The organism is Acidaminobacter hydrogenoformans DSM 2784, from assembly GCF_900103005.1.
GTDB classification, from domain to species: domain Bacteria; phylum Bacillota; class Clostridia; order Peptostreptococcales; family Acidaminobacteraceae; genus Acidaminobacter; species Acidaminobacter hydrogenoformans.
In genome coordinates, this window is the sequence record NZ_FMWL01000003.1 from 1 (window position 1) to 57,671 (window position 57,671).

General features: G+C 50.6%; 47 protein-coding genes, 1 tRNA gene and 1 other annotated feature (1 of these 49 running past the window's edge). Of the genes, 9 read left to right on the plus strand and 39 right to left on the minus strand.

Features of this window, described 5'->3' with window-relative positions:
- Positions 1-334: 334 nt before the first annotated feature.
- Both BLP63_RS03780 and argB read right to left on the minus strand, forming a co-directional pair.
- Complete coding sequence (locus tag BLP63_RS03780) at positions 335-1,573, minus strand: aspartate aminotransferase family protein (RefSeq protein ID WP_242870780.1); 1,239 nt, start codon at positions 1,571-1,573, stop codon at positions 335-337.
- A 107-nt stretch (positions 1,574-1,680) separates the two neighbouring features.
- Positions 1,681-2,526, minus strand: a complete 846-nt coding sequence (argB, locus tag BLP63_RS03785; protein WP_092589573.1) for an acetylglutamate kinase — start codon at positions 2,524-2,526, stop codon at positions 1,681-1,683.
- A 593-nt stretch (positions 2,527-3,119) separates the two neighbouring features.
- On the opposite strand from argB, the gene argC reads away from it, so the two are divergent.
- The gene (argC, locus tag BLP63_RS03790; RefSeq protein ID WP_092589574.1) at positions 3,120-4,178 is read left to right on the plus strand and encodes an N-acetyl-gamma-glutamyl-phosphate reductase; all 1,059 of its coding nucleotides are present in this window, start codon (positions 3,120-3,122) and stop codon (positions 4,176-4,178) included.
- Between the two features lie 74 nt (positions 4,179-4,252).
- On the plus strand, positions 4,253-5,473 hold the full coding sequence (gene argJ / locus BLP63_RS03795) for a bifunctional glutamate N-acetyltransferase/amino-acid acetyltransferase ArgJ (RefSeq protein WP_092589575.1): 1,221 nt from the start codon (positions 4,253-4,255) through the stop codon (positions 5,471-5,473).
- Positions 5,474-5,649: 176 nt separating this feature from the next.
- Here argJ and BLP63_RS03800 read toward each other — a convergent pair whose 3' ends face one another.
- The 15 genes from BLP63_RS03800 to argS form a co-directional block, all read right to left on the minus strand.
- The gene (locus BLP63_RS03800; RefSeq protein WP_139159769.1) at positions 5,650-6,246 is read right to left on the minus strand and encodes a hypothetical protein; all 597 of its coding nucleotides are present in this window, start codon (positions 6,244-6,246) and stop codon (positions 5,650-5,652) included.
- Positions 6,247-6,436: 190 nt separating this feature from the next.
- Entirely contained in the window at positions 6,437-9,709 is a 3,273-nt protein-coding gene (gene carB, locus BLP63_RS03805; RefSeq protein ID WP_408605857.1) for a carbamoyl-phosphate synthase large subunit, read from the minus strand.
- Complete coding sequence (gene carA, locus BLP63_RS03810) at positions 9,706-10,782, minus strand: glutamine-hydrolyzing carbamoyl-phosphate synthase small subunit (protein ID WP_092589578.1); 1,077 nt, start codon at positions 10,780-10,782, stop codon at positions 9,706-9,708. Before carA ends, carB begins: the two co-directional genes overlap by 4 nt.
- 375 nt (positions 10,783-11,157) lie before the next feature.
- Entirely contained in the window at positions 11,158-12,531 is a 1,374-nt protein-coding gene (argH, locus tag BLP63_RS03815) for an argininosuccinate lyase (protein WP_092589579.1), read from the minus strand.
- The gene (locus BLP63_RS03820) at positions 12,528-13,781 is read right to left on the minus strand and encodes an argininosuccinate synthase (RefSeq protein WP_092589580.1); all 1,254 of its coding nucleotides are present in this window, start codon (positions 13,779-13,781) and stop codon (positions 12,528-12,530) included. Before BLP63_RS03820 ends, argH begins: the two co-directional genes overlap by 4 nt.
- 239 nt (positions 13,782-14,020) lie before the next feature.
- Positions 14,021-14,599: an indolepyruvate oxidoreductase subunit beta gene (locus tag BLP63_RS03825; RefSeq protein ID WP_092589581.1), complete on the minus strand. Its 579-nt coding sequence runs from the start codon at positions 14,597-14,599 to the stop codon at positions 14,021-14,023.
- Between the two features lie 2 nt (positions 14,600-14,601).
- Complete coding sequence (gene iorA / locus BLP63_RS03830) at positions 14,602-16,377, minus strand: indolepyruvate ferredoxin oxidoreductase subunit alpha (RefSeq protein WP_092589582.1); 1,776 nt, start codon at positions 16,375-16,377, stop codon at positions 14,602-14,604.
- Between the two features lie 20 nt (positions 16,378-16,397).
- Positions 16,398-17,318, minus strand: coding sequence for a bifunctional enoyl-CoA hydratase/phosphate acetyltransferase (locus tag BLP63_RS03835; RefSeq protein WP_092589583.1), 921 nt, complete (start codon positions 17,316-17,318; stop codon positions 16,398-16,400).
- Positions 17,319-17,609: 291 nt separating this feature from the next.
- Entirely contained in the window at positions 17,610-18,743 is a 1,134-nt protein-coding gene (locus BLP63_RS03840) for a tetratricopeptide repeat protein (protein ID WP_092589584.1), read from the minus strand.
- A 118-nt stretch (positions 18,744-18,861) separates the two neighbouring features.
- Positions 18,862-19,683, minus strand: coding sequence for an NAD(+)/NADH kinase (locus tag BLP63_RS03845; protein ID WP_092589585.1), 822 nt, complete (start codon positions 19,681-19,683; stop codon positions 18,862-18,864).
- A 46-nt stretch (positions 19,684-19,729) separates the two neighbouring features.
- Complete coding sequence (locus BLP63_RS03850) at positions 19,730-20,470, minus strand: hypothetical protein (protein ID WP_092589586.1); 741 nt, start codon at positions 20,468-20,470, stop codon at positions 19,730-19,732.
- Complete coding sequence (locus BLP63_RS03855; RefSeq protein ID WP_170829275.1) at positions 20,458-22,260, minus strand: B12-binding domain-containing radical SAM protein; 1,803 nt, start codon at positions 22,258-22,260, stop codon at positions 20,458-20,460. Before BLP63_RS03855 ends, BLP63_RS03850 begins: the two co-directional genes overlap by 13 nt.
- Positions 22,261-22,267: 7 nt before the next feature.
- Positions 22,268-23,488, minus strand: coding sequence for an N-acetyl-alpha-D-glucosaminyl L-malate synthase BshA (gene bshA, locus BLP63_RS03860; RefSeq protein ID WP_242870781.1), 1,221 nt, complete (start codon positions 23,486-23,488; stop codon positions 22,268-22,270).
- Entirely contained in the window at positions 23,454-25,109 is a 1,656-nt protein-coding gene (gene bshC, locus BLP63_RS03865) for a bacillithiol biosynthesis cysteine-adding enzyme BshC (protein ID WP_092589588.1), read from the minus strand. Before bshC ends, bshA begins: the two co-directional genes overlap by 35 nt.
- Before the next feature lie 159 nt (positions 25,110-25,268).
- Positions 25,269-26,972, minus strand: coding sequence for an arginine--tRNA ligase (gene argS / locus BLP63_RS03870; protein ID WP_092589589.1), 1,704 nt, complete (start codon positions 26,970-26,972; stop codon positions 25,269-25,271).
- Between the two features lie 550 nt (positions 26,973-27,522).
- On the opposite strand from argS, the gene BLP63_RS03875 reads away from it, so the two are divergent.
- Entirely contained in the window at positions 27,523-28,362 is an 840-nt protein-coding gene (locus tag BLP63_RS03875; protein WP_139159770.1) for a rhomboid family intramembrane serine protease, read from the plus strand.
- Positions 28,363-28,456: 94 nt separating this feature from the next.
- Here the strand turns inward: BLP63_RS03875 and BLP63_RS03880 are convergent, their stop codons facing one another.
- The 20 genes from BLP63_RS03880 to BLP63_RS03975 all read right to left on the minus strand — a co-directional run bounded on the left by BLP63_RS03880 (position 28,457) and on the right by BLP63_RS03975 (position 50,599).
- A complete protein-coding gene (locus tag BLP63_RS03880) occupies positions 28,457-28,921 on the minus strand; it encodes a DUF523 domain-containing protein (protein WP_092589591.1) in 465 nt (154 codons plus the stop codon).
- 49 nt (positions 28,922-28,970) lie between these two features.
- Complete coding sequence (locus BLP63_RS03885) at positions 28,971-31,340, minus strand: endonuclease MutS2 (protein WP_092589592.1); 2,370 nt, start codon at positions 31,338-31,340, stop codon at positions 28,971-28,973.
- Positions 31,341-31,379: 39 nt separating this feature from the next.
- Entirely contained in the window at positions 31,380-33,809 is a 2,430-nt protein-coding gene (locus BLP63_RS03890; RefSeq protein WP_170829276.1) for a U32 family peptidase, read from the minus strand.
- 138 nt (positions 33,810-33,947) lie between these two features.
- Positions 33,948-34,490, minus strand: coding sequence for a cell division protein ZapA (locus BLP63_RS03895; protein WP_092589594.1), 543 nt, complete (start codon positions 34,488-34,490; stop codon positions 33,948-33,950).
- Between the two features lie 185 nt (positions 34,491-34,675).
- Positions 34,676-37,072: a phenylalanine--tRNA ligase subunit beta gene (gene pheT, locus BLP63_RS03900; protein ID WP_092589595.1), complete on the minus strand. Its 2,397-nt coding sequence runs from the start codon at positions 37,070-37,072 to the stop codon at positions 34,676-34,678.
- Between the two features lie 15 nt (positions 37,073-37,087).
- Positions 37,088-38,107 (minus strand): phenylalanine--tRNA ligase subunit alpha, encoded by a 1,020-nt coding sequence (gene pheS / locus BLP63_RS03905; RefSeq protein ID WP_092589596.1) that lies wholly within the window; start codon positions 38,105-38,107, stop codon positions 37,088-37,090.
- Positions 38,108-38,190: 83 nt separating this feature from the next.
- Positions 38,191-38,431: a binding site (T-box leader), on the minus strand.
- A gap of 169 nt (positions 38,432-38,600) precedes the next feature.
- The gene (locus BLP63_RS03910; RefSeq protein ID WP_092589597.1) at positions 38,601-39,395 is read right to left on the minus strand and encodes a TrmH family RNA methyltransferase; all 795 of its coding nucleotides are present in this window, start codon (positions 39,393-39,395) and stop codon (positions 38,601-38,603) included.
- 85 nt (positions 39,396-39,480) lie between these two features.
- On the minus strand, positions 39,481-40,131 hold the full coding sequence (locus tag BLP63_RS03915; protein WP_278278120.1) for a potassium channel family protein: 651 nt from the start codon (positions 40,129-40,131) through the stop codon (positions 39,481-39,483).
- Positions 40,132-40,149: 18 nt separating this feature from the next.
- Complete coding sequence (locus tag BLP63_RS03920; protein WP_242870782.1) at positions 40,150-41,526, minus strand: TrkH family potassium uptake protein; 1,377 nt, start codon at positions 41,524-41,526, stop codon at positions 40,150-40,152.
- Between the two features lie 158 nt (positions 41,527-41,684).
- Positions 41,685-42,044: a 50S ribosomal protein L20 gene (gene rplT / locus BLP63_RS03925; RefSeq protein WP_092589599.1), complete on the minus strand. Its 360-nt coding sequence runs from the start codon at positions 42,042-42,044 to the stop codon at positions 41,685-41,687.
- Between the two features lie 18 nt (positions 42,045-42,062).
- Positions 42,063-42,260: a 50S ribosomal protein L35 gene (gene rpmI, locus BLP63_RS03930; RefSeq protein WP_092589600.1), complete on the minus strand. Its 198-nt coding sequence runs from the start codon at positions 42,258-42,260 to the stop codon at positions 42,063-42,065.
- Positions 42,261-42,288: 28 nt separating this feature from the next.
- Positions 42,289-42,891: a translation initiation factor IF-3 gene (gene infC, locus BLP63_RS03935; protein WP_092589601.1), complete on the minus strand. Its 603-nt coding sequence runs from the start codon at positions 42,889-42,891 to the stop codon at positions 42,289-42,291.
- 125 nt (positions 42,892-43,016) lie between these two features.
- Positions 43,017-44,933 carry a threonine--tRNA ligase gene (gene thrS / locus BLP63_RS03940; RefSeq protein WP_092589602.1) on the minus strand — a complete coding sequence of 639 codons (1,917 nt, stop codon included), beginning with the start codon at positions 44,931-44,933 and terminating at the stop codon, positions 43,017-43,019.
- A gap of 392 nt (positions 44,934-45,325) precedes the next feature.
- Entirely contained in the window at positions 45,326-45,928 is a 603-nt protein-coding gene (locus tag BLP63_RS03945; RefSeq protein ID WP_092589603.1) for a DUF445 domain-containing protein, read from the minus strand.
- Positions 45,929-45,953: 25 nt separating this feature from the next.
- Positions 45,954-46,373: an NUDIX domain-containing protein gene (locus BLP63_RS03950; RefSeq protein ID WP_092589604.1), complete on the minus strand. Its 420-nt coding sequence runs from the start codon at positions 46,371-46,373 to the stop codon at positions 45,954-45,956.
- Between the two features lie 63 nt (positions 46,374-46,436).
- Positions 46,437-46,511: transfer RNA gene (locus tag BLP63_RS03955), tRNA-Gly, on the minus strand.
- A gap of 141 nt (positions 46,512-46,652) precedes the next feature.
- Complete coding sequence (gene hslO / locus BLP63_RS03960; RefSeq protein ID WP_092589605.1) at positions 46,653-47,534, minus strand: Hsp33 family molecular chaperone HslO; 882 nt, start codon at positions 47,532-47,534, stop codon at positions 46,653-46,655.
- A 1-nt stretch (position 47,535) separates the two neighbouring features.
- Entirely contained in the window at positions 47,536-48,288 is a 753-nt protein-coding gene (locus BLP63_RS03965; protein WP_092589606.1) for a class I SAM-dependent DNA methyltransferase, read from the minus strand.
- Entirely contained in the window at positions 48,285-49,439 is a 1,155-nt protein-coding gene (locus BLP63_RS03970) for a type II CAAX endopeptidase family protein (RefSeq protein WP_092589607.1), read from the minus strand. Before BLP63_RS03970 ends, BLP63_RS03965 begins: the two co-directional genes overlap by 4 nt.
- A complete protein-coding gene (locus BLP63_RS03975; RefSeq protein WP_207646406.1) occupies positions 49,436-50,599 on the minus strand; it encodes a M20 metallopeptidase family protein in 1,164 nt (387 codons plus the stop codon). The genes BLP63_RS03970 and BLP63_RS03975 overlap by 4 nt, the downstream gene beginning before the upstream one ends.
- A gap of 262 nt (positions 50,600-50,861) precedes the next feature.
- Here BLP63_RS03975 and BLP63_RS03980 point away from each other — a divergent pair, with 262 nt between their 5' ends.
- The 4 genes from BLP63_RS03980 (at position 50,862) to dapD (ending at position 54,596) form a co-directional block, all read left to right on the plus strand.
- Positions 50,862-51,857 (plus strand): aspartate-semialdehyde dehydrogenase, encoded by a 996-nt coding sequence (locus BLP63_RS03980; RefSeq protein WP_092589608.1) that lies wholly within the window; start codon positions 50,862-50,864, stop codon positions 51,855-51,857.
- 252 nt (positions 51,858-52,109) lie between these two features.
- Positions 52,110-52,991, plus strand: a complete 882-nt coding sequence (gene dapA, locus BLP63_RS03985) for a 4-hydroxy-tetrahydrodipicolinate synthase (protein ID WP_092589609.1) — start codon at positions 52,110-52,112, stop codon at positions 52,989-52,991.
- 20 nt (positions 52,992-53,011) lie between these two features.
- Entirely contained in the window at positions 53,012-53,761 is a 750-nt protein-coding gene (gene dapB / locus BLP63_RS03990; RefSeq protein ID WP_092589610.1) for a 4-hydroxy-tetrahydrodipicolinate reductase, read from the plus strand.
- A 124-nt stretch (positions 53,762-53,885) separates the two neighbouring features.
- A complete protein-coding gene (gene dapD, locus BLP63_RS03995; RefSeq protein ID WP_092589611.1) occupies positions 53,886-54,596 on the plus strand; it encodes a 2,3,4,5-tetrahydropyridine-2,6-dicarboxylate N-acetyltransferase in 711 nt (236 codons plus the stop codon).
- Between the two features lie 214 nt (positions 54,597-54,810).
- Here dapD and hpt read toward each other — a convergent pair whose 3' ends face one another.
- Positions 54,811-55,344, minus strand: a complete 534-nt coding sequence (hpt, locus tag BLP63_RS04000; RefSeq protein WP_092589612.1) for a hypoxanthine phosphoribosyltransferase — start codon at positions 55,342-55,344, stop codon at positions 54,811-54,813.
- A gap of 154 nt (positions 55,345-55,498) precedes the next feature.
- Here hpt and BLP63_RS04005 point away from each other — a divergent pair, with 154 nt between their 5' ends.
- On the plus strand, positions 55,499-56,143 hold the full coding sequence (locus BLP63_RS04005) for a LysE/ArgO family amino acid transporter (RefSeq protein ID WP_092589613.1): 645 nt from the start codon (positions 55,499-55,501) through the stop codon (positions 56,141-56,143).
- 130 nt (positions 56,144-56,273) lie between these two features.
- On the opposite strand, the gene BLP63_RS04010 is transcribed toward BLP63_RS04005, so the two are convergent.
- On the minus strand, positions 56,274-57,410 hold the full coding sequence (locus BLP63_RS04010) for a polysaccharide deacetylase family protein (protein ID WP_092589614.1): 1,137 nt from the start codon (positions 57,408-57,410) through the stop codon (positions 56,274-56,276).
- Positions 57,411-57,624: 214 nt separating this feature from the next.
- Here BLP63_RS04010 and BLP63_RS04015 point away from each other — a divergent pair, with 214 nt between their 5' ends.
- On the plus strand, positions 57,625-57,671 hold the beginning of the coding sequence (locus tag BLP63_RS04015; protein ID WP_092589615.1) for a DUF4364 family protein. Its footprint extends 472 nt past the window's final position; 47 of the gene's 519 nt are visible here — the first part of the coding sequence; its start codon is at positions 57,625-57,627; its stop codon lies off the right edge, out of view.

Here is a 57,671-nt window from a genome sequence, read left to right on the forward strand (position 1 = left end):
CACTGACCTCTGCATTATTTCCATAATCAGAAATCACTTCGCCGGTTCCAAGCAGAACCGACATTTATTTCAGAATTTTGGGTTGTACACTGTTTAGTTTTCAAGGATCGAATGAAGACTGTTTAGCGTCACTTTCGAACCGTTTTTCGCGATTCAATATCTCAAGTGACTTCTTCAGTTTATCACCGCGTTTTTGTCAAGTCAAGTCATTTTAAATCTTTACTTGTTCGCGACGACTTCTCCATATTACCCAAGAAACTAAGCCATGTCAACCCTTTGAAAGAAATTCTAATTTTCTGATTTTTGTTTACACACGCATCAATTTTATGTCAACCTACTTTGCGATCTTGTCTTCCTTTAAAGCTTCCAAAATCACTTCCAATTTGCTGAAGAAAAGGTTAATTTCTTCGTCTGTGACATTCAGCGGTGGAAGCACGCGAATGACGTTTTCACCCGCTGGGATCAGCAATAATTTATGATCAAACGCGAGGGTGTTAAATGATTTTACATCGACACCAAGCTCGATCCCAATCAAAAGACCCTTGCCTTTGATGCTTTTGATGGTGTGACCATCGGTTAAAGCTTGAAGTTTTTGAATGATCTTTTGCGACTTTTCTTTTACCTGGGCTAGGAAATCAGGCGAAGATATAATTTCGACACCTTTCAGCGCGACAGCGGTCGCAAGCGGATTGCCGCCAAAAGTCGAGCCATGCTCGCCGGCGGTGAGTACACTTACTTTTTTTGATGCGATAAAAGCGCCAATAGGGAACCCACAGCCAAGACCCTTCGCCAGGCAAACGACATCCGGCTTTATGCTGGTAGACTGATGGGCATAGAAAGTACCAAGGCGCCCAATACCGGTCTGAACCTCATCAAAGATCAGCACTATGTCCAGGGCGTCACATTTGGCTCTAAGGGCTTCGAGGTACTCATTTGAAATTGGGTTGACGCCGCCTTCCCCCTGAATAGGCTCGACCAGGAAGCCGCAGTAGCTGCTGTCGAGATTCTTTAGGGCTTCAATATCATTGGCCGGAAACTCGTAAACTTCTGGAATAAGAGGCATGAACGGTGCTTGGTATTTTGGCTGTCCCGTCACCGAAAGGGCACCCATCGTACGGCCATGGAAGCTGTGGGACAAATGCGCCACTTTGACAGCGTCGCGCTTTTTGCCATATTTTCTCGCAAGCTTTATAGCGCCTTCAAGCGCCTCAGTCCCGCTGTTGCAGAAAAACACGTCCTGGAGCGCGCCCTCTGAGAGGTCAATCAGGTTTTTCGCGAGCTTCAGCTGTGGTTCGTTCCAGTAAAGGTTGCTGATATGCATCAGTTTGGCAGCTTGCTCAGAAATCACAGCCGCAAGTTCAGGATTGCCGTGTCCCAGGGCGTTGACGGCGACACCGCTGACAAAATCCAGGTAAGTCTCGCCTTTTGTGTCCCAGAGCATAGCGCCCTGACCTTTTTCGAAGATGACGTCAAATCTGCCGTAGGTTGGCATAACCGCAGCTTTGCAGGCATCAAGGCCTTGCGCCGCGCTCGTATTTTCTGCTTGGTTCATTTCTTTAGTTTGATTTTCCATAATAATCTCCTTTCAAATTCTATTAGCCTATTCCATTTCACTTTATTTCACTCAATTCCATTCGGAATTTACCCGCTCTCAGACTTGAGCTCAAACCACAGCTCTTATTACCGTTCAATCATAGTCCCTATGCCACTGTCCGAAAAGACCTCCACCAACAGACTGTGAGGCGTGGAGCCATTCAGCAGGTGCACGGTATGAACGCCCTGCTCGATAGCGTTTATGGCACAGGTCAGTTTTGGAATCATGCCGCCTTTGACCGTTTCAAGAATTTCCTTGGCTTCCGCAAGACCCAGCTTGCTGACGAAGCTGGCCGGATCCGGAAAGTTTTTATAGACGCCGTTGACATCCGTCATCAGGATGAGCTTCTCCGCGCCCACCGCGACCGCGACCGCGGAAGCGACGTCATCCGCATTGATGTTGAAGGTCTTGCCGTCTTTGTCATGGCCTATTGGCGAAATAATTGGCGTATAGCCCCCTGTCATGAGCAGATTGATCAGGGTTGGGTCGACGTTGGAAACCTCGCCCACATGGCCTATATCCCCTTCTCCCACCTGCTTTGGCGTCGCTTCCAGCCAGCCGCCGTCCTTGCCGCTGATCCCGACTGCCTTTATGCCGCCATTGTTCAGCATTAAGGTAAGCTCCGTGTTGATCCGTCCGGTCAGGACCATTTCCACCTCTGTGATCGCGGCATCCCCCGTGACTCTGTAGCCGCCTATGAATTCACTCTCTATGCCCATCCGGTCCAGCCGTTTGCTGATTTCTTTGCCGCCGCCGTGAACCAACACAATTTTCATCCCGACTAAGCTGAGCAGTACAATATCCTGCAGGATAGAGCGCCTTCCTTCAGGTGAATCCGCCAGGCTTCCGCCAAGCTTGATCACGACAGTCTTATCCCGAAACTTTTGAATGTAGGGTATGGATTCGACGAGTGCAGATACAAATGCAGACATCTTTTAACCTCCTCTATATTTTTTGCAATTTTACATACATTATACACAAAAATGTATATAGTTTCAATTTTTAATTACGACGTTGTCACTTTTTTATGCGGAGCATTTTATAAAATCACTGGCGCTTTTTGTGCCGATGGTCACCAAAAACCACACCCACCACCACGCCCTTTTTCGCCCCTCTCAAAATCTGATTATAAGAAAATTGCAGAACTCCAGCCATCTGCGTCAGCCTGTTTTCGCCCCTTCAAACAAGCCAAAACCCGTTGATTTTGGGACAATCTCATAAAAGGGGAAGTCAAAACCGGATAATATCAGCTCTTTTAATATTGTATCATATTTTTTGAATTTTTTAAGTATTCCTTGAATTGGAGGTCCTTCTTAGGGACAATAACAACAAGTGCCTTCCCAAGTTTGACAGCTTTCTGAGTTCAGCCTTACAGGCCTGCAGCGACATAGTCACCCGACAACTTTTTATGGATGCCCCCTTACCTTGAGTGCGGCTCAAAACAAGCATAATTATAATAGCCGCACTTGAATTATTCGAATAAATTGTGTATAATTATCCTCAAACATTTTATGGAGGTTTTATTATGAATGTATGTATCGTAGGCGCTTCGGGCTACGCCGGCCAGCAGCTGGTCTCACTGCTGCTGCTGCATCCGGAGGTGGACAAGCTCTTTTTGATGGCCTCGTCAACCGCTGGCGCGCGTTACTCTGACTTGAATCCAGCTTTTAAAGGCCGTGTGGATGATACGCTTCTGCCGGCCGCTGACTTGATCGAAACCAATTTCGTCAAAGAGAACGCTATTGGGGCTGTATTTCTCGCGTTGCCACATGGCGCTTCAATGCCTTATGCCCAGCATTTAATAGAAAACGAACCGGACGTTGGCATTATTGACTTGGGCGCCGACTTCAGGATTCACGACGTCAAAGAATATGAGAAATGGTATGGTGACCATACGTGTCCTGAATATCTGGACCGTTTTGTGTATGGGCTTCCGGAGTTTAACAAAGATCAGATTGTGGGCAGCAAGACTATCGGCAATCCCGGCTGCTATCCGACTTCTATTCTGCTGGCTATGCTTCCGGCGTTGAAAGCCGGTGTGGTGGAGACAGACCGGATCGTCGCGGATTCGAAATCCGGGATGAGCGGCGCGGGTAAAACGGCTGCCGTCGCATCCCTGTTCACTGAGGTGGCTGAAACGGTACGGCCTTACAAAACCGGGAAACACCGTCACACGGCTGAAATCGCCCAGGAAATGGCGATCGCGGCGGGCGGAAAGGTTGGCCTCCTGTTTTCACCGTCAATTGTACCTATGAGCCGTGGGATCGAGTCCACCGTCTATGCGGCTGTGAAGCCCGAAAAGCTGGAGTGGGCGAAGGCCTCCATTTTGGATTACTATAAAGAATTTTACAAGGATGCGCCTTTCGTCAGAGTTTTGGATTCGCAGCCAGAAACCCGCAATGTCAGAGGCAGCAATTTCTGTGATGTTTGGGTCACCATTGACGAAGAAACAAGCACACTGGTGGCCATGGGCGTCATTGACAACCTGGTCAAAGGGGCCAGCGGCCAAGCGGTGCACAATTTCAACCTGATGTTTGGGTTTGAAGAAACCGCTGGTTTGAAAATGATGGCGCTTTATCCATAAGCTCAATCAAAACACCCACAGTGCACATTTTAAAATATCAAGAAATCATCTAAACCAGTCCAAGGAGGCTTTTTATGAAAAACGATCTAACACCAGAAGCAGTCAGCGTCCCAGGGTTTAAGGCCTGCGCCCTCTTTTGCGGCATTAAGAAGGAAAACAAAGATTTGACGTTAATCACTTGTGAAAAGGGCGCTGTGGCAGCAGCGGTCTTTACGACTAATCTTTCTAAGGCAGCCCCGGTCATAGTCTCTCAGGAAAATATGAAGCAGCCGCTGGTTCACGCTGTCGTCATAAACAGCGGAAACGCCAACGCTTGCAATGGCCAGCGCGGCCTTGACGACGCAAAGCGCACCACCGTCAAAACCGGCGAGCTGCTGGGCGTCGACCCATCCTCTGTCATTGTCTCTTCCACTGGTGTCATTGGCGTCCCTCTTCCAATTGAAAAATTGGAGTCCGGGATTGAAAAGGCCATACCTATGTTAAAGTCGGACGGATTGGTGGAAGCCGCAGAAGGGATTATGACAACAGACACCTTCAGAAAGCTGTCTGCTAAATCAGTAGCACTCCCAGAGTCTGGCGTCACTGTACAAATTGTTGGTTTCTCAAAAGGCAGCGGGATGATTCACCCTAATATGGCCACTATGTTAGGGGTTACCCTGACAGATGCCAACATTGAAAAGGAAGTCTTCCAGACGCTTCAAAAGGAATCTACGGATGTGACCTTCAATATGATTTCTGTAGATGGCGATACCTCAACCAACGACATGTCCCTGGCACTGAGCTCCTGTGAGGCCGGCAATCCGCCGCTTAAGCCAGGCACCAAGGATTATGAAGTCTTCAAAGAGGCTTTCATTGACCTTCAAAAAACCCTGGCCAAGCTGATTGCCAAGGATGGCGAGGGCGCTTCCAAGCTGATCCAGGTCAAAATCAACGGCGCGAGGACGGAAAAAGACGCGCGTCTCCTCGCCAGAAGCGTCACGACCTCTTCCCTTGTTAAAGCAGCAATCTTTGGCCGGGACGCCAACTGGGGCCGGGTCCTCTGTGCCATGGGTTACGCGGGCGGCATGTTTAACCCGGACCTTGTGGACCTTTATTTTGAAAGTGAATTTGGCAGTATTCAGCTTATGGAGAAAGGCGCTGGTCTGATCTTTGATGAGGATAAAGCGCTCAAAATCCTGGAATCCGACACCATAGACATTGTAGCCCAGCTGGGCGAAGGCGAAGCTTCTGCTGAGGCCTGGGGCTGTGACCTGACTTATGAGTATGTCAAGATTAATGGAGAGTACAGATCGTAAGGAAATTTTTATTAAGTAATCAGACAAGCAAAAATGAAAAGAAGTCTCAACCGGCAAGCAATAATCCGGTTGAGACTTCTTTTTTTGTCGTTCTTCATGGCCAGAGAAAATGGCGAGACTGGCGCCATCAGCAGGCTCCGTTTCCCTCCATTTCTCTGAAGGTACAAGGTTTAAATCTACTGTGCGTCTGTTGTCCCTTGGAAGCACGCGCCGCCAAAGCCTTGTCCGCCTTGTCCAAAGCCGCCGCGCATCATGCCGCCGCGTCCGCCGTTAGCAGGACCAAAGCCCTGACCAAGACCTGCCGCTTCGCCATTAGGCCGTTCCCTGTCAAACCCTTCGGTTTGTCCCAGTCCCTGACCGCCATTCGCTCTGCCGCTGCCAAGGCCAAAGCGCTCACCATTGTTAAGCGCGTTTCTCATAGCGAATTGCTGTGTGCCAGTGCAGTCGTGGTTTTCCATAAAGGTTTTCATGACTTCAGCGCGTTCCTTGGTCAATCTGCCACTTTCTACCAGCGCATCAATTCTCAAGGCTCTGTTTTCTTTGATGGCATCGACGAATTCATCAAATTTATCTGCGTCTTGAGCCTGAACGCTGAGGGATTTACCCGCTCTTAAAGCCTCCAGAACATCCTCTTCGTCTACGTCAATAATCTCTGCCAGGATTTCAATATTGCTTTTGAATTCAACCGTTGGTTTCGCATCATCCGCAAAGACGGCTACAGAGCCGAGTGCCAGGACGAGTATAAGCGAGAGTGACAATAAGATTTTTTTCATTTTTGTTTCCTCCTTCAAAAGTCTCGACCTCCATAGTGCGGGTCAGCTTGTTTCTATGGTCTAAGTATACAACTCAAATTTGAAGAGAATATGAAGATGAGCGACATATTTCAAATTTTTATTCTCCGGGAGAAAAAGAAAGAAGGCCCCAGGGCCTTCCTCCATAAAATACTGTAATTATAACGGCATACTACGAATACGCCATGTGCACATTCACGCTTTGATCGTCAATCCCTTTTTCAAGCAGCAGTACCACCGCTGAGAAAGTGTCAAAAGCCGTCAGGCAAATAACCTTGTTTTCCACAGCCCTGCGGCGCATGCGGAAGCCCTGCTTCTCTTTAACTTTGCCCACTGTTGGCAAAATCACGCTGAAGGAGATTTTCTCCCTGGTCAGCCAGGTCAGGGCTTCATCCTCTGTACCGGCATCTATGACCTTTGCCGCCGGGAACGCATCTCGAATGGCTTGCGCTGTGCCAGAGGTGGCCACAATCTCATAGCCAAGCTCCGCCAGCTTTCCTGCCAGCGGCAGTGCAGGCTCTTTGAAGGCGTCTGCAATAGAGAGGAAGACCCGCTCGGTGATCACTTCGCCATCAGCCGCCTCACCTGCCGCAGCCGCATCCTGAGCCCGCTTCGCGCCTTTAGCGCTGAGGCCCCTGAGTGTGCCGCTCGAAGCCACAAAGCCTTTATAAAGGGCATGCTCCAGCTTCGCGTCCATGCAGAGCACTTCCCCTGTCGACTTCATCTCTGGACCAAGGGCAGAATCCGCAAACGGAATCTTCTCCATGGAGAAGACTGGATGCTTAACCGCATAAATCTCTCGCTCCGGATAAAGGCCCGTTGGGTATTCCATGCTGTTGACAGTTTCGCCCAGCATGCAGCGGGTGGACAGCTCGATCATAGGCACCCCGGTGACCTTGCTGAGGAACGGCACAGTGCGGGAGGCGCGCGGGTTGACTTCAATAACATAAAGCTTATTTTTTTCGACAATGAACTGGATGTTGAGAAGGCCTACAATTTTCAGTGCCTGCGCTATACGTCGAGTGGTGACCACGATCTGACCCTTCATCTGACTGCTGATGCTTGGCGCCGGATAGATGGATATGCTGTCACCGCTGTGGACGCCTGCACGCTCGAGGTGCTCCATGATGCCTGGAATGATGACGTTCTCGCCGTCCGAGATCGCGTCGACTTCGACTTCAAGACCGTTGATGTACTGGTCGATCAACACCGTGCTTTTGGGTTCCCGTTCGAAGGCGCCAAACAAATAGCGCTCCAGGGATTCGTTGTCATGGACGATTTCCATACCGAGGCCGCCTATGACGTAGCTTGGTCGGACCAGGAGGGGGAAGCCGAGGCTTTTTGCTTGCGACATACCATCGGCAACACTGGAAACGCCGTAGCCAAGCGGGCTTGGAATGCCCTCTTGAATCAAGATCTGGTTGAAGCATTCCCGGTCCTCCGCGTTATGGACGGCTTCAAAGGACGTCCCCAGAATTGGGATGCCAGCTTCTGAAATAAAACGCGCCAGCTTGATGGCCGTCTGGCCGCCATACTGGAGAATGACGCCCACCGGCTTCTCCTTGTCGACAATGCTCAGGATGTCCTCTTCTGTGATGGGTTCAAAGTAAAGCTTGTCCGAGAGATCGAAGTCCGTGCTGACTGTCTCAGGGTTATTGTTGACTATGATAGCCTCGTAGCCCAGATTCTTAAGGGCCAGGACACCATGGACCGAGCAGTAGTCGAACTCCACACCCTGACCAATGCGGATTGGGCCGGAGCCTATGACAATGACCTTTTTACGGTCACTGACCTCAACTTCATCCTCGCCGCCGTACATGGAGTAGTAATAAGGTGAGGTCGCCTCGAACTCGCTGGCGCAGGTGTCGACCATCTTATAGGAAGGCATGATATTGTACACTTTTCTGAGATCGTAGATCTTGTCCGCGGAAGTATCCTTCATCAGGCGGCTGATGCCCTTGTCAGCGAAGCCATAGCGCTTGAGTTCCATGAGGAGCTGGGAATCCAGGGCATTGATGGCCTTGCCGCGTATGCGCTCTTCCAGGGCTACCAGGCGCTGTACCTTGCTGAGGAAGAACGGGTCAATACCAGTCATTTCCTGAAGCGCCGCCACGGTCGTGCCTCTGCGCATGAGCTCAGTGATAAAGAACAGCCGCATGTCGTCCCCGTTGATGACCCTGTCCACCAAAGCCTCTGTGCTCATGGCGTCCGAGACAGGCAGCTTCAGGTTGAACAGATTAATTTCAAGGGAACGCACCGCCTTCAGCAGCGCCGCCTCAAAGCTTCCGGCAATCGCCATAACCTCGCCGGTAGCCATCATCATGGTCCCCAGGACTTTACTCGCTTCTTTGAACTTGTCAAAAGGCCACTTTGGAATTTTAACAACCACGTAATCCAGAGTCGGCTCAAAGCACGCTTTGGTTTTGCCGGTAATATCGTTGACGATTTCATCCAGGTCGTAGCCTAAGGCAATCCTGGTCGCCACCTTGGCAATGGGATACCCCGTCGCCTTGGAAGCCAGCGCCGAGGAGCGGCTGACCCGCGGGTTGACCTCAATGACAAAATAACGGTCGCTCCTTGGATCCAGCGCCAGCTGCACATTGCAGCCGCCTCGGATCTCCAGGGCGTTGACTATGTCAATGGAGGCCCTTCTGAGCATCTGATACTCTAAATCATTCAGCGTCTGGGACGGTGCCACAACAATACTGTCCCCTGTGTGGACGCCCACCGGGTCAAAGTTTTCCATGTTGCAGACCGCGATCACGTTGCCGCTGTTGTCCCGGATCATCTCGTACTCAATTTCCTTCCAGCCCTTGATAGACTTTTCAACCAGCACCTGTCCCGCAATGCTGAAATCAATTCCGCGACGGGCAATTTCCCTGACCTCAGCCTCGGTGTTCGCAATGCCGCCGCCAGTACCGCCAAGGGTAAACGCAGGACGAATGATGACCGGCAGTCCAATCTGATGGGCCTGGGTGACAGCAGACTCGACGTCCTCTGCGATATAACTTTCTATACAAGGCTGTCCAATGGCTTCCATGGCTGCCCTGAAATCTTCCCGGTCCTCCGAGGTCTCAATGGACTTCAGGGATGTCCCAATGACCTCAACATTATACTTTTCAAGCACGCCCCGCTTCCACAGCTCCATGGACAGGTTGAGGGCCGTCTGACCGCCCATGCCGGCAATCATGGCCTCCGGGCGTTCCTTTTCTATAATCTTTTCCAGGAATTCCGGGGTCATAGGCTCCATGTAGACATGATCCGCAACCGTTGGATCCGTCATAATAGTCGCAGGGTTCGAGTTGACCAGGACCACCTCAACGCCCTCTTCCTTCAGGACCTTGCAGGCCTGCGTCCCGGAATAGTCGAACTCTGCCCCTTGACCTATGATGATAGGTCCTGAGCCAATAACGAGGACTTTTTTAAACATATGCTTCTTCATTATTTGGCCTCCTTCATCATGGTCACGAACTGGTCAAACAGCAGGTCCGAATCCCGCGGGCCCGGTGATGCTTCAGGATGGTACTGTACGCTGAAAACCGGCAGATGCTTGTGGCGCATGCCCTCCACACTGCCGTCATTGACATTGATGTGAGTGATTTCGATCTGCGACGCGTCAAGCGAAGACGCCACCGTCACATACCCATGGTTCTGAGCCGTGATGACAATATGGTTGTGAATCAGGTCCTTCACCGGGTGATTGCCGCCCCTGTGTCCATAGACCAGCTTTTCCGTCTTGCCTCCAAAGGCGTGCGTCAGAATCTGATGGCCCAGGCAGATCCCAAAGATGGGTTTCTTACCAATAAGCGATTTCACAACTTCCACAATTTCACCAAGCTCTGACGGATCCCCAGGGCCATTGGACAGCAGGATGCCGTCCGGACTGCAGGAAAGGATCTCCTCCGCCGTAGCCCTCGCCGGGAAAACATGCAGTTCGACCCCTCGCGCCACCAGCGATTTCAGGATGCCGCGCTTGATCCCAAAATCCATGACTGCCGCTCTTAAACCACTCGCCTTTTTGGGCTTGATGACATAAGGCTTCTTCGTGGTGACTTCATCCACGTAGCCCTTGATATCATAGCCCGCCAGCAGTGCCTGGGCCTCGTCGAGATCACTGACCTCCGAAACTATAATCCCCGGCAGCGTCCCCTGGCTGCGCAGCTTCCGCGTCAGTGCCCGGGTGTCAATCCCTGAGATTCCTATAATGCCATGGCGGGTCATGTAAGCATCTAAACTTTCATTCCCTCTCCAGTGCGAATAGTCATCCACTTTTTCCCTCACAATCATGCCCCGGACCATAGGCCGCTCGGACTGCTCATCATCTGGATGCACGCCATAGTTGCCAATCAGCGGATAAGTCATGACCACGATCTGTCCAAAATAGGAAGGATCCGTCAACACCTCCTGATACCCTGTCATGCTGGTGTTGAATACCACTTCCCCTACACGCGAAAAAAGAGCCCCAAAGAGCTCACCTTCATACCGACTTCCGTCCTTTAAGACCAGAAATCCCTTCATGATGCCACCTCTCCTCAATGTTTTTTTCCATTAATTGTCAGATACATTTCCGACGAGGCAGATTTATGGTATCGATCGATTTTGTATGGACCCGCTCCCGGCGGGACAGAATCTCCGTTCCCCTTGGCCCGCTCTCAGTCAGGCCAGATCTGCGCTGGTGGTACTGCTCCGTTCCTTCACGGAGGATCCCCGGACATAACCGTGCCTGCAGCTTTGGTCCTTAAGCTTCGCGTATCTGTGACAAACGCCGCTTTTTGAACCCACGCTGCAGGTCGGTTTTTTGCCGATGGTTTTATACTCAAATCTTCGCCATTGTAACCCAATTAGAAGCCAATGTCCATAGAAAACAGAAAAATACTTGGTGTTTCCGGACCGTTACGCCTTCAGGTACGCCTTCGCGAGCTCAAGCATCCTGTTGACGCTGTCCAGGGACGTGGAGCCATAGGACTTCTTGTTTTCCACGCAGCGCTCAATGTCAATGGCCTCGTAAACGTCTTCTCCAATCAAATTGGAAACCGTCTGCATTTCCTCAAGGGAAAGGGTCTCGAGAATCTTCTTCTCCCGGATGGCATACGCCACCAGCTTGCCTGAAACCTCATGGGCATCTCTGAACGGCAGGCCTTTCTTGACCAGATAATCCGCCAGATCTGTCGCGTTCAGGAAGCCCTGCTTGCACTGGTGCAGCATGACCTCTGGCTTGAAGGTGGTATGCCGGAGCATATCCGCGAAAACAGTCAGGCAAAGCTTCACCGTGTCTCCAGCGTCAAAGACCGGCTCCTTGTCTTCCTGCATGTCTTTGTTGTAAGCCATAGGAAGGCCCTTCATCACAGTCAGGAGGGCCATAAGGTCGCCGTAGACCCTTCCGCTCTTGCCGCGAATAAGCTCTGCAGCATCCGGATTTTTCTTCTGTGGCATAATGCTGCTGCCCGTTGCGTAAGCGTCTCCAATTTCAATAAAAGCAAACTCTCCAGTACTCCAGATGACGAACTCCTCCGCCAGTCTGCTGAGGTGCATCATGGTGATGGCGCTGGCACTCAGAAATTCAATGGCGAAATCCCGGTCTGCCACACTGTCCATTGCGTTCTCGGAGGGCCCTGAAAAGCCGAGTGCTTCTGCTGTCAGAAAGCGGTCGCTCTCATAGCTGGTTCCAGCAAGGGCGCCTGCCCCAAGGGGAGACAGCGACATGCGCTCGTAAGCGTCCTCAAACCTGGACACGTCGCGCTTCAGCATTTCAAAGTATGCCAGTAGGTGATACGCCAGGCGGACAGGCTGCGCCTTCTGCATGTGAGTATAGCCCGGCATAATGACGTCGGTTGTAACGGCGGCATGCTCCACCAGAACGCTCATCAGCTCGCGGATGAGCTCCTGGATCGTCTGGCATTCCCGGCGTACATACAGCCGAAAATCCAGGGCGACTTGATCGTTCCTGGATCTTGCGGTGTGTATTTTTTTGCCGAGATCGCCGAGTTTCTCCGTCAACCGCTTTTCAACCGCCATGTGAAGATCTTCATCTTCAATTTTGAACTTGAAAGAACCAAGCTCGATTTCTGCCTCAATTTCCTTCAGCGCGAGGACGAGCGCCTTGAGCTCGTCCTCTGTAAGAATGCCCATTTTCGCAAGCATCTTGGCATGTGCCAGGCTGCCCGAGAGGTCTTCCTTGTACATTCTATGATCAAACTGAATGGAGTTATTGAACGCGTCCATCAATTGGCTGGTTCCGGACTCGAATCGACCTGACCAAAGCTTCATACGAATACAATTTCTCCTTTATCTTCATGTTCCAGTTTGCCGGCTTCCTCAGCTTCAAGACGCTTGATCGCGCCAATTTTAAGGGACAGCGTGAACAGGTTTATGAAGCCTTCCGCGTCCTGCTGATTGTAGACGTCATCCGCGCCAAAGGTGACATAGCGCTCGTCGTAAAGCGTGAAGTCAGATTTGGAAGCGACCACCATACAGTTGCCTTTGTAAAGTTTGACTTTGACTTCGCCAGTGACGACCTTCTGGGTTTCATTGATGAAAGCATCCAGCGCCAGCTTGAGCGGTGAGAAGAGCAGTCCGTCATATACCAGCTCAGAGTATCTTGCGGCAACTGTGCGCTTGAAGCTCATGGTCGCGCGGTCGAGGACCAGCTTCTCAAGGCCCTTGTGCGCTTGATAAAGCACTGTGCCAGCCGGTGTTTCATAAACCCCGCGGGACTTCATGCCCACCAGTCGGTTTTCAACGATGTCAATGAGACCGACGCCATTCGCGCCAGCGATTTCGTTGAGCTCGAGAACGAGATCAAGTCCGCCTTTTTTGACGCCGTTCAGGGACACCGGAACGCCCTCTTCAAAGCCTATAGTCACAAAAGTTGGCGCATCCGGCGCCTTCTCAGGCTGGACCGTCAGCTTATAGATGGATGGATCATGCTCGTTCCAAGGGTTCTCGAGGTTGCCGCCCTCATGGCTGAGATGCCAGACGTTCTCATCCCTGGAGTAAATATCCTTTTTGGTAACAGGAATTGGGATCCCATGCTCAATCGCGTAGTCAATGCAGTCTTCGCGGGATTTGAGGCTCCAGAAACGCCAAGGCGCAATAATTTTAAGTCTTGGGTTGAGGGCCTTAATGCCCGCTTCAAAACGCACCTGGTCGTTGCCTTTTCCGGTCGCGCCATGGGCAATGGCCACCGCGCCCTCAAGCTCAGCCACTTCGACGAGCTTCTTCGCGATCAGCGGACGGGCGTACGCTGTACCCATAAGATAATCTTCTTCATAAATGGCGCCGGATTTGATGCCCTGGAACAGGTAGTCCTGAACGAACTCCTCCTTGACGTCGACGACATAAGCTTTGATCGCGCCTGTTTCCATTGCTTTCTTCTTGACAGCTTCGAAGTCATCCTTTTGACCGACGTCGACGCAAACTGCAATAACCTCCATGTCATAGGTTTCCTTGAGCCATGTGAGGATGACGGAAGTGTCAAGCCCTCCGGAATATGCGAGTACTACTTTATCTTTATTCATTATTATGCTCCCTTCTGCATATATATTGATTGAATTATAACATTTTCTGGCGCATAATCAACCGTTTTTCGAAAGATTTACAAAGTTTTTTTCTTGGGCGCTCAATTTTGTATACATGTATATAACCTTGCATAACAACTGTATATATACAGCTCTATGCAATCCCGCCAACCTCTCCGGCAACAAAAATCGGAGGCGAAAAGATGTCAGACATCTTACCTCGCCTCCGATTCTATAAACTATTTAAACTGAGCCATGCCTTCCTTCAGCGCCTTCAGGTTGATCTCCACAAACTGCGGTTTCACCGTTTCGCGGATCACCTTGTCCCAATCCAGCGCCTCAAGGCCCATAGCCCTGATCAGCGTCCCAACGAGCACCACGTTCATGGTCTTTGGATTGCCAAGGGCTGCTGCGATCTCGCCTGCCTTGACCACAACCGTTTCAGCACGCTCGCGGATCGCGTCAATAACGCCCTCCGGATAGTCCGCCGAACCCATCAGAATAGGCGCAGACCAAAGCTCTTGATCATTGACGACGACTTTGCCGTTTGGATTCATGTAATCCAGCCACCGCATAGCTTCCATACTCTCGAAGGAGACTAAAAGATCCGCCTGGCCTTTGCCGATGATTGGAGAATACACCTTTTCACCGTAGCGTACCTGTGTCGTCACACTGCCGCCACGCTGAGCCATGCCGTGCACTTCGCTCATTTTGACATCATAGCCCGCGTTGATGAGGCCCGCCGCGAGAATTTTACTGGCCAGAATAATGCCCTGGCCACCGACGCCTGCAAATAAAATGTTTTTAATCTCAGCCATGATTATTCACCCGCCTTCTTGATCGCATGGAACGGACAGACCTGCAGACAGACTTCACAACCTACGCAGGCATTAGGGTCAATGTAGGATTTCTTTTTCGCCTTGTCAAAGACAATAGCAGGGCAGCCCGTCTTATTGCACAGACGGCAGCCGCGGCATTCTTCCTCAACCACGTAGCAGACTGGCTGAGCTTTTCCAAATTCCTTGATGTCCTCTGGCGTGAACTTTTTAAGCGCGCATGGCCATCTTGTGATGATCACAGACGGGCCTTCAAAAGCCAAAGCGGCATCAAGAGCTTTTGTGACAGCGTCCAAATCCAGTGGGTTGACATTAATGACGAGCTCCACGCCAAGGGCGCGTACGAGCGTGTCAATTTCTACTTCCTTGACCTTCTTGCCTGAGAGTGTATACCCCGTTCCTGGATTTTCCTGGTGTCCTGTCATCCCTGTAATGCGGTTGTCGAGAATGACATTGACTGTATTGCCTTGATTATAGACCACATCTATCAATGAGGTTATGCCGGAGTGGAAGAACGTGGAGTCACCAATGACAGAAACAACCTTCATGCCCTTTCCAGCCTTGTCCAGGACGCGCTGAGCGCCGTGGCCCATGGAAATGGAAGCCCCCATATCAATGACGGTATCCGTGGTATTCAGCGGCTCAGAAGCCCCAAGGGTGTAGCACCCAATATCCCCTGTGACCATGACGTTTTTCTTTTTCTTAAGGGCGTAAAAGAAACCCCTGTGAGGACAGCCTGCGCAAAGCGTAGGTGGTCTGCCAACGATTTTGTCCTTGTCTATTTCGATCAGAGGACGCTCTTCGCCGAGAAGCGCTTTTGCTATGATGTCCGGGTTGAGCTCTCCAATGTTAGGTATTTTTTCTTTTCCAACGCAGCTGATCCCCGCCGCCTTGATTTGATCTTCCATAAACGGTTCAAGCTCTTCGATAACATACAGCATCTCCACTTGGGCAGCGAAGTCCCGGATCTTGTCCATAGGCATAGGATTCGTAAAGCCCAGCTTCAGATAAGAGGCGTTTTCACCGAACACTTCTTTGGCATATTGGTAAGCGACACCAGAAGTCACAATGCCAATTTTTTTGTCAAACCACTCCACGCGGTTGAGGGTTGTCTCGTTGCTGAACTTCTCAAGGTCAACCAGCTTCGCTTCTACAACAGGATGAAGCTTCTTCGCATGAGCAGGCGCCGCAATATATTTTTCAGGACGCTTCACATATGGAATAATCTCTTTTTCAACGCGCTCTCCTTGCTCTACCAGGCTCTTGGAATGGCAAACCCGGGTCGTCATGCGCAGCATGACTGCCACGTCGTACTTCTCACTGATCTCATAGGCCGCCTTCATATAGTCAAGTGACTCCTGGGAATCACTTGGCTCAACGCAGGCAATCTTCGCGAATTTTGCCAGAATGCGGTTATCCTGTTCATTCTGGGAGCTGTGGCATCCCGGATCATCCGCAGAAATCAATACGAGGCCGCCAGTAACGCCGGTATAGGAAATCGTCATCAGCGGGTCTGCAGCGACGTTGACGCCAACATGCTTCATAGCCGCGAGGGCTCTGCCGCCTGCAATGGAGGCGCCCAGAACAGCTTCCAGCGCAACTTTTTCATTTGGCGCCCATTCAGAAATAATTTCCGGATACTGCGCTGTGTTTTCCAAAATCTCTGTACTCGGTGTTCCCGGGTACGCCGAGGCATACACGACGCCGGCTTCATAGGCGCCACGGGCAATAGCCTCGTTTCCTGTCATAAAGATTTTCAATGCGTAGTCACTCCTGTCTTTTATGTAGTTGGGTTCATACCGGCAGCGATAATGCTGCCAAGAGCTATTGAATAAAGCTTCACTTCCGCGGTGTCTGCCCGGGAGACGAGTACAACAGGTACTTTGGCACCCATGATTACCCCAGCGGATTCGGCATTTGCCAGATAGGTCAAGGCTTTTCCAATTCCATTTCCGACTTCAATGTTGGGCACCAGCAGAACGTCAGCATCACCAGCGATCTCACTTTCAAAGCCTTTAATTTCCGCTGCTTCCTTAGACACCGCAAGGTCAAAGGCCAAAGGCCCCTCTACAATGACCCCTTCTCCAAAATCCCCTTCCCGGGACATATTTTGGAGCGCGCGGGCATCCACGGTTGCCGGCATTTTATCATTGACCTTTTCCTTGGCTGCGATACAAGCCACTTTGACCGTTTCCATACCGAGTGTCCGGGCAGCGTCCAATGCGTTTCTCAGAATGGTCGCTTTTTCCGCAAGGGTTGGTTCAATGTTCATACCGCCATCCGTCAGGAACAGCAGCTTGTGGTAAGCCGGCGCGTCATAAAGCATAACGTGGCTTAGCTGACTGTCCGTTCTGAGGCCATATTCCCGGTTAAGCACAGCCTTAAGGAGAATGGAGGTGTCAATCAGCCCCTTCATCAGAAAGTCGGCTTTTCCTTCCCGTACCATTTGGACACTGACTTTCGCGGCGGCTTCCAGCTCAGGTTCATCAATAATTTCAACACCGCAAATTTCAAGATGTTCTTCGCCACAAAGCTCAGCGATTTTTTGCTGGTCACCAATCAAGATTGGCTCTATCAGCCCGAGCTGCGCCGCTTTGACGACCGCCCCGAGCACCTCAGGATCATGGGCCGCAGCGACAGCAAGGCGCATGGTCTTTTGAGACTTTGCCGCTTCCAACAGCTGATCAAAATTTTTGATCAAAGGCCGAACCTCCTTTTACACACCCACTCTTGCATCTTAACATTTATGGGGGATTTTAGGTAAAGTCAACTTTGTTGAATACTTCTATATTTTTTGTAATCTCAAGCTTATTGTAAACAATTATAGCGCAGAGTTCAAGTAGCTCTTATGTTATTCCTGTTGCTAAATGTTTGACCCCATTAATTTAGAAGAAAAGGGAGATTGGCCCGGGACAGTCTCCCCACCAATCTCCAAACAAAGTGTAAACAAACAGCCACACTGCACCGCTGGTATCACGCCAAACCGGCAGCTTTAAGAGAGCGGTCCTGCACCTGCGCCAAGATGTCTGATCCAGGCGGCAGTGACTTCATCCTCTGGATTCAGCTCATAAGCCCGTTCTATGAGCTTTCGCGCCTGTCCTGCATCTCCCAGGTGCAGCAGGGCGATCCCCTTGTTGCAAAGAAGGTCAGGAGATTCAGGGTGCATTTTGATTGCTTCTGTATAAACCGCTTCAGCTTCATGGAAACGCTCAAGGGACATCAAGCAGAGGCCAATTTCGTTGTGGATTTCCGGGCTGCCCGTATTCAGGCGCTGAGCACGTCTGAAATAATCCAGCGCTTCGTCATACTGGGCTTTTTGACGGTAGGCAAGACCTATAAAGAACAAAAGATTCCACCAGTCGTCATGGCTGCTCTCAAGGGGGAGCAGCTTAACCAGACCTTCATCTGAAAAACCCTCAAGCACCAGCATATACCCTTCTTCATATTGGATGCGGCTCCAGAGGTCATCCAGCTGACGGAACATTTCATCCCGCATGTTGTCGTCCACACCCAACTGCAGCGCATGGCGCCAAGCGGACTCCGCGGCTTTGTAGGACTTTCTGTTGACAAGCTGAAAGCCCATCAGATAAAAAAGTGGCGCAAAGTCAGTAAATTGCTCAATTTTTTCAGAAAGGAGGTCAAAAACATCCTCTTCGAGCTGCTTCTCCTCAGGTGAATTTTCCGAAAACCGCTCAGCTTGACGCAGCGCGCAGCGCGCCAAATTATAGATGACCTGCGGCTGATCAGGCGCGATCTGGGCGGCCGCATGCAGATAAATAACAGCGTCCAGCCACTTTTCCTCCGCTTCAAGACCCTCCACCTTTTCTTCAAGCAGTGCCAGCAGACCCGGCATCAGCGCTGTCAGAAACGCCTTGTAGGCCTGTGCATGGGGGAACTCCGGGTCAAATCCCAAAGTCCAGCACATCCCTTCAGCAATATTGTCTGCGGTGAAATCCGTGTCGCTGACCCCTTTGACCTTGTCCACGAGCTTGTCCACACGAATGGGAAGCGGCACCCGTTCATCCAGGGTGATCTCCCCCAGGGTCAGTGTCTTTCCTTCTTTCAATTCAACAAACATGACTTCGTCCGCTTTTCGCTTCAAAAGCATGCGGCTGCGTTCCAGCATCAACTTTCAACCTCCAGTTCATTTTCGTTTCCGTACACTTCCGTACCATTTCCGTACCACCTCTGTCCCAGTTCTGCACCGGTTCAGTCCTGGCATTGTTTCCTGGGGTTTTCCACCCTCAGTCGCTGAGCACGCGGCTGACCCGCTTGTCTATGATTTTATTTCTGAACAGCTCAAAATAATCATAATCTCCGTATCTCAAAATCTTGACCTCTTTGTGTGCTGCCCGTACAGAAATCTGGGAGATAAAGTCGTCCGTCACCTTCCTGCCGTCACAGGCCACAATGACAGCCCGCAGCTGAGCTTTGACAATTGAGAAATCAATCACAGTCTCAATAGGCACGACCATGGATGTTTTTAACGGCCTGTTGATGCTGTTGTCATTCGCGTGAATAGGTGTAATCTGATACACCGGCAGCTCCGAATGCGTCGCCACGCCACCGGCCCAAATGGCATAGCCCGTCGAACCTATTGGCGTTGAAATGATGAAGCCATCCCCGGTAAAATAATTGAACGGCTTCCCGTCAATATAGATTTTTACCTCAAGGAGCCGGGGTTCCAGATGCTTGATCAGAATTTCGTTGAAAGCGTAGCCGTCAATCTGCTCCCCGTTGACGGTTTTGCAGCGCACTTCGAGCAGCGGATAGCTCTGTATGGCATAGGCTTTGGTATCTAAAAGCTCCAAAATAATGTCAAGCTGATTGGGCGGTACACTGGGCAAAAATCCAAGGGTGCCGGTATTGACGCCAAGGAACGGAATCTTCAGCGTCCTGTAACGCCTAATCGCACTGAGCATAGTGCCATCACCGCCAATGACAATGATCAGGTCCGCGCCTTCGGAAACAATTTTGTATCCAGCCGCTGTCAACATCCGAAATAGTTTGTCCTTTACTTCCAAAGATGTTTTTTTAGTATTGCTGTACAGTGTGATATTTTTCAATCAGGACCACCGCCTTATGAGATGTAGACCGACAAAGCTGTATGCATCAGTCATTCCGGTACATGGTTTCTGTAAAGAGGCGCTTGCGCCTCGTCGTTTTATAGAGGACATCAAACAGATACCCCCTGTAGATCATTCCGAAACTGATTAATCCCGCTGAGACCACACTCATAACGAGTAAATTGAGCCAACCCAGGCCAAAAGCATAGAGCCCTCCATCAATCAAAGCTCGAACAGCGAGAAGGATCGCTATAATAACCGCGTTGGGCACCAGCCACTCAATGGCATTTTCCCTCGTGAATTCAACGGTTTTCACAAAGGTTTCCGGTTCGCTGAAATATTTTTGGTAGATCATCTCAGGCAGTGGATTCAAAATGACAAAAACAAAGAAATAAACAGCTGCCAGCACAAACCCCAGCCCCATGGCATTGAGGATTGGCGACAGCAGCAAGCTCGCGCCGTAATTCGCGACCCACATCACAAAGAGCACCATGTAAACCTTCCTGAAATGCACTGTAAATCCATTTTTAAAATCTTCCAGATCAAACTTTCTCCTTGTAATGACCTGATGGATGATGTGCAAATAATCCGAAATAATGGCAGCCTCAACAACAAAAATCAAAATACCTCCCAGGAAGCCCATCATGGAAGCAACGGTTGCTGCAACCATAGTCAGAGCCATATAGGGGATCGCGAGCAAAAAAAGCAGCCAGTTATTCAGGAAGGTGCCAACCGCTTTCTTGAAAACGGAGCGATTGGTCAGTACCAAGTCTTTCAGGATTTCCATAATTTCACCTCAAGGCTCGCTTGCGCGTATTCATAGTGCCCATTCACAGCGGATCGCCGGGTCGTGTCCACCCAGCCCAGCCACACTGAATCCTGCTGCGGCTGGACCTCAGTGACGCCCTCCAGCCAGGCTTTGACGTCAAAGTCGAAGAGCTGATACCTGACACGTTTTAAAATTGTCTTCACTGGCAAGGACGCGTCTGAAGTCCTGAGCGCATCATGGATCAGCCCTCTGACCATTTCAGGCATGTCGCTCTCCCGGCGCCTTTTGGCCAGCGCTACCAGGCAGTCATAGTCAAGAAGCCCTCTAAATACCGGATCATACCAGCTTTGTTCTTCAAGATAAGCCTCCAGGTGACTGTAATGCGCTTCACTCCTGTAAGCCTGCTGATCATAGCCTCTGCCTCTGAAAAACTCAGAGAGCCCAGTGAAGAAGGCCGATGGTAACAGGCCGCTCCTGCCAAGGGCATAGCTCAGTGTCTGGGTGAAGCCATGGCTATTGTAAAAAATGTCAACCAGCGCTTCAACGCGCTTAAGCTGCGTGAGCTCAGCAAAGCTTAACTTATGGTTGCCAAGGACTTCATAAGGCGGATGATCCTCTTTGATGTACCCGTATTTCCCCGCTTCCTCAGAAAGCGGCGAGCCTGGGATCAGTTTCAGGAATCCAAGCTGCAAGGCGTGGGGACTTAGGTTGTAAACCTCATCAAAGGAGTTCAAAAACCGCTCATAAGTTTCAAATGGAAGACCCGCGATCAAGTCAAGGTGGAGATGGACATTCCCAAGGGCTCTCAGTTTCCTGCAAACCTCCGCAGTCCTCTCAAAGGGCAATGGCCTTTGAACCGCCGTCATGGCTTCCTCGCAGGTCGACTGTACGCCAATCTCAAACTGGAATTGGCCTGGTCTTGCCTTTGACAAAAGCTCAATCTCTTCCTCCCTGATCAGGGCTGCTGTGATTTCAAAGTGAAATCCGGTTATGCCATTATCATGCTCTATCAAATATCGAAAAATTGTCTGGGTTCGAACAGGATCAATATTGAAGGTCCGGTCCACAAACTTGACCTGCATGACCTCCGCCTTCAGGAATTTTTCTAAATCATCCAGAACTCGGTCGAGACCAAACACCCGGACACCGGGTTCCCTTGAAGACAGGCAATACGCGCAGCGATAGGGACAGCCCCTGGAAGCTTCATAGTAAAGCATGCGTTGTCCGCCGAGCTCCTCTTCTTTGTACGGAAATGGGATGCTGTCCAGCGCTTTGATCAGCGGCGCCTTTCCATGGTTGACGACGCCCTCCGGCGTCCGTTCCACCAAACCGGGAATCCCGAAATTCCCCCTGTTGATCTGCCTTTCAATATAATCTCCCAGGATTTTCTCGCCTTCACCTGTAACAACGGCATCCAGATAACTATAAGCTTTCAGAAAGCTTACTGCATCATAAGCACTCTCAGGTCCACCGAACAGGATCACCGTCCCTGGCAAAACCTTTTTCAAAGACGCCGCCAGCTTCAGGGTGGCTTCAACATTCCAGATATAAACGGAAAAGCACAGATAGTCAGGGCCGGCCTCAAAAAGTGTTCTGAGAATCTGCTCATGAGGCTGGTTGATAGTGAATTCATGGAGCGTGACGCGGACTGAATCCTGCCCTGGTTCAGCACCACCTGCTGAGTCGAGCTTATGTCGGGGATCAGGGGAACCAACCGTAAAGCGCTGCTCCAAAGCGGACCGCAGATAACGCAGGCTGAGGCTCATATGTGTATAGCGTGAATTAAGTGTGGTCAATATGACGTTCAAAGGAATCCTACCTCTCGGATGCGGGGGTGTGACGGGGCTCAGACAGCAGTCTTTCATAAAGGGCGACGTATTGGGACGCAATCGTTTTTTCTTCAAATAAGGAAATGGCTCTGATGCGGGCGGCAGAAGCCATCTCATTGTAGCGAACTGAATCAGAAAGAATAGAGACAGCGTCTTCAATCATCTTCTCAGTATCGCCCACTTCTGACAAAGCGCCACAGATGCCGTCTTCAACGACCTCCGGTATACCGCCGGTGCGGCTGGCAATCACCGGCACCTCACACGCCATAGCTTCAAGGGCCGCCAGTCCGAAGCTCTCCTTCTCCGAGGGCAGCAGGAAAAGATCCGAACATGACAAGAGGGCTGCCACGTTGTCTTGCTTGCCCATGAAGTGGACGCGGTCTCTAAGGCCAAAGCGATCCGTCAAGTCATAGGCCGTACGCATTTCAGGGCCATCCCCTACAAGCATCAAATGCGAAGGGCATCTGGCGTTGACTCCCCTGAAAATTTCCAGGACATCCTGGATGCGCTTGACAGGTCGAAAATTTGAGATGTGTATGAGCAGCTTCTCTTCAACAGGAACTTTAAGACGACTGCGTGAGCATAGTGCCTGCTGCCGGCTGTACTGAGAAGCGTTGATAAAATTGTAAATTTTTTGTATAGGCCTGGCAATGTTTAAGGTTTTAAGGGTATATTGCTTCAAATCATCTGAAACAGCGGTCAAGGCATCCATTTGGTTGAGGCTGAATTCGGTAACGTCCCTCAAGCTTTGGTCTTCAGACATAATGGTCACATCCGTCCCATGAAGGGTCGTTACGGTTCTGACCTGAGACCCCAGCATCTGCGCCGCCATGTGGACGGCCATAGTGTGAGGCACAGCGTAATGGGCATGGAGGATCTGAAGGTTCTCCCGGCGGGCGACTTCATAAATTTTGTTGGCAAGGGCCAAAATGTAGGGCGGATATTTGAAAACCGGATAATTGGAGACGTCCACTTCGTGGAAGAAGATGTTTTCGTGGAAGGCCATCAATCGGAAAGGTTTGTCATAAGTGATGAAGTGGATCTCATGGCCAAGATCCGCAAGGTGTATGCCAAGCTCAGTCGCGACGACGCCGCTGCCGCCATAGGAGGGGTAACAAACCATTCCAATTTTCAAGCGCGATAGCGCCTGTGGATCACGAATGGGTTGCTGGCTATCCGAGGAGGATAATCCTGTGCTCCGGATCATAGTCAACCTCCCCCAGCAAAAAATCTATCAGTGTATTGCCCTGGTCCGCGTAATATTGAAGAATGGAAAGGGTGCGTTCCTGAAGGTTTCCACCCGGCATCAATTGGTCCTCTACAGCATTCAGGTCCTGTGTAATCTGTCTGTGATTGCGTCTGTGGAACCGGTGGGCCTTCTCCTTCAAATAGCTCATCTGGGATTTGATAATGTTTATATTCTTTTCTGCCAACGTCTTGAGATCCGGACTGATTTCCAGAACGTTCTCAAGCATGGTCCTATATTCTGCCTCAAATTTTGAAGTGTAATCGTCAAACAGCGTATCAATCCTGACATCATCCCGGAGATCCAGAAGATAGTCCCTGATGGTGCTGATCCCGCACATCAGGACGTTCTCAGGGGACAAATCATACTGATCCAGCATCTTTGTGACATCTTTTGGTACCAGTGTGAAGTTTTCACGCGGGTAAAAGATTGGCGGCTGCTTTCCAAACACTGGGTAGACCTTGTCCAGCTGGCCGTAATAATTGAGTTCGCCAGGCCCCGCTACATAGGCCAGGGTGGGCAGGAGCACATCCTGAACTACTGGCCTGAGAACGACATTGGTGCTGAAATCCTGCGGCCGGCTGACTGCCCTCTCAAGAAGTTCTTCCTTCGTGTAGTAATGCTTTTGCGCTGTGCTCTCGCAGTAAAAGCCTTCTGAATCCCTCCGCAGTGCCAGCCGTTCTTCGTGTTCATAGATGAAGAGCTGAAGGCCTTGCGCGTCAAACTCAATGGCTTTCTGAAAGCCGAGGCGCTCCACCTCTTGACTTTGTTTCTCCAAAGCACTGACCACCTCAGGCTGCCTGTTAATGGCCGTTTGAAAAAAACCGGATTCCAGTGCTCTCAGCTCAGGCAGCATAGGATCCAGCATGACTAAGCCATAGTCATGAAAGAGACGGCTCATGATGCGACCAAACCAATTGCTCAGGGAATCCTTTTCTATAAAGGTGGTCGACAGCAACGCTTCGAAGTGTTCTATTGGCTCATCACCGGAAAAATCAGAAAGGATCTGCTCAATGGACTGCCTGACACTGCTGTTGGTTTCAAGGTGACCCACGGACATTTTTTTTAAATTGACGCGCTTCAAAGTTTGGCGGTCTGTTTTGTCAATGACGACCTTTCTGAGCTTACCTCCGGTCAGGTATTGGGCTGCCCTGATTTCTTGAAAGTCATGGTCCTCAGAGGCGATCCAGAAGACGGGGACCACCGGCCGCCCCAGTGCCTTTTCAAGACTGGAGGAAAGCTTCAGAGTTGAGATCGCTTTGTAAACTGTATAAAGGGCGCCTGTAAAAATGCCGGCTTGTTGTCCTGTGACAACCACGACAGCCTCTTGCTGTCTGAGCTTGTCTATGTGCTTCAGGGTCTTCTCAGAGCCACCGAGACTTCTGTTGTACATTTCCAGAGCATCACACAGTACTTTGCGCTCTACGGGCTGCGCCTCGAGGGCCTTCAACCTGCGCTGAAGGCTTTCTGGATCGCGAAAATTCAGGCTGTATAAAGTGCCGACCCGTGGGTCGTGATTCACATAAGCGGCGGAAAGTCCCTTGAAAATGTTATATTGACTGGATTGCGCGCGAAGTTCCATAGCAACCTTCCTTCATGATTTGACTTAACAGAACTATTATATCACAAACAAACCGGTCAACGAGCCCTTTAAAGGCTGAATTGACCGGCTTGTATTTGATGCTTTTCAGGTTGACGCAGGAGCCGGGCAGTTCGTGACGTTTGTGACGACGCTTGCCGACTACATTTTGACCGGCGCTTTAAGGCTGATCAGGAATAGAGCGTTCTTAATGGTTTGTCGCGTCGCGTCGACCAGAGCCAGACGCGCTGTTGAAAGCACCTCATCCTCAGAGAGGATTGGGTGATCATGGTAAAAGCGGTTGAACTCCTGAGCTAAGTTGACGACATAGCGGGTAATCAAAGACGGTTCGTACTTTTCACCAGCGTCAATTACGATTTCAGGGAACTGGCGAATCAGCTTGACGACCTCACTGGTTGCGCTGTCGCCTAACTTTGAAAAATCAACCGGTTGCTTAAGCAGTTCTGGGGCAGCTTTTCTCAATACGCTGCATGCCCGGGCATGGGTATACTGGACGTAAGGTCCTGTTTCGCCGTCAAAGGAAAGGGTTTTGTCGAGACTGAAGGTATAATCCTTGATCCGGTTGTTTGAAAGCTCCTGGAAGACGACCGCGCCTATGCCAACCTGCGCTGCCACTTCGTCTTTGTGTTCGAGATTTGGATTTTTTTCCGCAATAATTTCTTTTGTCTTTTCAACTGCTTTCTTCAAAACCTCTTCGAGGAAGACCACACGGCCTTTACGGGTCGACAGAGACCCTTCCTCAAGGGAGACTGTACCAAATTCAACGTGAACACAATCCTTGACCCAGTCGTAGCCCATCAGTTCAACAACCTTCATCCACTGCTGGAAGTGCAGCTTTTGAGGGGCACCGACAACGTAGACATTTTTGTCAAAATTATAATGGTTCTTTCTGTAGATCGCAGCGGTGATGTCTCTGGTCAGATAGAGGGTTGAACCGTCTTTTTTGGTGATGAGCGCAGGCGGCATGCCATAGGGCTCGAGGTCGACGATTTCAGCACCATCGGAAACCTTCATGATGCTCTTTTGGCGCATCTCCTCCAAAACCGCTGGCATTTTATCCGAATAGAAGCTTTCACCCGCATAGGAATCAAAATGAACGTCCAGCATGCCGTAAACCCTGCTGAACTCCTTCAGGCTGATATCCCTGAACCACTCCCAGAGCTCATAGGCCTCAGGATCATTGTCTTCGAGCCTCTTGAACCAGTTTCTGGCTTCGTCCTCCAGTGATGGGTTGACCTCCGCTTCGTCATGGAATTTGACGTAGATTTTCAGCAGCTCCGGAATAGGATCCGCCTCAATGGTCGCCCTGTCCCCCCACAGCTTGAAAGCGACAATAAGTTTTCCAAACTGAGTTCCGTAATCGCCAAGGTGGTTGATGCCAATAGTGTTGTACCCCAAAAACTTATGAATCCTGTAAAGGGCATTGCCAATCATAGTACTGCGGATGTGCCCCATGTGAAAGGGCTTGGCAATATTCGTGGAGGAGAATTCCACAATGACGGTCTTTCCTTCACCTTTTGTGGAAGAGCCGTAAAGATCCCCAAGCTCCAGGACATCCTTAAGGACATCCTCAGCGAGCTGGGCCTTATCCATGGTAAAGTTGACATAGGCACTGGCCGCCTCTACTTTTTCATAAAGCGGATCACCGGAAACCTTCTCAGCGAGCTCAGCCGCGATCAGGTTAGGCGCCTTCTTCAGCGCCTTGGCGTAACGAAAGCACGGGAACGCGAAATCTCCCATGTCCGTGTATTTTGGAAGCTCAATAAGTGCTGCTATTTCTTCTTCTGTCGCGATCTCAAGATGCGGCGCCAAGTGTGATGCAATGATTTTTCTGTAATCCTTCACGTTATTCCCTCCAGCAGATTCTCTTTTATAAATGTTCGTCAGCAGTGCTGCATCTTACTAAACACGGTTTTTCAGTCTGGGTCAGCAGACTGTCAGCCGCTGAAAATCAAAAACGCCCCTATCCAAGGATAGAGACGAAATAACCGCGTTACCACTCTAATTGACTCCCGGTTAAAACCGGAAATCCTCTCAGATCCCATAATGGCGGATACACCAGCGCGCTCAGCAGCTATAGGCCTGACGCGCGTCTCCGGGGCGCGATTTCAAAGAAAGGTCCGCGTCATCCTCTCACCCTCGATGACTCGCTGAAACAGACGGTTTCCACTACTTTCCCCTTCAAAGACACTTTGACAGCAACTTAATGCCCTAAATTAAATTCAAAATCAGTTTACCACAGCCTCACGAGAGAATCAAGGGGTGGAAGCGACCTGTCTTAGGCCCTTTAACGCGTTTAATCGTGGTGGTTTTACGAATAACCGCACTGATGACAGACATGCCTTGAACATCCGGGGTCACTTTGCTATCATGGAGATATTGCGAGGTGTTCACCATGATATTGGAGCAAACCAGAAAGCCCATATTTCTTAGTCATATATTGATACTCATCAATGTAGCGGTCTTTCTGATCATGATGTTTTTTGATTCAAGCTTGTCCACATTGACGCTGATTCGCTTTGGCGCCAAAATCAATTACCGCATAGCAGACCTGGAGCTTTACAGATTGGTCACACCCATGTTTCTGCACGCCAATCTCCTTCACTTGGGCTTCAACAGCTATGCCCTCCATTTGTTTGGCAGGGATACGGAGATGATCTTTGGCCGGACCCGTTTCCTCATCATTTATTTTGCAGCAGGGATCACAGGGACAGTGGGAAGCTTCCTGTTTAACGACAATATCTCTGTAGGCGCTTCTGGCGCGATCTTTGGATTGATTGGCGCCAACCTGTATTTGTTTACACTGAATAAAGACGTTTACCGCAGAATTTTTGGCAATGATATCTTCGTGCTGCTGGGTATCAACGTCGCCTATGGCTTTATCAATCCCATGATTGACAACACGGCGCATATGGCAGGTCTGTTCGGTGGTTTTCTGGCAGCCTGGTCCGTGGGGTATCGCTATCAAGTCAAGTATACCTGGAAAAATTGGGTCGCCAGAACCGCATTAATCCTAACCGTAACCGGAGGCCTCACCTTTGGTCTGCCGGCTTACAGGGACTCCGCAGAATATTTTTTCAAGAAAGGCTATTTTTCAGCTGTGGAGGGGCAGATCAGCATAGCGCTTGAAGCGCTGAATACCGGGGCCCAGAGGTATCCTGAAGACGAACGCTTTCCATCCCTGATCGGAGAAATTGAAAATCTCATTCAGGAGCTTAATCTAAACTCAAACTAAAGCTCAAACACAAAACACAAAACTCAAAAAGCCTCCGCAAGGGGTGCATTATGCTTTACAGCATAGCGCCCTTCCCGGAGGCTTTTTCAATGGTTTACAACGCTTTTTCAGAGATCACGGGGATTCCATTTTCTCTCAGTTTGCACACGGTGAGCCCTGCCCCTGGAAGTTTAACCCCGGAGAAGGTCCCATCATAGATCAAACTGCTTCCGCAGGAAGGGCTGCCTTCCTTCAGAATAGCCACCTCAACCTTGAGCAATTTGAAAAGCGCAAGAGTCTCCTCTGCGCCGCGCTCAAAGGCTGCCGTCAGATCCGCCCCCTCTTTTGAGACGACCTTTCCACCCATAATTTCCGCGGGTGGACGCGGCGTCGTCAAACCGCCAAGCTGTTCAGGACACACGGGGATCAGCGTAAAGCGGTCCGCGAGCGCCTTAACCGACGACTCAGCATAGTTGCTGGTGCCATCATATTTGCACCGCACCCCCAAAAGACACGCGGAGACGCCAATCCGGGATCCTGCAGGCACTGTTCTGAGATCAAACGTAAGGTCCACTGCCATAGCAAATGCCACCTCCTGAATACCACACTTAAAGGTCAATCCCCAGCTTCTACTTCAACTCCAAAACTGTAACGCCCAAGCCCCCCTCGCCATAGACGCCGTCTCTGGCTGTCTTGACGTGTGGGTGGTTCTTGAAATAGGGCTTAAGCCCCGCCTTCAAGGCGCCGGTTCCAATGCCATGGATAATCCTGACGGATTTAAGGTTCGCAAGACTGGCATCATCCAGATACTTGTCCAGCTCCGCCATTGCCTCCTCGACATTGAGCCCTCTGAGATCTATCTCGGTTTTTGCGTTCACTGTCTTGTTCTCAAAACCCCGGCCGCCTTTTCCCTGGCGCTTTGCCTGGGCCGGCTTTTCCTCAATTTTCTTGAGATTGCTCAAATTGACGCTGATCTTCATTATGCCCACCTGAACCATCAGTTCACCTTTGTCGTCCGGCAAGGTGACAACATTGCCCTTTTGATTCAAATGGACCAGCTGGACGAGATCCCCAAGCCTCAGATCTTTTGGCGGTTCCACCTCATACAGGTCCTCAAGAAGCGGTGTCTGAAGCTCATCCATATTGGACTTGAGCTTCCGTCGAAGCTCTTCCACTCTGCGCAGGTGGTCTTTTGACAAACCTCCGGAGATTTCCCTAAGTTCCCTTGCCAGCGCGTCCGCTTCTTCCTTTGCTTCTTTAAGGAGCTTTCGAGCTTCTTCTTTCGCTTCGCGAATGAGCTTTGCCCGTTGCTCCGCAATTTTTTCATCCTTCTCTTCCAGGGATTTTCGAAGCTTTTCAGCGTCGACCCTCATGCGAATAGCTTCATCCCGTTCAGCCTCTGAGGTCTTCCTGTTGTTTTCAATCTTCGCAAGAACATCCTCAAAAGCAATGGCATTTGTTTCAATCCAAGTTTTAGCGCTTTCAACGATTTCTTTGCTGAGCCCCAGCTTTCTGGAGATTTCGAAAGCATTAGACTTGCCGGGTACCCCAATCAGCAGTCTGTAGGTTGGGCTCAAGGTCTCCACGTCAAACTCCACGCTGGCATTTTCAACCCCTGGGGTTACCAGCGCGAACTCTTTCAGCTCACTGTAATGGGTGGTCGCCACCGTGGTGACCTTCCAGTCGAACAGCTTTGTCAGAATTGCCTTAGCCAGAGCAGCCCCCTCTGTAGGATCCGTACCGGCACCGAGCTCATCAAACAGCACCAGCGAGTTCGCGTCCACGTGGTTTAATATGTCAACAATATTGGTCATATGGGAAGAAAACGTGGAGAGGCTCTGCTCAATCGATTGCTCGTCCCCAATATCCGCGAAGACCTGATCGAAAACCGCAATATTAGAGCCGTGGTCCGCAGGTATATGGAGGCCGCATTGTGCCATGAGCGTCAGCAGCCCCACCGTTTTCAGCGTTACTGTTTTTCCCCCGGTATTTGGACCCGTGATCAACAGCGTCTTGAAGGTGTCGCCAATCCAAAAATTGCTGGGCACGACAGCCTTGGGATCGATCAGCGGATGACGTCCATTTTTGAGACGGATCTTTCCTTCACGGTTCAGCTCGGGAGATGAGGCTTTCATCTTGTGCGCCAGCTTCCCCTTGGCTAAAATCATGTCAAGCTGAATCAGCGTTTCCTGATTTGAAAGCAGCGCATCCGCTGATTCAGCTACTTCAGCAGTGATCTCCGTCAGAACCCTTACAATTTCCTCCTGCTCCTCCAGTCGGAGCTCTTTTAAACCATTATTCAGCTCCACTATGGCCAGTGGTTCAATATAGAGGGTCGATCCACTGCCTGACTGATCGTGCACCAGGCCTTTGATCATGTGCTTGTACTCACTTTTTACAGGCACCACGAACCGGTCCTGGCGAATGGTCACAAGGGCATCCTGCAGATACTTTTGATTGGACGTGTCGCGAATGATCGAATCCAGTTTGTTCCGAATCGCTTGATGCTTGTTTTCAATTTCCCGCCGGATTTTTTTAAGCGCGTGGCTGGCATTATCCGACACCAAATTTTCTCCCAAAATGGCATTGTTAATGGTGTCCTCAAGGTCCTTCACAGGCACCAACACCTCAGCCAAGCCTCTGAGAATAGGCATTTCACTGCCTTCTCCAGCGTTTTTCAAAATGAACTGCCTGACATTTCTGGCGGTTCGGAGGCTGTCCGAAACCTCCATGAGCTGCCCCGGCGACAAAAAAGATCCTATAGCGGAGATCTTCGCATGAGGCCTCAAATCGTGAACCGGTCCAAAGGGCGGACTGGAGTGGCGCATAATCAGCGCGCTCGCTTCGTCCGTTTCCCTCAGTCTTTCACGCACCTCTTCCATATTCCCGCTAGGCTCAAGGTCGAGGACGCGCTGCCTGGTCAAGCTGCAGGAAACGAGCTCAGCGAGCATGGCAATAATTTTGGGAAGTTCCAAGACGCGTAGTGATCTGGGATTCATGGGTACCCTCCTGAAAATGATTAGACGTTGACTAATATTCTAAAACACCCCACGGAAAAAATGTCCGTGAGTTCTTGGATATTCAGAGCGAACAGGCGTCCGTTTGCCTTCCAGCCGCTCCTGATGCACCGCCACAAGATCCATGATCTCGTCCGGTGATTCGATTGTAAAATGAAGCCTGTAACGCGTCACCCCGGCGGCGCTCAGCCGCTCCAGCTGATCTGAAAGATCCAGCACGGGGTTGTTGAGAATCTCTGTCCAGCACGGCCCGGTCTTGACAACAGGAAAAATTGCCCCCGTCTTGTCCCTGAGACCATAGGATTTCCCGCTGCAAAGCGCGCAGCCTTTGTCCGGCCCGCCAAGCCCTGTGCGAATAGGACAGTGCGGTGTCACCATCACCGGAAGGTGACCATAGCCCACAATTTCAAGGACGCCGCCTGAGGCTTTGCCGATGGTCTCAATACCTTCCCCCGTCAGCTCCGGCGACAAGGTGACGACCTCTGCGCCGAGAGCCCTTACCACCCGCTCCGAACCAGTGTTGAGCACATTCATGCCATAATCTGCTGTCACGTGCTCAGCAAACTGCTTCGCCCAGCCAAGCATTCCCGGGGAACTGACAACTATGCCTTCCGGCTTTATTGAACTTAGAAGCGTCGTATATTTTTCAAGCAGCCCGCTTGGATTTGGGCGGGTCCACTGCCAGGACAACTTGGCATCATACCTGGCAGCAAGGGCCTTCGCCTGTTCGAGCTCCATGACAGGGCCCCTGAAATAAACGTCCTTAAGGCCTGATTCCAGCACCAGATGAAGCCGCCCCAAATCAGGCACTGAGGCACAAAGCGTCACTTCAGGTTTGGCGACCTCTTCTGTGGCGCTTACTTCATCCGGCTGATGAACCACAGCTTCAATGATTTCACCCCTGGCTTCAAGAGCTTCAAGGCGCGCCTCATCCAGCCTCTGACCTGCCAGGCGTCTGGTTTCGTTGATGACCTTTATAGGCAAGGTCGCTTCACCATCAAGATTCAGATCAAACGCTGAAACCTCGTAAATGGTAGTACCGAGCTTTCCAAGCTGCTCCAGAAGCCGCTCACGGTCAAGCGGCCGCTTCAGCGCCGCTTCTGCAGGCAACTCAGAAACCGCACAGCCCCTGTTGCCCTGCGCATCCGTCAGACAAACTTCCAAAGGAAGTCCTACCTTCAGCGTCGCCGCCACTTGAACGGGAATACGTCTCGACGTCTCGTGAATCAGCCCTTGGATACGGTCCATTTCCTTCTTGTCATAGGTTCGCCTTAAGAGATCACCTTTATTGCAGGAAGACTTGTAGTTGATTCTGACTTTGCTGCCTTTTTCAGCGGATTTGATCCTCTGACCCCTCAGCAGGATATATTCGACGCGGCATCCGCTGCTTTCTTTCCCTTTTCTGATCTGGAGTTCGTCCCCAACAGTGAGGTCCTCCAGCAGCTCAACCTCGACCTCTTCCGCCCGGGCGTCAAACCGGATCACTTCAGCCGCTGGGATCCCCTGATTGCCTGGAATGTCTGCGCTGAGATAATCGCCGCCCCGCTCCCCGAGAACCCAGCCCTTTGTAAAGCCCCGGTTGAATATCTTCTCGAGATTTTTTTCTGTCTCCAGAAGCGCTTCCGGGCTCAGTGCTTCATTTTTAAGATGACGGTCAATGGCCGTCCTGTAAGCCTTCACCGTCTGGTAGACGAATTCAGGTCCCTTCATTCTGCCTTCAATTTTGAGGGCGGTCACCCCGGACTCCAGTATTTCGCCTATGTGCTCCAGCGTATTCAGGTCTTTGGGGCTCAGTCGGTACATACCGCTTTTACCGCCCACATTCTCCCCCGTCTCCAGGTCAATCAAATCATACGCCTGGCGGCAGGACTGGGCACACTGGCCTCTATTGCCGCTGCGACCGCCAATCATGCTGCTCATGTAGCATTGACCGGACACACTCACGCAAAGGGCGCCGTGGACAAACAGCTCAAGCTCAGCGCCCGTCTCGCGGTAAATAGCACGCGCTTCTTCAAGTCGCATTTCCCGGGGCAGGACAACCCGGTGCACACCAAGGGCCATCAGCGCTTTTACATCCTCCAGGTTTTGTGCGGCCATCTGGGTGGAGGCATGAACCTCCACCTGAGGATAGCGGCTTTGAACCAATTCCAGTACGCCAAGGTCCTGTACGATCCAGGCATCCAGTCCTATAGCTGCCATCCTGTCGAGGAACGCTGTCAGACCTTCTTTTTCATGATCATAGATCAGCGTATTCACCGTCAGATAAACGCGGACTCCCACAAGATGCGCCTCTCGAACAACTTCCCTAAGAGCGGCGTCATCAAAATTAGCCGCGCTGTGACGTGCACCAAAAGCATCACCGCCAAGATAAATAGCGTCTGCGCCAGCCTTAATCGCAGCCTCAAAGGAAGCTCTGCTTCCAGCAGGCGCGAGCAATTCAAATTTAGACATAATAAGTTTCCTTCTTTCAATAATGGGGCGCATAGAAGTCCGCAGTTCCTGACACTGATTCAGGTCCTCCGCGAATACCGCTTACCCTTGCCTTAACCCTCAAAAAAGTGGCGGAATTGCTCCCGCCACTTCATTGTATCAGCCTTCCTGAAAACTGTCGAGAAAATCGACCAGCTCCCGTTCTTTCAGCGACAGCTGCTCTAAAAGCTCTGCCTTCTCGGACTCCAGTACAATGACTCTGCTGTCCCGTTCGCTGATGGTACGGCTTTGTTCTTCAATTTTGAGTTTAAGCGCCACAATAGTCTTATCATGCTCTTTGGCGCTTTGTACCAGCTTGTCAAAATCTGTTGCCAACCGCTCATATTCCAAGCTTTTAAGCTCATAATTCCTCTGGAGGACTTCAATTTTATCCTGGACCTCCTGTTGGTTGATCGTAGGATCCTGAATTCGCTTTTCAAGCTCTTCATTGTGAGCCGCGATCTTAAGATACTCATCCGTGACATTGAGCGCCGTTAAAACGGCCATCATGGACGTACTGAGTTTCTTGTTCGCTGCTGCTATTTCCTTCATCTTATCGTCCACAACATTGGCAACGCGCTGCATATATTCCCTGGTGTCTTCACTGACCAATGTATATTCGTGGCCCATGATGCGGACGACGACTTTATTCTTTTCCGGCATATCCCCCGACCCCTTTCCTGCTGTGCGACAAATAGGTCTCCACTCTGAACGCGGCGGCACTTAAATATCAATGCGCCCAGTGCCATGCTCAGCACGGGAACCGCCGCTTCAGAGCTTCATTTGAATTATCTATTCGATACCCATTTAAAATTCCCTTCAACCTCAAACAAGAAAGTTAATAATTATTATCTCAGCTTCGCACCTACAGACTCCACAAGTGCTGCCAGCTGAGCATCAAAGACTTTGCTGACTTCAGCGTCTGTCAGGGTTCTGTCACTGGCACGGTAAACCAGCGCGTAAGCCATGGACTTGTGGCCGGCTTCGATCTGCTTACCTTTGTAGACGTCGAACAGCGCCACGCTCTCAAGGACCTTTCCGCCGTTTTTCCTAAGGATTTCAAGCATTTGGGCATTCGTCACTTCATCACGGACGAGGACAGCCAGATCCCGGCTCATGGCAGGGAACTTAGGCAGCGGATTGTATTTGCGGTCAAGATCTGCCTTCTCAATCAGCCATGCCAGCTCCAGCTCCGCCAGATAAGCCTTGCCTTCAAAGCCAAAGGCTTCGACGACCTTAGGATGCACCTCACCTACTGTACCAAGGCAGGTCTCTCCTTGGAAAACCTGAGCGCAGCGGCCTGGGTGATACGTCGTGTGCGTCGTAACAGGACGCCACTCGACGTCTTTAATGCCATAAACCTCCAGAAGGTTCTCTACGCTCCCCTTCATGGTAAAGAAGGATTCCTCCTGACCATAAGCACCCATGACCAAAGTCTGGCGCTCCTCAGGGAGTTCCTGAAGCGGTAAGGTCTGCGCGATAAAACGGTAACCAATTTCAAAAGCCCGTGCAGAAGGCAAACGTCTGTTGAAATTGCGTGCGAGCACTTCCAGCTGATTGGCAGCCAGAGTGGTTCTCATGACGCTATACTCTTCACCCAATGGATTGATGAGGCGGATCTGCAGTCTCTCCGGCGCGTCCTCCGGCAAATTCAGCCAGTCAGGCTGAGATGGGCTTACAAAGGAGTACGTGGAAGTTTCGTTGTAGCCGTCCGCGACCAGCTGTGACCGCGCTGCAGCCACTAAGGATTGGTTGTAGTTCAGACCGCCCGTGGAAGCGTCGTGAGGCAATGTCGTGTCAATCACGTCAAAGCCATACATTCTGGCGACTTCCTCGACCAGATCTATCTCTTTTTCCAGATCCAGACGATGCGCTGGCACTTGGCAGCGCAGGACGCCGCCCTCAATAGCGCAACTGATTTCCAGACGCTCGAGATACCCTTTGATCGCTTCCGTACTAAGCGCCGTGCCTATGATCGCGTTGATCCACTCAGGTCTTGCCACGATCTCCTTAGCTTCAAGCGGCTTCGGATAAACGTCAATGACGCCTGAAATTACATCCCCCGCATCAAGCTGCTGGATCAGCTGTACAACCCGGTCCACTACCGGCAGCACGTGACAGTGGGCAACGCCCTTTTCAAAGCGTGCTGACGCCTCAGTCCTAAGGCCAAGGACCTTGGAGCTGCGTCGGATATTCGTCTTGTCAAAGGAAGCGACCTCTATCAAAATATTCTTTGTCGCGTCCGTAATCTCCGTATTCTCACCGCCCATGATCCCCGCCAGTCCCACTGGATGTGTCGCGTCCGCAATGACCAGGGTTTCATGGTCCAGCGTTCTTTCCACGCTGTCAAGGGTCACGATCTTCTCGCCTTCATGGGCACGACGGACAATGATCTTGCCGCCGCCAAGGGTATCGAAGTCAAAGGCATGGATGGGCTGACCGTATTCCAGCATGACATAGTTCGTAATGTCGACAATGTTATTGATTGGCCGGACGCCCGCCTTCATCAGTCTGAGCTGCATCCACACAGGTGATGGTGCGATCCGGACATTTCTGACCACCTTGGCCGCATAACGGGGGCAGAGGTCGGAATCGAGGATTTCCACGGACGCAATCTCGTTAATGTTCCCGGCTTCCACAACATCTGCCCGTGGAATCTCAAGCTTAGGCCGTTCAAAGGTCGCAGCGGCTTCCCGGGCGATTCCCAGCATGCTGAGGCAGTCGGGACGGTTCGGCGTAATTTCAAACTCCACCACCTGGTCCGACAGCTCAGGGACAGCTTCTTGAAGCGGCGCGCCCAGCGGGAGCGGTCCGTCGAGGATATAAATACCATCGGCAAAGCGCTTTGGAATGACGTTGTCTGCAAAGCCCAGTTCTTCCAAAGAGCAGAGCATGCCGTCCGAGTCAATGCCGCGGAGCTTGCTCTTCTTGATCTTGACGCCGCCGCTGATCCAGGAGTTGTGCACCGCCACCGGAATATAGGCGCCTTCAAAGCAGTTGTCCGCCCCTGTGACGATCTGGGTGACGCGCTCGCCAAGATCCACCTGCATCACCCAAAGCTTGTCCGCCTCTGGATGTCGCACGATCTCGACAATTTTGCCTATGACAATGTTCTTGATGCCCGGGCAGACTTCGGAAATTGCCTCTGTCTTGGATCCGGACATGACCATACGGTCTTCAAAGTGGGTCAGGGAAAGATCCCCAATCTCCACATAATCTTTTAACCACGCTATAGGTACCAGCATATTATTCTCGCCCTCCTAAAACTGTTCAATGAAACGCATGTCATTTTCAAACATCAGACGGATGTCATCGATTTCCAGTCTGAGCATGGTGACGCGGTCGAGGCCCATGCCAAAGGCAAAACCAGTGTACTTTTCGGAGTCAATGCCACACTCCTCAAGGACGTTCGGATGGACCATGCCACAGCCCAGGATCTCGATCCAGCCGCTGCCTTTGCAGACCCGGCAGCCCTTGCCGCCGCATTTGAAGCAAGTGACGTCCACTTCTGCGCTAGGCTCCGTGAACGGGAAATAGTGCGGTCTGAACTTTGTCTTGGTGTGCTCGCCAAACAGGCGCTTCGCGAACACATCCAGGGTACCTTTGAGGTCCGCCATGGTGATGTTCTCATCTACAACCAGTCCTTCGATCTGATGGAACATTGGGGAATGGGTCGCGTCCAGCTCATCAAAGCGGAAACAGCGGCCCGGAGAAATAACTTTAACAGGCGGCTTGCTTGCTTTCATGGTCCTGACCTGTACCGGAGAGGTCTGGGTTCGCAGGAGGATTTCTTCAGTAATATAGAAGGTGTCCGACAAGCTTCGGGATGGGTGATCCGCCGGCGAGTTCAGGGCGTCAAAGTTATTGTAAACTGTGTCCACTTCTGGACCCTCTGCCACGCTGAAGCCCATGCCTATGAAGATATCCTGGATTTCGTTCAGGACCACCGTCAATGGATGCAAGTGCCCGCGCTTCTTCGCGACACCCGGCAGCGTCACGTCAATTTGCTCCTGGATAAGCCGGCCGCTCAGGGCGCTTTCCGCTTTTATGGTTTTCTCCGCTTCCAGCGCGGCTTCTATAGCTTCCCGGGCTTCGTTGATGATCCTTCCCATTTCCGGGCGATCTTCAGGCGCCACCGTGCCCATGGATCTCAGCAGTGTCGTCACTTCGCCTTTTTTACCGAGATATTTGACGCGAAGCGCTTCGAGCGCCGCCAGATCAGCCGCGCCCTTAATCTCGGACAGGGCCTGCGTCAACATGCTCTGAACATTGTCTTTCATTTCGTAGCTCTCCTCTCAATTCTTCATTTGATAGCCATTAGCCTTAACTTGGAGGTTTTGGACAAATAAAAAAATCCCCATCCCAAAGGGACGAAGATTCACTCCGTGGTACCACCCAATTGACGAGACGCTAAGAGCGCCTTGCCACTCATTGACAGTCCTTAACGCGGACCTTGCGTTTTCAGCTACTCACGGCATCAGGCGCCAGGTTCACCAAAAAAGCTCAGGAGGGAACTTCATCCACATCAAACCAAAAGGCTTACACCAATGCCTTTCTCTCTGAAGATTCGCGCTATGGACTACTCTCTCCGTCATTGCCAAAATTTCTTTGAGACAAGGTCGAAACTTTATGCCTTTAGAAATCTATGAACTGACTTCTGCCGCTGGATTTTCCGGACCGGTTTTCCAAGCATGGCACTATTTCACCTTCCATTCAATTGTAAATACTATAGCATACTGAAAAGGCAGGATGCAAGTGCCGTTTTCTCTTATTTTATTTAACACGCTGCTGACGGGCACCTTCAAAGAGGAGTACACCTGCCGCGACTGCTGCGTTCAAACTTTCCGCGCCGCCCCGGATAGGAATGCTGACACGCTGGGTTGACAAGGTCTGGATCTCTTCTGAGATGCCTTCAGCCTCATTGCCAACAACGAGGACGGTTGGCTTCGTCCAGTCAAATACAGCGTAATCTATGGAATTCTCAAGAACCGCCGCAGCGATTTCATAGCCTTTTTCTCTGTAGCTTGACAGCTCTCCAGCAAAATCCGCGCACTGAACCAGCGGCACATCAAAGAGTGAGCCCATGGTCGCCCTGACGACTTTTTCGTTAAAGGGCTCCACGCACCCTTTTGAAAGCAGCACCCCCCCTACACCTGCCGCGTCCGCGGTCCTTAAAATCGTACCCAGATTACCCGGGTCTCTGATTTGGTCAAGGGCTAAAATCAAATTGCCCTCCAGTGGCCTTGGCTGAAGCTCCGGCATTTTTGCGACGCCAAGACACCCTTGAGAATGGACCGTCTCTGATAAAACGTCAAAGAGCTCACCCTCCAGGATCATGACACTGACACCCGCTGCCTCTGCCTGCTCAGAGAGACGTGACAGCTCCGGCCGGTCTGACTCTCTAAGATCCAGGATCAAATTTTGCAGCGGCCATCCGCGCTCCAAAACGTGGCGCACCAACCGCACACCCTCAATCAGAAACGCCCCCTGTTGAGTGCGGTGTTTCTTTGAAAGAAGACTTTTTATCGATTTATAAGCCTCGTTCTGCGAGGATGAAATATGCTTCATTTAGCGCTTGCTCCCTTCCAAACCACTGATGCTTCTTGACTTCAGTCTGCGGGGCAAGTGATCCCCCCACCGCCTGCATAGTGTTTTAAGATTTATCAATGCGGTTCAAGTCATCATTGTGTCCAATAACCACCAGGACGTCACCTTCCCGGATGACATCCTCCGGGCCCACGGCAACTTTGATATCATAGCCCTGTTTAATGGCCATGACGTTGACGCCGTATCTGGCCCGGATATTAAGCTGTCTCAGATTTTTCCCAATCCAGCGTTCGAGGGCAACAATTTCTACAATACTGTAATCCGGCGCCAGCTCTATGTAGTCGAGAATGTTGTCAGAAACCAGATTCTTCGCGATTTTGACGCCCATCTCACGCTCCGGGAACACCACACGATCTGCCCCGGTCTTGTAAAGGACCTTGCCATGCAGCTCATTTTGAGCTTTGGAGATGACATATTTGACCCCAAGCTCCTTGCACATGAGCGTGATCAGGATTGAGGACTGAATGTCAGAGCCAATTGTGACCACCGCAACATCAAAGTTCCGGATTCCAAGCGAGCGTATGGTCTGCTCATCTGTGGCATCCGCCTGAACGGCATACGTCACTGATTCTGAGATCGTCTGAATAATTTCTTCGTTTTTGTCAACAACCATAACTTCTTCGCCGAGCTCAGTCAGCTTCATGGCGACGCTGCTTCCAAAGCGGCCGCAGCCTATAACCACATATTGCTTTTTCAAAGGGAACACGCTCCTCATTTAACCAACATTGACTTTACTTTCCGGATACCTGACCAGTGCTCTGTTCATGGACTGCCGTCTTGCCAAGGCCATGACCAGCGTCATTGGACCGAGACGCCCAAAAAACATGGTGACGGCAATCACAAGCTTACTGACATCATTTAAGCTCGACGTAATCCCGGTACTAAGTCCAACAGTACCAAAAGCGGACACGGTTTCAAAAAGCAATTCCATAAAACCCAAATCGCGTTCATTAAATGACAGGATCATGGTCACCATAATCACGAGAGCCAACGCCAGACTCATGAGTGCCAGCGCCCGGCTGATCAGGATTTGGGAAACCCTGCGCTTAAACATGACCGTTTCCTCGTAACCGCCAATGACAGAACCTATGTTGAAAATTATCAATCCAAAGGTCGTGGTCTTGATCCCGCCGGCTGTGGAAGCAGGACTCCCACCAATGAACATGAGGACCATAGTCATCAGCAGTGAGCTCATAGTCAGTTTATCCGTAGGCAGCGTATTAAAGCCCGCCGTTCGCGGCGTTATAGATTGAAACAAAGCCGCCTGAAGCTTTTCCAGGAGACTTAGATGGCCCAGAGTGTCCGGGTTACTGTACTCCACCAGAAAGAAAAAGGCTGTGCCTATGGCAATTAAAACCGTAGTGACTGTCACAGCCAGCTTTGTGTTGAGCTGAAGGGTTTTGAAATCCCTTTTCGTCACAATGTCAGAAAGTATTGTAAAGCCAAGGCCGCCTGTCACAATCAACCCCATAACTGTAAAATTGACCACCGGATCCGCGACGTAAGCCGTCAAGCTTGTAAAATTACCCATTAAATCAAAGCCAGCATTGCAAAAAGCTGACACTGAATGGAATATTGACAGAAATAAGCCACGCCCAAATCCAAACTCTGGAATAAACCTGGTTGACAGAAGTATTGCGCCCAAAGCCTCCAGGGAGAACGTCATGATCAAGACATTAATAGTAACCCGGACAACGCCTGAAATGTTTTGATGGCTCAAAGCTTCCTGCATGACCAGCCTGCTTTTCAGCGAGATTTTCTTACCCACGACCAGCGCGAACATGGTGGCCATGGTCATAAATCCCAATCCGCCAATCTGAATGAGAATCAGGATGACACTCTGACCGAACAGTGTCCAATGTGTTGCGGTGTCTACCACGACAAGCCCTGTCACACAGACCGCTGATGTCGCGGTAAATAAAGCGTTGATAAATCCCACACTCTCAAAAGACTTTGAAGCAATAGGCAAATCCAAAAGCAAGGCGCCCAGAAGGATAATACCGCTAAAACCGAGTGCCAGCACCTGAGCGGGATTCAAGTCTATCATTCTATCGTTTTGCTCGCGCTTTGCGTAGCCCAACCAAGTTCTCATCTACCCACCCCCGCCTTGAAATTTCAGCTATAAGAATTATACCACAATTATGATTTTAACTCGTTTACAAATAGCAAAAAGACCACTGCGGGGCAGTGGTCTTCATCTCACTGTCTACATTTGTCGACAGGTCGCATCTTCTTTTAAGACCGGATGAATTACTTCGCGAGGCTGGACTTCGCAGTCTCAACCAGCTTTGAGAAGCCAGCCGGATCATGGATTGCCATTTCAGAGAGCATTTTACGGTTGATTTGAACGTTGGCTACTTTAAGGCCGTTCATGAATCTGCTGTAGCTCATGCCGTTGAGGCGTGTCGCAGCGTTGATACGCGCGATCCAAAGCTTTCTGAAGTCTCTTTTGCGGTTCTTTCTTCCTACATAAGAAGAACGAAGGGAACGCATCATAGCAGGGTTAGCCGCTCTGAAGACTTTGCTCTTTTGTCCGTAGAAGCCCTTAGTTAATTTGAGGACTTTTTTATGTTTTTTCTTGGCGTTTAACGCCTTTTTAACTCTTGCCATTATATTAACCTCCTGATCTTAAGAATAAGGCAACATAGCTTTGATACGCTTCATGTCGCTGCTTGAAACCATAGTTGCTTTTCTGAGATTACGCTTTCTCTTAGGCGTCTTCTTAGTCAGGATATGGCTCGTGTGTGAGTGTTGACGCTTGAGTCCACCGCTACCAGTTACTTTAACGCGCTTTGCCAAGCCTCTGTGAGTTTTCATCTTTGGCACGCTCGTTTCCTCCCTTCAAATTGACAAATTATTTTTTAGGTGTGAATATCGCTACGAGAGTACGTCCCTCAAGAGACGGCTTCTTCTCGATATCTCCGCTGTCTGCAATCAATTCAGCAAAGTTTTTAATGACGGCTTCGCCCAAGTAAGCATGGCCCATTTCTCGTCCGCGGAATCTGAGAGATACCTTGACCTTGTCACCCTTTTGAAGAAACTTGGCAGCACTCTTGGCTTTCGTCTCAAGGTCGTGTTCCTCGATATTAAGTCCGAGTCTGACCTCTTTCAATTCAACCGTCTTTTGTTTTTTGCGCGCTTCTTTGTCGCGCTTCGACATCTCGTACTTGTGCTTGCCATAGTCCATGATTCTACAAACTGGCGGTACGGCCTGCGGCGCAATCTTGACCAGATCGAGCTTCTTCTCGGCTGCCAGCTCCAAGGCTTCCTTGGCAGACATAATACCGAACTGTTCCCCATCTTCACCGATTACTCGGAGCTCGCGGTCACGTATGGCTTCATTGATCTCAGTCTTTTTGTTAATATTCCTTGCACCTCCTGAAAAAAAATAAAACGGGTTTCCAAGTAAGAAACCCGCTAAAAAGACAAGAATCGACCAGACAATAGTGTCCAGCATTCAAAGGTATGTCTTTCATGAACCCGGGCGTGCCTTTGCAGCCGGGTGAGAAGCGAGCTTCTTCTTGATTAACAACATACGTATCTTATCACGCTGCACCTGACGTGTCAAGCGTCCTCATACAATTAATAAAATTTTCTTTCCGCAACTTCTGATGCCACCATTTCAGCAAAATCCTCGACACTGAAGACACCAAGCTCGCCACGATCTCTGGATCTGACTGAAAGATTTTTATCTTCAATTTCTTTTTCACCGACGACCAGCATGTAAGGTACCTTCTCAAGCTGAGCCTCGCGAATCTTATACCCTACTTTTTCACTGCGATCATCCAGTTCAACTCTGAGGCCTTTTGCCTTGAGAGCCTTCATGATCTCTTCACCATAAGCCGCGTGACGGGATGCTACTGGCAAAATCTTAACGTGGACCGGTGAGAGCCAGGTTGGGAATTTACCGGCAAAGTGTTCAATGAGAATACCCATAAAGCGCTCGATAGAACCGTACACAACCCTGTGAATCATGACAGGTCTGTGGCGTTCGCCGTCCCGCCCTATATAAGTCAGGTCAAAGCGCTGTGGCATCTGCATGTCCAGCTGAATCGTGCCGCACTGCCACGTTCTTCCAATACAGTCCTCAAGGTGGAAGTCAATTTTAGGACCGTAGAAAGCACCATCCCCTGGATTCAGCTTATACTTCATGCCCGCTTCTTCCAGAGCAGCCTTGAGTGATGCCTCCGCGTATTCCCATTCCTCCTGGGAACCCATTGAATCCTCTGGACGTGTAGACAACTCGACGTGATATTTGAACCCGAATTTAGTGTAGACCTCATCGACGAGATGCGCGACATTCTTAATCTCGTCCTTAATTTGCTCTGGCAGCATGTAGATATGTGCGTCGTCCTGAGTGAAAGCTCTAACGCGCATTAACCCATGGAGTGCTCCGGAAAGCTCATGTCTGTGCACACGCCCTACCTCGCCCACGCGGAGAGGGAAATCCTTGTAGGAGCGCATTTCCGTTTTGTAAACGAGCATGCTGCCCGGACAATTCATAGGCTTAACCGCGAAATCCTCTTCGTCGATCGTCAAGGTGTACATATTGTCGCGATAGTGGTACCAGTGTCCTGACGTCTCCCAGAGATGGTGGTTCAGCATGATTGGCGTCTCAATTTCCTCATAGCCGGCGCGGTCATGCACCTCTCTCCAGTATTTCATCAGCTCGTTCTTGACGACCATACCCTTTGGCAAAATGAATGGGAAGCCTGGTCCCTCCTCGAGCAGGGCAAACAATTTAAGCTCTTTTCCGAGTTTTCGGTGATCCCGCTTTTTCGCTTCCTCCAGTCGCGTAATATAAGCCTCAAGCAAACTTGCTTTAGGGAATGACGTTCCATAAACCCTTTGAAGCATTTTGCGGCTGGAATCGCCTCTCCAGTAAGCACCGGCGACACTCAGGACTTTGATGGCTTTTACCCTGTCCGTAGCCGGTACGTGAGGCCCCGCGCAGAGGTCCACAAACTCGCCTTGTTTGTAGAAGGAAATGATCTCATCCTCAGGAAGGTCGCGGATCAGTTCCACCTTATAGGACTCACCCTTTTCCTCCATAAATTTAATCGCTTCGTCTCTTGGAAGCTCGAACCGCTCGACTTCATAGGCTTCTTTGACAATCTTCTTCATTTCCTCTTCAATCAAAGCAAAATCTTCTTCTGTGAAGATGTGCTCAGAGTCGAAGTCATAGTAGAAACCATTGTCAATAGCCGGGCCTATGGCAAGCTGCGTTCCCGGGAACAGTCGCTGAACCGCTTGGGCCAGGATGTGAGAAGACGTGTGACGGAATGCGTCCTCGCCGTCCTCTTCCTCAAATTTCAAAATTTCAATTTCCGCATCTTTCTCCAGCTTGTAGAACATGTCGACGACTTTGCCATTCACTACGCCAACCAAGCCTTCTTTTGCCAGCCGTCCGCTGATTTCCTTAGCCACATCCATTAGGGGGGTGCCTTTTTCAACTTCGCGGATTGATCCGTCTTTCAACGTCAATTTGATTTTTTCCATTTTGATAACCTCCTTATTTGCAATAAAAAAACTCCCGTGCCGCCATGACAGATGATTTTCAGCATCAATCATGGGACGAGAGTTACTCGCGGTTCCACCCAAATTGCACCTATGCACGAAGCACAGCATGCCAGCTCATACGGCCTTAACGCAGCCCACGCCATTCTTTCAGGCATGTTGCCATACCTACTCAAACGGAGCTCAGAAGTTAGTATTCCCTGAAATTCCTATCCGCGGTTGCTCACAGCCAAGGCAGCCACTCTCTGAAGGAGGATTTGACAGGTACTGGTCTTCCTCATCGCATTAAAAATATCATATCTCATGTTACGCCTGTTGAGAAGCATTGTCAAGAGAAATCTGACATAAGCGCTGTCTGAGACCGGCCTTGGTTATTAAAGCACGAACAGCACAAGACTGCCTTGCAGCAGTCCTATGACGAGACCAATCACACCGCCAAGCCACTCAATGTGACGAAGCTCTTTGTTGGCCACTTCTACCACAATTTCTTCAATCTTTCTAAAGTCAAACTCGTTGATTTTCTCCTCCACCAAAAGGCCTATGCTGACCTTCTCTGCAGCGCGGTGGACCACCTTTTCGCTGATTTCCGTGATTGCCGCCTCTGCGTTCTCGTCGATGGCTTCCTCAATATAGCTGTAGATGAGTTCTCTAAAAATCCCAGGAATTATGGAAGGCATTTTCTGCTTCGCAATCTCTGAAACCCGCATCTTGACCAATCTGACAATTTCATCTTTGTCCAGGTCTTCAATCATCTTGTCTACAATTTCTTCCACCGTCACAAGCTCACGTTCAACAGTCACGCCCACACTATGCGCAATCTGGGGGCGCCTCTTGGGCATCAGGCCCTGGATTGTCAGCGGCAGAAAGGGTATTTTATAAGGCTCATACGGTCTGAACAAAAGCTTTATTGCCAGCCAGTTCGTCGCCCAGCCAATTAATGCGCCTATCAATGCCATCATTGTTAATTTCAGTATCAAGTTTCATCCTCCTGCTTCGCAGCAACTATAGATACGTCTCAATCAAATAAGCCTGTCCCCTCAGGTACATTGAGGCCACAGCTTCAGCTTTATCCATCCATAGCAGCTGGTGGTCTGACTCAAGCTGAGCATGGCCACAGGACATAATTTCAACCCTGTAGGCAGAGATCCGCTTATGATAAGCCTCCAAAGAGCCCTTAACAATGACGAACTCATCCACCGTCTCGAGATAGTCTCCGACCGAAAGTGCACAGCCCGCTTCCTCAAAGCCTTCCCGGATCAGACAGTCTTCTTCTGATTCACCGGATTCAATGCCACCGCCAATTAAAAATAAACCCAGAGGCGACTTCACAATTCCGACTTTATCTTCCCTGGTCAGAAGCCCGTAAGCACCGGGCCTGTAAATGTAATTCACGTGAGGTTCAATTGTTCCAAAGACCTTCATGGTACACCTCCTGAAAAACAAAAACACCAGCTCATAAGAGCTGGTGCACGTCTTAGACTAAATTGGAGCGGAAGACGAGATTCGAACTCGCGACCCTCGCCTTGGCAAGGCGATGCTCTACCTCTGAGCCACTTCCGCTCGACAATGTATTGCCAAGAAACATATTAGCGCATGCACCTCATTATTGTCAAGACTTGAAATTGTATTTTCGGTGAAATTTGATGTTTTTGCGCTGACGATTACAAATGCAATTGTGTTCCAGCCCTGACCTATGACGCTCTACGCTTCAGCCAGCTCCAAAATTTTGACCAAATCCTCACGACTGAAGTGGTAGTTTTTATTGCAGAAATGACAGTGGACATCCGCCTTGCCGTCTTCTTCTATCATTTGAGAGATTTCGTCTGCACCAAGGACCATAATGCCGCGCTCGAACTTATCGCGGTTGCAGTCACAGCGGTAGCCATTCTCTGTCACCGCGGTGACCTCCGTGTCGAGACCTGCCATAGCGATCGCGATCAGCGCTTCCATACTCTCTGAACCGGCCAGCAGATCCGTCATGGCAGGCATGTGCGCCGCCAAATCCTCAAGCTGGTCAATTACAGCGTCATCCGCGAAAGGCATTGGCTGGATCACAAGCCCGCCGGCACGCTCCACGCGCCCGTCCGCCCCAACGAAGACCCCCAGGGAGACAATGGACGGCTGCTGCTCGGAATACATGAAATAAGCGGCCAAATCCTCCGCGATCTCGCCGGACACCAGCTTAGTCCGCCCAATAAACGGCTCTTTAAGACCGTAATCCTTGATCACAATGAGTTCTCCATTACGGCCAACGCCAGTGCCCACGTCCAGCTTACCGCTCTCTGTAGGCGGAAGTTCTACGTTTGGATGGGCTACGTAGCCTTTGACATACCCCGTAGCGTCCGAAACCGCAAGGAGCACGCCAAGGGGACCGTCACCCTTTACCTGAAAGGTAAGCTTATCCGCGTCGTTCTTGAGCATGCTGCCCATAAGCGATGCACCCGTCAGAGTCCTGCCCAGGGCCGCTGCCGCTACCGGCGAAAGCTGATGAATCTGTCTTGCCTCTTCGACGAGCTCTGTCGTATCTGTCACAAAAAATCTGACGGCCTGGCTCGCAGCCATGCCCCTTACTATTTTTCCCATTTTATCTCCTCCGAAAAATCATTAATGCACGTTCTGATGCAGGTTCGAGCCGCTTCATGGTCTCACTGTCAAGGCTTTCCACCAGTTCGAACCAAGGCGACGCAAAATTTTCAAGGGTCTGGACCTCATGGGCATGCTGAACGTGGGTCTCAGCAAAGCGCTCATAAAGGGCAGGCTGGTCCTCGTCCCTCAGAAAGAACGTCAAACGCATAGTCTGTGTCCTCGCCGCCGGGTCGTAGGCATTCTCCCAAATCATAGAAATTTCTTCATCACTTTCCGCAATCGTGGTATTGCCAAGGACGTGTTCCAGCTTATAAGAGGTACTGAACTCAAGCAGCAGAAGACCGCCGGGCATAAGTGCGCCAGCCATGTGCTCGAAGGCACTTTTGAGCTGTACCTCGCCCTCAAGGTAGTTGATGCCGTCATTGATCATAGTCAGAAGATCCACAGGCCTGTGCAGTTTTAAGGTCACAATGTCCTGAAGCAGGTATCTGACCTTTAAATGGGCTTCGTACGCCTTGTCCTGGGCAATCGACAGCATGGGCTGAGAAACGTCGACCCCAATGACCTCAAAGCCGCGCTCCGCCAGCGCGTTGGTTATATTGCCCGTACCGCAGGCCAGATCCGCTATGGTCCTGGGTCTGGCACCATGCCGTGCTGCAGCGTCCATCAGACCCTCCGTCCAGGCTTCATAGTCCACCTCAGACATGAGCGCGTCATAGCATAGCGCGAAACCGGAATAAGCTTCCGTCATGATGTCATCCCCCTGAACGCCAGGATCAAGTAAATGCCGATGGCTATATAAAGCACACCGCCACCCCAAAACGGCAAGCTCTCTTGAAGGCGCATCTTTGGCCTTGGTCCTTTCACCCAGTGCTTCGAGGCAGTTCTGACCTGCCTGTCCCGCCTGAGGGACCTCAAATCCACAAAACTAATCGCGTCTTCATAGTGTGGGGCCGCCGGCACCTGATCATACGGATACAACCAAACCGCAGAGCTCGCGCCCGCCTCCGGGTTTTTCCTCCCCGTGACGACAAACTGTTGCCCTGAGATTTTCAGCAGATCCCCACTCTTCAGATAGTCGAGCCGTATAGAGCGATAGATTGTCAGGCCAAACCAGACCAAAGGCACAGCAATGACCAGGAGCAGCCCTGCCGCACCAGCCAGGCTGGCTAAGAGCAGTTCCTTGTTCTCAAGAAAAAGCTCTGTCAGGTCCATCCCCGTCTCCATGCTGACGTCCTGTCCCCGGGTCATGAGCCAGGACACAGTGACAGCAAAGCCGTTGTTCACCGCGTGGCCAATCATGCCGGCATAAATCGAGTTTGTCACCTGGACGAGCCAGGCAAACAGCAGCCCAAGAAAAATGGGGCCAAGAAGATTTGCCAGGTTGAAATGGAAAAGTCCAAATAAAACAGCGCTTAAAACCGCGGCAAACCTGAAACCAAAGCGCCCTTCCAGAGCGTTCATGATCATCCCCCTGAAAAACAGCTCCTCACAGATCCCTGGCGTCACCGCCATGACAAAAAAGCTGACCAAAAAACCAGCGCCAGCCGATGGTTCCGGAATCGTCTGAGGTATAAAATGCACCGTCGTCATCAGAATTGCAATAACGGTAACATTTAGAAACGCCACTCCAGGGATCATCAAGAGTGATGCCCCCACAATTTTCATAGCAATTTTAACCGGTATTGGATTGAGTCTCAAGGCTTTTTTCAGATCCACCTTTAACGCGAACCCCATGATGAGCAGCGGCAACACCAAAATGCCGTATTCCGTAAAAATAATGCCGAGCTCAAAATTCGCCGCTTGGGCCATAGAGCCCAGGGTCAGGAAAGCTGCAGCAAGAATCAGGAAAGCCCAGCTCACTGGCGTCAGAGGATAATGAGGTCTCAGCGGCCCATTCATAATAGTACCCCCGATTTCTCAAAAACTTTAAGCATAGCGGCGACGCCGTTCAGCAAAACGCTTTCATCAAAATTGAAACACTCGTGATGCAGTCCAAAGATATGTCCTTTTGCCGCGTCCCTGCATCCCACAAAGACAAACAGTCCCGGCACGGCTTCCTGATAATAGGCGAAATCCTCCGCCAGCATCTGAGGCTCAATTTCAAGGACAAACTCTTTTCCGACCGCGTCCGTAAACAGCGCAGCCAGCGCTGTGTCATTGATCACCGGCGGGTACATAGGTCGGATCTCGACATGCGCGTCACATCCATACCCCTCCGCGACGCTACGGACTATGGTCTCCATTCGAGCAACCGCCTGCTCAAACACTTCTTTTGAAAAGGCTCTGAACGTCCCTTCAAGCCGTGCCTGTCCGGCAATGACATTCCTCTTCTCTCCTGAAAACATTTTCCCCACAGTGAGCACCGCGGCCTCAGTGGGCTTGACATTGCGGCTGACCACACTCTGTAGCACGGACACAATACTGGACGCTGCCAGCAACGCGTCCGACCCAAGATGCGGCATAGCGCCATGAGCGCTCATTCCGGTAATTTCAATGTCGAATTCTCCTGTCATGGCCATGATTGGTCCGCTTCTGGTCGCGAAGGTTCCCGAGGCGATTTCAGGAAACAAATGGTACCCATAGACAGCCTCGACCTTGTACTTCTCAAGGATGCCGGCTTCGACGAGGACCTTTGCCCCGCCCGGACCTTCCTCAGCGGGCTGGAAAATAATCAAAACGCTTTTTTCAAGTCTGTCACGGCGCTCTGACAGCGACTGCGCAAGTAAAAGCGCCATGGTCATGTGTCCGTCATGACCACAGGCGTGCATCTTTCCAGTATGACCGGAAGCGTATGGGAGTCCGGTCTTCTCCGTGACCTCAAGGGCATCCATGTCCGCCCTGAATGCGACGCTCTGCTCGCTTCTACCCTGTATCCACGCCAAGACACCCGTTTTGGCGACCACTTCGACGACAACACCCTCAAGAGATTTTAAAGAAGAAATAAGATACTGCTGCGTTTTAAATTCCTGAAATCCCACTTCCGGGATCTGATGCAAGGCCCGCCTGTGACGGATGGCCAGTTCTGATTTATCTGATGTTGCCTGATCCAGCATAAACATTCACACTGCCCCCTAAATAACAAATGGTTCTTTTCACTATTATACCTTAAAGTAATTGAAGCGACCAAACTTTATTGACATCCACTGTCTTGAATGCTATTATTAATAAAATTTAATAGTTATATTCACATATGCTGATAAATATAGACAAGTATTTAAGTGACTCTAAAATGCCGTTCACGCCGGACAGAGATTGACCCGGGCTCCCGCGAACTATGCATTTTTCTGTATAATGTTAACATATCGAAGGAGGCAATACATCATGAAAAAAATCAACATCGCGGTCGTCGGCGCCACCGGTATGGTCGGCCGCAACTTTTTACAGGTCCTTGAAGACCGTGATTTCCCGTTTGACAACCTTTATTGTTTCGCCAGCGAGCGCTCCGCCGGACAAATTCTGACCTGCAAAGGCAAGGAATATGTCGTCGAACCTCTCAACGAGCAATCCTTTGACCGCGATATCCAAATCGCGCTCTTTTCCGCGGGCGGAGACACGAGCTTGAAATATTCTCCAATTGCCGCTTCCAAAGGCGTCATTGTCGTAGACAACAGCAGCGCCTTCCGCATGGATCCGGAGGTGCCGCTCGTGGTGCCTGAAGTCAACCCGGAAGCCCTTGAAAACCACAAAAATATCATTGCCAATCCAAACTGCTCCACCATCCAGGCTGTCGTCGCCCTCAAGCCGCTCTATGACAAGTACGGTATTGAGCGCGTCGTCTACTCAACCTACCAAGCGGTTTCCGGAAGCGGCGTCAAGGGTATGACAGACCTTGAGGAGGGCCTTAAGGGCAACCACCTCAAGAAAGCTTATCCACACCCAATCGCAGGCAACTGCTTGCCGCAGATCGACGTCTTCCTTGACAACGGCTACACAAAAGAAGAAATGAAGATGATTGATGAGTCTAAGAAAATCATGAATGATCAGTCTCTCAGAATCACCGCAACGACAGTTCGTGTACCAATTTTCTACAGCCACAGCGAATCCATCAACGTAGAGCTTAAAAAACCGTTTGAAGTCGAAGACGTTAAAGCACTGTTTGCTTCCAGCCCAGGCATTGTCCTTCAGGATGACCCAGCGAACAGCGTTTATCCGCTGGCATCAGAAGCAGCCGGCAAAGACCTTGTCTATGTGGGCCGTGTCAGAAGAGACTTCAGCGTCGAAAACGGCCTCAACTTATGGGTAGTCGCAGACAACACAAGAAAGGGCGCAGCCACGAACGCAGTTCAAATTGCAGAGCTTTTGGTCAATCGTTTTTAGCACTTGCTGGAAGTATCTTTAGCCAGCTGGCAAATTTCAGGTTGATGATTCCGTTTCTAACGGATCATGATTTCGGGGTTGTACAATGTTGGTACCAAAGTTTTAGTCTCACTTTTTTGTGCTATAATTAAAGTCAGCAGGACCCAGGAGGCATCCCGGGTCCTTTTCTGACATCAGCCTTAAGCAGGCTACATAAATAGTTTATACTCCCAGGCAATACTTATTAAACCCATACTGAAAGGATGATTACGGATGAGTTTATTCAAAGGCGCCGGTGTCGCAATCGTTACACCCTTTGACGCTGAAAACAAAATTAATTTTCCAAAACTCAAAGAGCTGATTGATTGGCAGATTGCTGAAAAAACGGATGCTATTATCATTTGCGGCACAACTGGTGAAGCACCAACGCTGCGGGATGATGAACATATGGAAGCCATTAAGTTTGCCGTTGAGGCTGTGGCCGGCCGAGTGCCCCTCATAGCTGGAACCGGCAGCAATGACACCCAGCACGCTATTGAAATGAGCATGTACGCTGAATCTGTTGGCGCGGACGGGCTCCTTTTAGTCACGCCTTACTACAATAAAGCGACCCAGCCTGGCTTAATTCGCCATTTTACGGCTATCGCGGACAGCGTCAGCATCCCGGCGATCCTTTACAGCGTACCAAGCCGTACAGGCGTCAACATTGATCCGGACACTGTCCTGACACTTTCCAAGCATCCGAATATTCAAGGGATTAAAGAAGCTTCCGGCAATATTGCCCAAGTCGTCGAAATTGCCCGTCTGATCCCTGAGGATTTCTACCTTTACTCTGGCAATGACGACATGATTGTACCACTGCTTTCCGTTGGCGGCGACGGTGTCATTTCGGTCCTGTCCAACATTATGCCCCGCCAGACCCACGACATGGTCATGAATTATCTGGAAGGCAATTACGCGAAAGCTGTTGAGCTCCAGCTCAACCTTAAACCGCTGATCAATGCCCTGTTCTGCGAAGTTAACCCAATCCCGGTTAAGACCGCTATGAATCTGATGGGGCTGGAAGTCGGTGCGCTCAGAGGTCCACTCTACGAAATGGAGCCAAAAAATGTCGAGCGCCTGACTCAGGAGCTCAAAGCCGCTGGATTGCTATAATTTATAAGAGAGGTGAACCCATGATCCGAATAATATTATCCGGTGCTAATGGCGCCATGGGCAAAAACGTACAGGCGCTGGTCGCAGAGCAGCCGGATTTGGTCATATCCTGCGGCGTTGACCACCATCCGGACCCTGAGGCAAAATTCCCGCAATTTAACTCTTTTGAAGCTGCTGGTATAGAAGGTGATGTCATCATTGACTTTTCACATTACAGCATGGTGCCCTCCCTTGTTTCCTTTGCCGCGGCTGCCGGAACGCCGGCCGTGATCTGCACAACGGGCTTATCTGATGAGATCATTGCAGACGTTGAAGCAAAGGCTTCAAAGGTCGCCCTGTTCCGTTCGGGCAACATGTCCCTGGGCATTAATCTGATGATTGACCTCGCCCGCCGTGCGGCTGAAGTCCTTGGCGAACGCTATGACATTGAGATTATCGAAAAGCATCACAATAAAAAGCTGGACGCGCCAAGCGGTACTGCCCTGATGATCGCAGACGGCGTCAACGAAGCCGCGGATGGCCGTTATGATTATCAGCACGGCCGGCATGGCAAAGACGCCAAGCGTATGCCAAAAGAAATTGGAATCCACGCAGTGCGGGGCGGCACAATTGTAGGCGAGCACCAGATCCTGTTTGCAGGCACGGACGAGGTCCTGGAAATCCGACACAGCGCCGCGTCCAAAAAGGTCTTTGCGGAAGGCGCCATAAAGGCCGCCCGGTTCCTTGCCAGTGCAGGTCCGGGGCTCTACAGCATGAAGGATATCCTGTAGGTCACTGGATACAAGCTTTCAAGCACATGATGTTAAAGAAAGTGCGTAAGTTTATGACAGAGGTGTGCGTTAATCTGAAGCCTGCCTCTGATCCAAAGAATAAAGAAAAGAGGATTGCCAATTTATGACGTATGATATGACAAACCCCTATGAAATCGCGCGTTTTATCAAAGACGCCAAGAAAACCACACCTGTTAAGGCCTATATCCGCGGCCACATTACTTTGCCTGAAGGCTCTGGGATTCGCTGCTTCGGTGAAGCGCCGTTTCTGGTCCTCTTTGGTGAAGCAGATGAGATACTTGAGCTGATTGAAGCTCAAAGCGCGGGTATAGATGATTATGTTCTCGAAAACGATCGCCGCAACTCCGCTATTCCAATGCTGGACCTGAAGAAGCTAAAAGCACGCATTGAGCCAGGTGCCATTATCCGAGACCGCGTTAAAATTGGCGAGAATGTCGTCGTCATGATGGGCGCAGTTATCAATATTGGCGCAGAGATTGGCGACAATACCATGATTGACATGAATGCGGTACTCGGTGCCCGCGCTACGGTTGGCAAGAATGCCCACGTTGGCGCAGGCGCGGTTTTGGCAGGCGTTCTCGAGCCGCCAAGCGCAACGCCGGTCATCCTTGAGGATGGCGTCCTTGTCGGTGCCAACGCCGTTGTACTTGAAGGCGTCAGAGTCGGAAAGAACTCCGTCGTCGCTGCTGGCGCCATTGTTACGGAAGATGTGCCTGAGGGTGTTGTTGTCGCTGGCGCTCCTGCTAAGATCATCAAGTCCAAGGACGAAAAAACGGAAGGTAAAACTCAGCTTCTGGAGGATTTGAGGAAGTAGGACGGGTTACCATCGGCAAAGCTTTTAATCAAAAATCAAAACAGCCACTCAGACGTCTGGATGTGAGGTCACATCCATGGACCTGGGTGGCTGTTTTTCTTTTATGTTGTGGCGGACGTGATTTTCGTGATGCGGTTTTCGAAAGCTTTGAAAAGCGGCTTTACGTCTGCCGAAGGCCGCTGTAAAATAGAGGCAGGCGGCTGGCTGTCAGCCCTTAGTCTACAAAGGCAAAGACGTGGTCAACGTTGCGGAAATAGTCGCCATAATTAAGGCCGTAGCCTACAATAAACATGTCCGGAATGGTAAAACCAACGTAATCAGGTTCAAAGGCCACCTGACGCCTGGACGGCTTGTCAAGGAGCACGCAGCACTTTACGCTGTCAGCGCCCTTTTTCTTAAGATGCTCAAAAACCCCCGTCATGGTGTGGGCGGAGTCCGTGATATCGTCCACGACGAGGACGTCATAGCCTTCTAAAGAATCAATGCCAATATCCTGGGTCACCTCTACATAGCCCGTCGACTCTTCACCGTGACCATAGCTTGAGGTCGTCATAAATTCAACGCGCAGCTGCAGGTCGATTTTTCGAACGAGGTCAGCGGTAAAGATAAAACTGCCTTTAAGCAGCGAAACCACCAGCAGGTCTTTTCCGTGATAGTCTTTGGTTAGTTCTTGTCCAAGCTCTGCAACGCGGCGTTCAATGTCTTCTCTGGAAACCAGAATTTCTCTTCGTTTATTTTCTATGCTCACAGAAACGTCACCTCTCATGGTATGATTTCTTATATTCTATGCTTTTTTGACTGCAAATTCAACTTATTTGCGTCTAAATAGTCCGCGAGGGCCGAACAACCCTCAGGGCGGGACAGGGCCCAGCCACGCGTGAGAGACAAAGGAGGCACTTTTCATGCTGCAATTATGGATTAGAAGTTTGGTGATTGGATTGTCAATCGCCGCGCCGGTGGGTCCTATTGGACTTTTGTGTATCAGAAGGACGCTGGCGCTTGGGAGACGGGCGGGATTGATGACCGGCCTGGGTGCTGCGGCTGCTGACGGCGTCTATGGTGCCGTTGCCGCCTTTGGGCTTAGCGCCGTCTCCGCGTTCCTGATCGATCAGCAGAACGCTCTCAGAATTGGCGGCGGACTCTTTCTGATTTATCTGGGACAAGGCATCCTGCGTTCGAAGCCGGCGTCACGGGCCGCCGAACCAGAGCGCTTGAAGGACTCGGGGAAAACCATAGGCGACATGGGAATGCTGCTTTCGACCTTTGCCTTAACGCTGACCAACCCTATGACCATTCTGTCCTTTATCGCCATTTTCTCAGGCTTGGGGCTGGCTGGCGGCGTTGCTTCCCACGGCATTGCCGCGCCGCTACTGACTGTGGCCGGTGTCTTCACAGGCTCCGCCCTGTGGTGGCTGACACTGACCTTTGCTCTCTCAAGACTCAAAATCCTTTCAAAGCCTGAGAATTTGATCTGGATCAACCGCTTCTCCGGGCTGGTGATCTTGGGGTTTGGGACCATGGCCATTTATCAAGGCGTTGTGGGGTGATGTGCTGTGCACCCCAAGCGCCGCCGCGCTTATTTATGATCGCGGGCTACGCCATATAAACTCAAAAACTGCCTCGACGAGAGCAAAGTCACTCATCAAGGCAGTTTTTTCATGAACATAGGCTCATTTATTATTCTTCAACATAGGTTATAATTTCCAATCCTTCAAACCTACTCAGATCCACTTTTTCTGAGAGTGCCGCCGGCACGGCGACGCGGTCTGCCCTGCCATCGCTTATGAACCGTTTTTTCGGATTGGCTTCATACCCATCCAGCCAATCTGTCAGCTGCAAATGTCCATCTCCGCTCTGAACCCTCTGAATGGAAGCAAAATCGAAGCTTGCGTCAAACGGTGACACGCTGGGTTTCCAGCCCACATTGAGAATCGCAATATTTTTGTAAGCCTGTCCCTCAAACTGACCTTCTACCAAAGTCGCCCTCTCCCCCTCTGCTGGACGTTCCCCATAAGGCAGTGCCAGCAAATCGATTTCATAAGACGCTGGCAGCTGTGCCTTCAGCGCAGCTGCGTTTTTTCCAAGGGACACTTCGACCTCCTGAGCACTAAGACTCTTGAAATGCTCATGTCCGAAGCTGTGGTTCCCAATGTCCATACCCTTCTCGAGCATAAAATTAAATTTGAAATCCACGGAATCCTTCTGTCCAAAAGGCGTACCCCCATTGAAGAAAAAGGTGGCATGCATCCCAAAGTCAGGGTGCTGCGCCGCGAAATCCGACATGATGCCCACAACGCTATTGGGGTCAATGGACCCGTCTTCGAGTAACCTAAAGTTAGAAATATGGCCGTCATCAAAGGTCAGGACCACCGGCGAAAATCCCGCTGGTGTCGAAATGTCACCCTTGACAAGATCCCTTAGCGGAAGGGTTCTGAAGCCCATCTCGTAAAGCCGCTTCAAATCCTCTCGAAATGAGTCGGCGGTACGAACATAATCCGAATTTTTCTCTCCAAGACTGTGATACATGATGACCATGACTTCGCCCAGCTCGTTTGGTTTGACCACCTGAAAATCTATTTCCGGAGCTTCAGGCACTTCAGGCGCTTCCGGCGCTTCAGGCGCTTCCGGCTGAGCATTTTCCCCAACAGGCGCAAGGTCTTCACCATTTTGTACCTCAGCCGGGTTCTCGGAAGGTGCAGTTTCAGGTTGGACAGAGGCATTGCATCCAGCCAAGACTAAGGATACTGTTATAACAGCAAGCACAAGCCTGGAGTGCCGCGTTGTCCCCCCTATCATTTTTAAGCGTTGCAGCATTATGAGTCCACCTTTCAAGGATTAGGATATCCGTATTGGTACTGCTTTATACTTAATATTATAATAGAAATAAGTGCAGATCCCAGCGAGAAACTACAAATGTAACTAATAATTCACTAATTGAAAGCTTCTCCGCCAAGGATAACTGACCTCAATTTTGCGCGTTTGTGGTATAATAATTAAGATTTTATAGTTCAAGCAAGGTGGTGATCCTGTGTTTTTTGATGACTCCAGGCAACAAATTGAAAAGAAAATGCTTTT

Excerpts from the sequence above, each read along its gene's own strand:
- dapD (WP_092589611.1), top strand. The coding sequence starts at position 53,886 with ATGACGTATGATATGACAAACCCCTATGAAATCGCGCGTTTTATCAAA.
- BLP63_RS03975 (WP_207646406.1), bottom strand. The coding sequence starts at position 50,599 with ATGTTTATGCTGGATCAGGCAACATCAGATAAATCAGAACTGGCCATC.
- BLP63_RS03850 (WP_092589586.1), bottom strand. The coding sequence starts at position 20,470 with ATGGAAATCCTGAAAGACTTGGTACTGACCAATCGCTCCGTTTTCAAG.
- pheT (WP_092589595.1), bottom strand. The coding sequence starts at position 37,072 with ATGCTGGTACCTATAGCGTGGTTAAAAGATTATGTGGAGATTGGGGAT.
- bshA (WP_242870781.1), bottom strand. The coding sequence starts at position 23,488 with ATGATCCGGAGCACAGGATTATCCTCCTCGGATAGCCAGCAACCCATT.
- BLP63_RS03880 (WP_092589591.1), bottom strand. The coding sequence starts at position 28,921 with ATGGCAGTGGACCTTACGTTTGATCTCAGAACAGTGCCTGCAGGATCC.
- argJ (WP_092589575.1), top strand. The coding sequence starts at position 4,253 with ATGAAAAACGATCTAACACCAGAAGCAGTCAGCGTCCCAGGGTTTAAG.
- argH (WP_092589579.1), bottom strand. The coding sequence starts at position 12,531 with ATGAAGCTTTGGTCAGGTCGATTCGAGTCCGGAACCAGCCAATTGATG.
- hslO (WP_092589605.1), bottom strand. The coding sequence starts at position 47,534 with ATGGGAAAAATAGTAAGGGGCATGGCTGCGAGCCAGGCCGTCAGATTT.
- BLP63_RS03800 (WP_139159769.1), bottom strand. The coding sequence starts at position 6,246 with ATGAAAAAAATCTTATTGTCACTCTCGCTTATACTCGTCCTGGCACTC.
- carA (WP_092589578.1), bottom strand. The coding sequence starts at position 10,782 with ATGAAGGGATTTCTGGTCTTAAAGGACGGAAGTCGGTATGAAGGTGAG.
- dapB (WP_092589610.1), top strand. The coding sequence starts at position 53,012 with ATGATCCGAATAATATTATCCGGTGCTAATGGCGCCATGGGCAAAAAC.
- infC (WP_092589601.1), bottom strand. The coding sequence starts at position 42,891 with ATGCTGGACACTATTGTCTGGTCGATTCTTGTCTTTTTAGCGGGTTTC.
- BLP63_RS03890 (WP_170829276.1), bottom strand. The coding sequence starts at position 33,809 with ATGTCTAAATTTGAATTGCTCGCGCCTGCTGGAAGCAGAGCTTCCTTT.
- bshC (WP_092589588.1), bottom strand. The coding sequence starts at position 25,109 with ATGGAACTTCGCGCGCAATCCAGTCAATATAACATTTTCAAGGGACTT.
- BLP63_RS04010 (WP_092589614.1), bottom strand. The coding sequence starts at position 57,410 with ATGCTGCAACGCTTAAAAATGATAGGGGGGACAACGCGGCACTCCAGG.
- rplT (WP_092589599.1), bottom strand. The coding sequence starts at position 42,044 with ATGGCAAGAGTTAAAAAGGCGTTAAACGCCAAGAAAAAACATAAAAAA.
- BLP63_RS03910 (WP_092589597.1), bottom strand. The coding sequence starts at position 39,395 with ATGAAGCATATTTCATCCTCGCAGAACGAGGCTTATAAATCGATAAAA.
- dapA (WP_092589609.1), top strand. The coding sequence starts at position 52,110 with ATGAGTTTATTCAAAGGCGCCGGTGTCGCAATCGTTACACCCTTTGAC.
- BLP63_RS03825 (WP_092589581.1), bottom strand. The coding sequence starts at position 14,599 with ATGGCTGAGATTAAAAACATTTTATTTGCAGGCGTCGGTGGCCAGGGC.
- argC (WP_092589574.1), top strand. The coding sequence starts at position 3,120 with ATGAATGTATGTATCGTAGGCGCTTCGGGCTACGCCGGCCAGCAGCTG.
- BLP63_RS03970 (WP_092589607.1), bottom strand. The coding sequence starts at position 49,439 with ATGAATGGGCCGCTGAGACCTCATTATCCTCTGACGCCAGTGAGCTGG.
- BLP63_RS03980 (WP_092589608.1), top strand. The coding sequence starts at position 50,862 with ATGAAAAAAATCAACATCGCGGTCGTCGGCGCCACCGGTATGGTCGGC.
- BLP63_RS03885 (WP_092589592.1), bottom strand. The coding sequence starts at position 31,340 with ATGAATCCCAGATCACTACGCGTCTTGGAACTTCCCAAAATTATTGCC.
- BLP63_RS03780 (WP_242870780.1), bottom strand. The coding sequence starts at position 1,573 with ATGGAAAATCAAACTAAAGAAATGAACCAAGCAGAAAATACGAGCGCG.
- BLP63_RS03895 (WP_092589594.1), bottom strand. The coding sequence starts at position 34,490 with ATGCCGGAAAAGAATAAAGTCGTCGTCCGCATCATGGGCCACGAATAT.
- BLP63_RS03875 (WP_139159770.1), top strand. The coding sequence starts at position 27,523 with ATGATATTGGAGCAAACCAGAAAGCCCATATTTCTTAGTCATATATTG.
- argB (WP_092589573.1), bottom strand. The coding sequence starts at position 2,526 with ATGTCTGCATTTGTATCTGCACTCGTCGAATCCATACCCTACATTCAA.
- BLP63_RS03920 (WP_242870782.1), bottom strand. The coding sequence starts at position 41,526 with ATGAGAACTTGGTTGGGCTACGCAAAGCGCGAGCAAAACGATAGAATG.
- BLP63_RS03965 (WP_092589606.1), bottom strand. The coding sequence starts at position 48,288 with ATGACGGAAGCTTATTCCGGTTTCGCGCTATGCTATGACGCGCTCATG.
- BLP63_RS04005 (WP_092589613.1), top strand. The coding sequence starts at position 55,499 with ATGCTGCAATTATGGATTAGAAGTTTGGTGATTGGATTGTCAATCGCC.
- BLP63_RS03950 (WP_092589604.1), bottom strand. The coding sequence starts at position 46,373 with ATGAAGGTCTTTGGAACAATTGAACCTCACGTGAATTACATTTACAGG.
- BLP63_RS03820 (WP_092589580.1), bottom strand. The coding sequence starts at position 13,781 with ATGAATAAAGATAAAGTAGTACTCGCATATTCCGGAGGGCTTGACACT.
- pheS (WP_092589596.1), bottom strand. The coding sequence starts at position 38,107 with ATGAAAGACAATGTTCAGAGCATGTTGACGCAGGCCCTGTCCGAGATT.
- BLP63_RS03840 (WP_092589584.1), bottom strand. The coding sequence starts at position 18,743 with ATGCTGGAACGCAGCCGCATGCTTTTGAAGCGAAAAGCGGACGAAGTC.
- thrS (WP_092589602.1), bottom strand. The coding sequence starts at position 44,933 with ATGGAAAAAATCAAATTGACGTTGAAAGACGGATCAATCCGCGAAGTT.